The sequence below is a fragment of the Streptomyces sp. NPDC052020 genome, from assembly GCF_040680575.1.
Lineage (GTDB): Bacteria > Actinomycetota > Actinomycetes > Streptomycetales > Streptomycetaceae > Streptomyces.
In genome coordinates this window covers 56306-113976 of record NZ_JBFAWY010000025.1, presented here as the reverse complement: position 1 = coordinate 113976, position 57671 = coordinate 56306, and the positions used below count along the sequence as shown (strand labels likewise).

Here is a 57671-nt window from a genome sequence, read left to right as displayed (position 1 = left end):
GTGCGGGACCACGCGGCCCCGCCGTCCCCGGTCACCTCGGCGTGCGCGCCGAGCGCGAGCCCGAGGGCCTCGACCAGCCCGCGCCGGGTGCCGCGCCACCGGTGCAGTTCCACCGCGCGGACGACGGCCTCACGGCGGACCTCCAGGGGCCACGCCCGGTCGTCGGTCGCGCCGACCCAGGACGCCAGCCAGGCCAGGAAGTCGGCCGGGGCGATCCGGGGGTCGAGGTAGGCGGGCAGGTTGTCGAGGGTGGAGAAGACCGGGGCGAGGACGGTGTCGAGTCCGGCGGTGAACCGCTGGGCGAGGTCGTCGTCGGCGTAGAGGGCGGGCAGTTGCCCGCCGATCGGGTACCGGCTGGGAAGCCCGGGTACGGCGGCGCGGCTCATCCCCGGTCCCCCGGTCCGGCGGCCGTGACGACCACCTGGTGCTGGTAGGGGAAGACCAGCGCACCCGCGGCCACGTCGATGCGGTCCGCCGGGGCGCCGCGCCGCCCGGTGATCGGGTCGGCGGGGAACAGCCGGATCTCCTCCACGAGCGCGTCCCCGGTGGCGCGTTGCACCACGCCGAACACCTCCCCGTACTGCACCGGCCGCCCGAACGGCCACCCGGTGCCCTCCGGGCCGCCGCGCAGCGGATCGAGGTAGCCGAAGAGGGCGGTCAGCGCGGCCTCGCGCACCCGGTCGGTGTCGCCGGGGGCCGCCGTGAGGCGGGCCACCACGGTGACGCCCTGGTAGACCGGCGGCTCCACCACGAGGCGGGTGCCGATCAGGCGCCGCTCGTCCAGACAGGCGGTGATCGCCTGGAGCACCCGGTCGGAGGGGATCAGCTGCTCGAAGCGGAGCCGGTCGCCCTCGTCGGGCACCGCGTCCGGCACCACCAGCACCCGTACCGCGCCCGGGTCGTCCCCGGCGGGCAGGCAGCGGACCCGGCGCACCGAGGGTGCCGCCTGGCGGCTGAGGATCTCGTAGTCCTCGGCGGTCACCGCGCGCTCCTGCATCCGCAGCGCGTCCGGGGCACGCAACTTGGCGTTGGCGACGGTCTCGCCGGCCACGCCGCCGCGTGCCGCCTCCCGGTTGGTGACCCGGGCGACGTACGGGACGGAGCTGCGCAGCACGGAGATGGCGCCGCGGGCCACGTTGCCCGCGGGGCCGCCGCCGGTGCGGTAGCGGGCCACCCGCACCTGGGCGCCCTTGGGCGGCACCGCGCCGCACTGCCGCAGGGTGCCGTCCGGCTCGCGCAGCGCCGGGGGAAAGGCGAACTCCCCGGTGGTGGCGTCCACGCGGACGTGCCGGTCGGCGGGCCCGGAGCGGCCGAAGTGCTCCACCACGTCCCAGCGCTGCCACCCGTCGGCCGAGGAGACCTCCACCACGGGGGGCGCCCCGTCGAGGAGGACGGGCGGGCGGCCGACGCGGAACGTCTGGCCCGCGACCCCCTCCGAGGTGCCGAGCGGCACGTCGGTCACGGTGACGGCGTGCTCGGCGCACATGGTGCCGCCCACGGTGAACACCGACGCCTCGCGCACCGTCGGGGACTCCGAGTAGAACGGCTGGCCCGGTTCGGGCTCGGTGACGCGGCAGCGCAGCCAGCCGGCCCGGGTCCCGCCGATGACGGACGCGCGGTGCCCGGCCGGTACGTACACGATGACCTCGCCCGGCCGGTTCAGTCCGCCGGTGGTGTCCGGGCCCGTCTCGCACACCTGCCAGCCGCCGCCGTGCCACGCCTCCCACACGAGCGGGGGCTGGCGGGGGTCCACGCCGACGCCCTCCACCCGGCTGTCCAGGCGTACCGCGACGATGCACCGCGGCACGGCGGCCGGCAGGCCGAACAGCAGGGCGTCGCCCGGCTCCGGGGCCGCCTGGAAGCAGGGGATGTCGCGGCCCTCGGCGAGCGCGCGGGTCCGGTCGGTCTGCTCACCGGTCCGGGGAGCGGTCACCAGGCGCGTCAACTCGCTCGGTGTGATGTGCAGTTCGTCCGTGGTGGTGAAGACCACGGCGTCGTCGCTCTCGCCCCGCGCGGTGGTCACCTCGGTGCCCGCGGGCAGGACGACGGTGTCGGGCTGGGGCGCCGACAGCCAGAAGTCGACGTCGGCCGACGCGGCGGCCGGCGGGAACAGGCGGATGCCCAACAGGTCGAGGAACGCGGTGTAGTTCTTGTCCGGGACCCGGTTCAGCCGGTACAGCAGCTGGTCCACGAGGTAGGCGAAGGTCTCGATCAGCGTGACGCCCGGGTCGGAGACGTTGTGGTCGGTCCACTCCGGTGCGCGCTGCTGCACGTACCGCTTCGCCTCGTCGACGAGTTGCTGGAACCGCCGGTCGTCCAGGTTGGGTGAGGGCAGGGCCATCAGGCGGCGCCCCGTTCCGCGCCGTCCTCGTCGGAGGGGATCGTGTAGAAGGGGAAGACGAGGTTGCGCCGGTCGTTGGTGGACCGCACGGTGTAGTGGACGTCGATGTAGAGGGTGCCCGCCTCGACGGTGTCGAAGGCGACCACCACGTCGTCGACCGCGATGCGCGGCTCCCACCGCTCCAGGGCCTCGCGCACCTGCTGGGCGACCCGCCCGGCGGTGGCGCCGTCGCCGGGGGCGAAGACGTAGTCGTGGATGCCGCAGCCGAACTCCGGGCGCATGGGGCGCTCGCCGGGCGCGGTCGCGAGCACCAGGCGGATCGCCTCCTCGATCTCGCGTTCGCGCTCGACCAGGGCGATGCCGCCGGTCGGCCCGACCCGCATCGGGAACGCCCAGCCCCGGCCGATGAACCGGTCGCTCATCACACGCCCCCGATCAGGACGTCGGGGGCGCCGGCCAGCACGGTGGCGCCGCACGCGGTGGGGTCGCCCCTGCGCGCGGCGGGCAATCCGCCGATCAGGACCGTGCCCGCCGCGAGCGCGGCCGGGTTGGGCAGGATCACGTTGCCCGGTCCGAGGAGCGCGTGCGGGGGCACCACGCAGGTGTGGAGACTGCCCACGACGGCGGCGGGGCGCCCGCCGATCAGCACCCGGGCCACCGTCGCCGCGGCGGCGGGCGGCGGGGTGCTGATCACACCACCGTGGCTGGTGGGGTCGCCGGTACGGGCTGCGGCTGGCATGCGGCACTCCTTGCGGAAGGTCTCCGGCCCGCGGGCCGGGGGTCGGTCGTGATCGGCGGCGCCGGGCGGGCGGGACAGCCGGGCGGGGGAACGCCCGGCGGGCCCGGACTGCTGGTGGGCGAGGGTCATGGGCGGCCTCAGTTGATCCTGATGAGACGGGCCTTGAGGACGCCCAGCAGGCCGCCGTCGACGGTGGCCTCCGTCTGGCCGGTGACCCGCACCGCCCGGCCGCCGACCGTCGCGGTGTCGGTGGCGTCGATCTCCACCCTGCGGCCGCGTACGGTCACATCGCCGCGCCCGGCGTCCAGCGTGATGCCGTCCCTGTCGAGCAGGACGGAGGTGAGAGGGCGGCCCCGCCCGGCGTACACCGTGAGCTCGATCCGGTCGCGCCGGTCGTCCAGGCGTACCTCGAGGCGCTCGTCGCCCGTCGTGAGCCGCAGCCCGGAGGGGCCGGGCGCCCCCGCGTCGAGGAGTTCCACCCGGTGCCCGGAACGGGATACCACGGAGCGGCGGTTGACCCGGCCGCTGGTGGCGTCGATCAGCGGGACGTCGTGGGGCGAGGGCCGGTCCACGCCGTTGTAAAGCCCCCCGATGACGTACGGGCTGTCCAGCAGGCCCTGTTCGAAGCCGACCAGGACCTCGTCGTTGACCTCCGGGCTCACCACGCCCCCGCCGCCCTTGCCGCCCCACTGCACGGTGCGGACCCAGTCGGTGGTGTAGGTGTCGTCCAGCCACGGGAACCGCAGGCGCACCTCGCCGCGTTCCGCCCCGCCCGGCTCGCGTACGTCGGTCACCACGCCGATCGCCAGGCCCGGCATGCGCGGGCCGCGGCCCGGCGCGCTGGCACCGGTCACCAGGCCGGTCAGGGAGCGGTCGGGGCTGGCGCTCACCCACACCGTCGTCCGGTAGCCACCGTGCGGCTCCAGGACGTGCCGCACCGCCGTGGCCGTGTAGCGGCCGGAGAACGCCGGGCCGACGTTGCCGAGCGCCACGGGCTTGCCCGCCCGCAGCCGCGGGTTGCCCTCGGCCACCGCCTCCAGCTCCCCGAAGCCCGCGCTGACCTGCGCGGCCACCGCGTCCGCGACCGCCGTGGTCTCCGCCTGCGTGCGGTACGGGGTGTCCGTGACGGCCAGCTTCGCCGACGCCCCGAACCGGACGCCGGCCTGCGGGCCGAGCCCCGGCACCACCGTGTCGCTGACCACCGACGGCTGCCGGGCCACCAGCGGCTTCTTCGTGGTGACGTCCCAGCCGCGCACCTCCACCGACCCGGCCCCGTCCGCGGCCGACAGCGCGGCACGCAGCGCCAGCAGGTTGCGCCCGTACTCCAGCACCATCGGGTCGCGGGCCGCGGAGGTCGAGGGCGCGGGCGCTTTGGCGGCCTTCTCGGGCCGGGTGAACTGGAGCACCCCCTGGTCGTCGACGCGTACCTGCGCGCCGCTCTCGCCCGCCAGGTACTGCAGGAAGTCCCAGTCGGACACGTTCGCCTGCGAGAGCTGCCGGTAGCTGACCGGCGCCGCCTCGACGGTGCCGCAGGCCAGCCCGGCCCCGGCGGCCACCTTGCGGACGATCGCGGCGGCCGTCATGTTCCGGTACGCCACCACCTTGCGGCCCCGCTGGAGGCGGTGCGCCTTGGAGTAGGCGCGCACCACCGTGAAGGAGCCGGTGCTGTCCCGGTCCACCTCCAGCGCCGTCACCTCGCCGTTGAACAACCGCTCCCGGGCCCGCCCCGACACGGTCACCACCGACACCCGCAGCGGGGTGCCGATGGTGATGCCGGTGGCCCGCAGGAACTCGTGGTCGGGATCGCGGAAGGTGAGCACCGCCGCGTCGGGCAGGCCCACGTTCTCGTCGACCACGCAGCCCACCAGTTGCGCCGCCCAGATCTTCGGCAGTTCGGCGGGGGCCTCCACGACCGGATCCGCCGCGAACGACCGGCCGCCCTGCGCCTCGGCTGTACTCACCGTTCCTCCTCGGCACCCGCGTCCCGCAGCCCCGGTACCACCAGTTCGGTGCCGGGTACGAGGGCCATCGGGTCGTCGATGTCGTTCGCCTCCGCGATGACCCGCCAGGCCGTCGCGTCGCCGTACTCGCGCCAGGCCAGCAGGGCCAGGCTGTCGCCGGCCACCACGGTGTGCGTACTGCGGGCGGTGCGCGCGCCGGAGGTCGGGTTCTGTCCCGGCGTGTCGACGCTCGCCTCCTCGATGGTCAGCGCGCAGGTGGCCCGCAGCGGCCTGCCGTCCACGTCGAACAGCGTGTAGGTGACCGACAGGCTCGACAGCACGCCGTCGAACGACGTCGTCCTGGCGGTGCCCCATTCGAACCGCACCCAGGGGCTCGCCGGCTTCTTGCGGCCCAGGCTCGCCGGGGTGGGCACGCACGCCTTCATCAGCTTCTCCACCGCCTGTTCCACGGAGTTGTCGTGGGTCGCGGTGGCGTCCAGGAACACCTCCAGGCTCAGCGTGCGCGGGCCGCTGCCGACGAACTCGGGCAGCGCGGACTCCTCCGCCATCCGGGACGGGGAGCGCCGCCACTCGGTGGTCTTGCGCAGTTCCAGGGTGGAGGGATTGAACTGGAGGTCGAGCCGCGCGATCGTGCCGCCGGGTTTCGCGCCGACCGAGGCCGGGGGCTCCTTCAGGGTCAGCTGGGCCCTGGCCCGGCTGGAGCGGACCGCTGGGGACATACCGGAGCCTCCTTTCCGGGCCGGTGCCCGGGGGCGGGGTCGAGGGGAACGGGTGCCGGGTGCCGGTGGCCGCGAACGCGTGGAGAGGGCGTCGCGCGGCGGCGGCCGGGGCGGTGGACCACAGGATCGGTCACAGGGGTCTCAGCCCCTCGTGGGCGATCTCCAGGGTCTCCACCGCGGCCTGGGAACTGGCGGGGTCGAAGGACGGTCCCTGCCAGCGCACCGGGACGATCCCGAACACCTGCCAGCTGATGATCCGGGTCAGGTCGGGTTTGAGGGCCACGATCTCGCCGTCCTTGGGTTCCACCCGCCGCAGCGTCTCGTCGAGCCAGCGGCCGATCTTCGCCGTGTCGGCGGTGACCGGCCGGGTGAGCGTGATGTTGGACCACGTCACCCGGCCCGGCAGGTTCCAGGTGAAGCCGTTGTTGCCGCCCTCGGCGTAGGTCTCGATCTCGACCTCGGCGCCCATGCCGGAGCAGGTGTGGAAGGCGCCCAGGTCGTTGCCGGCGATCGCGAGCCGGAAGAACACGCTCGTGGCGAAGATGCTGTCGGTCATCGGGTCCGTCATCCGTTCCGTGCTGTGCGTGCCTTTGCGTGCTGTTCCTCGCCTCAGCGGCGTCGGTCGTGGGGACGGCCCATGCGTTCCCGGTCGCGCCGCAGTTCGGCGCGCAGCAGCCGGGACACCGGGTCGAGCAGGCGGCGTGCCAGGTCGTCCAGGTCGCCCCGGTCCGGGCCGGGGTCCGGCGATGTGCCGGCCCGGCGCGCGGTGCCGGGGGCGGACGTGCCCGCCGACGCGGCGGAGACCGGCGTACCCGAGGCGGGCGACGGGGAGGCGGATGGCGGCCGGGCGGGCGGCGCCGCCCCGGCGGCGGTCGCGGGACCGGTGACAGCCCGCTGCACCACGGGCGCGTCCGGACCTCTCCCGCCGCCCGTGGCCGGTCCGGGCCCCGGGGGAACGGCACGCGGACGGACCACCGGGACGGGAGCCGGCGGGGCCGGCGGCGCCGCGGGGGCGGCCGGGCCCGTCGTGGGCGTCGGCGTCTGCGTCCCGGCCACCGGCAGGGACCGCGCCGGCGCGGCGGCGGTCTGGACGGTGGCGCCGGGCGGCCCGCCCCGGTGCGGTGCGGGCCGCACGACCGGGACGCCCCGGTCGGAGCCCGCGCTCACGGCGCGGCCCGGGCCCGGTGCGCCCGGGCCGGGGCGCGGGGCCGCGGCCCGCCCGCCCGGGGGCGCCGTGGAAGCGGTCGCGCCCGGCGCCCCCGGTCCCGGGTACGGCACGTCCCCCCTTCGGGGGGTGTCGCTCTCCGCCGGTGCGCCGGTCCAGCGCGCGGGCACCACGGGACGGCCGCCGGGGCGGGAGGCGGCGGGCGGAGCCGCCCCTTCCGGAACCCGGGTCTCCAGCCGGAGCGGGCGCGCGGCGAGCAAGGGCAGGGTGCGGGGGGCCGCCGGGACCGGGAGCACCGCGGCGCGGCTCACGGTGAGAGCGCCTCGACCGGCCGCGCCCGAGGTCGGGGCGGCCTCCTCGGCGGCCCCGGCTCCGGTCCGTCCGGTCGCACCGCCCGCGCCGCCGGATGCGGGCCGGGGCGCGGAGACCGGGCGGACCGGGCGGGCCTGGACGACGGGGCTCCGGGGCGGTTGCGCGCCCGGGCCTCGGGGCGCCGGGCCGGATCCGCGCGCGCCTCCCTCCGCCGCCGAGACTCCGGTGGCCTCTCGGGACGCGGGGCGGCCCGTGCCGTCCGGCGACGGCTTCACCAGCGGCCCGCCGGGGCCCTGCCCGGGGTCGGCGGAGCCCGGTGGGGAGGCGGCCTCGGTGGAAGGGCCCGCCAGGCGCTGGACCTCTCGCGTGCCCAGCAGCGGAGCGTTCTCCGCGCCTCCCGGAGGCGGAAACGTCGTCGGCGGCGGCGGAGCCGCACCGGGGGCGGTACGCGACGCCGCCGTCCGGCCGTGGTCCGGGCGGGAGGCCGTCGGCGCGGCGTCCGCGCCGCCGTCCGGGTGCGCCGGGGCACGCTGGACATCCGGGCCGTTCGCGGTACGCGGAGCACGGCGGTCCGACGCGGCGGAACGCGGCAGTTCGGCGCTGGGCGGCAGCGCGGGCATCGGCGCGCCGAGGCCGCCGCGGGCGCGGGCCCCGCCGCGGCCCGGGCCGGGGGCCGGGCCGCCGCGGGCCGGGTGCTCCTCCCCCGTGCCGTGCGGTCCCGGCGTTCCCGCGCCGTCCTGCGCGTGGCGCTGGACGACGGGCAGCGCCGGGCCGGAAGGGGCGGAGTCGCCGGACGCCGGCCGGAGGGCGGACGCGGAGGGGCGGGCGGACCCGTCCGCCGCGGGCAGAGCGGTGGCGGGCAGGGCGTTCAACGGCGCGCCGAGGGGCGCGCGGCTTCCCGCGCTCCGGGTGGTGCGCTCCGCCGGGCCGGTGGACGGCCCACCGGCTCCGGCCGGTGGCGGCACGGCGGTACGGGCGTCGGCGCGGCCGGCGGGTTCCGGGGCGGCGGCGGGCGGCAGAGTGCGGACCCGGCGCACGGGTCCGGCCGGGTGCCGGGCGACGGTCAGCACACGCCCTACCGGGCGGACCCGGGCGGCCGGGAAGGGGGCCCCGGCACCGGCGGCGGACGCTTCCCCGGAGGCACCGGAGACGTCGGAGGGGCGGGAGGGGCGGGTGACATCAGAGGGCCGGGAGGCGCGCGCCTCCTGCGGCCGGGGGGTGTGCCGCGGGTCGGGCCCGGACCCGGTCGACCGCGTGCGCGGCGGGGCCTGTGCCTGTGTCTGTTCCTGTGTCTGTTCCTGTGTCTGTTCCTGCGTCTGTGGCTCTGCGGCGTGCGGCCCGCCGGAGGCACGCCGGGCGGCACGCTGGACCACCGGCTGGTGGACCACCGGCTCCTCCCGGCCCGGGCCGGGAACGACCGCCACCCGCCGGACCAGCGGAATGCCGGAGGCGTCCGGCCGCGGGGCGCCGCGGTCGGCGGTCCCGTCCGGTCCTCCGCCGGGCCCCGCCGCGCGCTGGACGGCGGGGGGCGCCGAGGGCGGCGTTCCGGCGGAGCCGGTGGACAGCAGGCCACGGGTCCGTGGCGCGCCGCCCGGACCGTCGGTGGCCGCGATGCTGTCGGCGGCGCCCGGCGTGGCGGACCTCCGCCCGGATCCCGCACCGGACGGGCCGGACGGACGGGACAGAGGAGACGGGGTGGGCTGGGTGGACTGGGCGGGCGGGCCGGATGCCCGCCCTTCCCGGCGCGTCCCGTGCGGGGCCGCCGCCGGAAGCCGCCGGTCCCCGCCGTCCGCGTCCTGTCCGGTCTCGGTCGCGGGCCATGCTTCCCGCGCACCGTGCCCGCGCGGCGCGCCGAGCAGCAGCGGCCCTCCGCCCGTGCCGATGGTGCGGGGCGTGGCCGGACCGACGACGCCGCGCACCACGCCCGTCGGAGCCGTGGGCAGCAGGGCGTGCCCCATGCCGGTGCCGAAGGACGGGTTCTGCCAAGCGGTCAGGCCGGCCCGGAAGGCCAGCCCGTCGCTGACCGCCAACGGCGCACGGGAGACGGTGAGTTCCGGCGCCGTGGTGCGCCGCCACCCGCCGTCCCAGTCACCGGGCACCGAGGGGACCGGCGCAGAGGGAGCGGAGGGACCGGACGCCGGAACACCGGCCCCGGAGGAACCGGCCCCGGAGGAACCGGATCGGGAGGAATCCGGCCCGGACGGCGACGCGGAACCGGGCAGGGCGGGGCCCCGGGCACCGGGGGCTCCCCTGTCCCGGCGTCCGGCCCCGAAGCCGGACGGGCCGCCCGCTCCGGCGGCCCGGCGGCGCAGCCTGTCCCGCCATGCCATGTGCTCAACCGCTCTCGTTGATACGGGTGTTGATGCGGGCGATCTCGGCCACCCACTCCCGGCGTTCGCCGTGGGTGAGGCCGAGGATCTCCTCGCGCTGCCAGTGGAAGTGATAGGCGATGTACGCGATCTCCTCCCGGAGCCGGGGAAGGGCGTACGTCACGATTCCCCCAGGCGCCCACCCGAGAGGTCGACCTCGAAGCCGCCCTCGCAATGGGGACAGGTCACCGCCGCGCGGGTGTGCCCCTCGCTGTTGACGCGACGGTAGAAGTCCTGGAGGAAGGCCACGTCGGTGGCGTACATCCGCTCCACGATCCCGGCGTGCACGTCGGTGATGGTGCCGATCCGGGTGATCACCTGGCTCAGCAGCACCACGCTCAGGTACGCCGGGTTCTCCTTGACCCGCAGATCGATCTGGGGCCGCAGTTCGTCGCGGGCGGTGGCCAGGCGCATCGCGCCGTCGCGGTGCAGCACGCCCGCCTCGTCGACGTACCCGCGCGGCAGCTCGAACTCGAACTCGGTGCGCAGGCCGTGCTCCTCCCGGGGCGGCGGCGGGGCCGCGGGGGCCGCCGCCTCCTGCTCCGTCTGCGGGGCGGGCTTCGTCAACTGGAGGATCTCCTCCAGATTGCCCGCCGTCACCGTACGGCGCCTCATTCGACGATGATCTCCTCGAACACGATGGTGACGGTCTCGGTGGCCGCGGCGGACTCGCCCGCCTTCAGCGAGGGGCCCTCCCACTTGGAGGCCCAGCCCTGCATCAGCTGGATGCGGCGGACCGTGGTGCCCTCGGAGTCCTTGATCTCGATGGTGAGGTTCTGCCGCGCGGAGTTCACGGCCCCCTTGTTGAGGGTCTCCTTGATCCAGTTCGTGAACTCGCTGCTCTGGTCGAGTCCCCGGGTGATCGTGATCTCACCGGCCTGCCGGGCGCCGGGCTGCTTGCGGATGATCTGCTTGCCCGTCGCGCTGACCTGGCGGACCTCGACGACCTCCTCCTCGACGGTCAGCCCGCTGATCTCCTGGATCGACTCGACCAGGTAGCCGCCGAGCTGCACGCCGAAGACGTGGGTGGAAAGAGCGTCGCCCTCTGCCATGACTGTCTGTCACCTTTCCTTGCGGACCCGCGGGTCACTCGTCGATGAGGCTGGTGCTGTCGGAGAACTGGGCCAGCCGGAACACCACGAACTCCGCGGGCTTGACCGGCGCGACGCCGATCTCGCAGACGACCCGGCCCTGGTCGATGGAGGTCTGCGGGTTGTTGTCACGGTCGCACTTGACGTAGAACGCCTCCTCGGCCGTGCGGCCGAACAGGGCTCCCCGGCGCCACTCCTCGGTGAGGAACGCGGTGACGTTGCGCCGGATGCTCGACCACAGCCGGTCGTCGTTCGGCTCGAAGACCACCCACTGGGTGCCCAGGAGGATCGACTCCTCCAGGTAGTTGAACAGGCGGCGCACGTTCAGGTAGCGCCAGGCCGGGTCGGAGGACAGGGTGCGCGCCCCCCACACGCGGACACCGCGGCCGGGGAAGGCCCGTACGCAGTTCACGCCGATGGGGTTGAGCAGGTCCTGCTCGCCCTTGCTGAGCCGGATCTCCAGGTCCACGGCGCCGCGGATCACCTCGTTGGCGGGCGCCTTGTGCACGCCGCGCTCGGCGTCGCTGCGCGCCCACACGCCGGCGATGTGGCCGCTCGGCGGGACGGTGGTGTTGCGTCCGGCGGCCGGGTCGAAGACCCGCACCCAGGGGTAGTAGAGGGTGGCGTACCGGGAGTCGTAGCCCGCCTCGTCGTTGCGCCAGGTGCGCACCTGCTGGGCGGTCAGGCCGGGCGGGGTGTCCAGGACGGCCACCCGGTCGCCCATCTGCTCGCAGTGCGCGATCACGGCGAGCTGTACGGTGCGCACGCCCTCGGCGTCGATGTCGCCGCGCTGGTAGGCGCTCATCAGGTCCGGCACCGCGACCATGGTGATCTCGTCGATGGTCTCCAGGCCGCCGAACCCGGTGCGGGCCGCGGCGTCGCCGACGTACTCGGCGGGGTCGAGGCGGGCCACCGGGCCGGGTGCGGCCGGGGCGTCGGGCAGCGCCACCGTCTGGGCGGCGGGCCTGGCCTGGGGAGCGTCGCGCCGCTCGGTGACCTCGACCAGCTTGGAGTTGCGGGCCTGGCTGACCAGGTACCCCTTCACGCTCTTGCGGGTGGAGGCGTCGTACGTCTCCACCACCTCACCGCCCTGGCGCACCAGGAACCTGAACCGGTCCTCCGGCGGGTCCTCGCCGGGTACGTCGGCGATCTCCACCGACACCCCGACGGCACCGGGCCGGGCGGCGACCAGGAAGCCGCCGAGCTCCACCGGTCGCGGCGCCCCGGCCGGCCGCCCCGGGGCGGTCCCGTCGGCGGCGGGCGCCGAGGCGTCCTCGGCGGACCCTCCGACGCGCACCACGTAGGCGGCGCCGCCGCCGTTGGAGAAGTACCCGTAGACCGCGTGGGCCAGGTAGGTGCCCTCGGTGAAGCCCCCGAACTGCTGGGTGTACTGGTCCCAGCTGGTGACCAGTGTCGGGGTGTGGAACGGGCCGGCCCCGGCGAACCCGACGAACGCGGCGACCGCGGTGCCCACGCCTTCGATCGGCCGGGCACCGGACTGCACCTCCTCCACATACACACCCGGGGTGAGGTACGTCGGCATGCTCGCGCTCCTTAGCGTCCTTGCGGGTCACCTGTGTCCGGGCCGAGTCTGCGCGGCGGGCCGCCGGGCGCGACAGGGACGTACGGACCTCGCCGGGGGCAAGGCCGCTGCCTTTTCCGGCCCCCTCGCGCTGACCGTCCGGACGGCACCGCACCGGCGGGGCCCGCCGACGGGAGGCGGGCGCCGGGCTCTTCCGTCGGGCCCTCAGGCGTCCACGACGTCCGCCAGATACGGTCCGAACTCGCCGCCCAGGACCAGCCGTCCGAGCTTGCGGTACTCCTGTGCCACCGCCGTCACCAGCTGCCGCATGGTCAGCGGCCCGCCGGACTCGGCCGCGAGATAGGCCGCGGTCACCGCGCAGGCCCGGATCGAACCGCCGGCCAGTTCGAAGCGGTCGGCGCAGAAGCCCAGGTCCAGGTCGCCGGCGCGGGGCATCCGGTCGCCCAGGCAGCGCTCCCACAGGGCGAGGCGCTGCTCGCGGTCGGGGACGGGGAAGTCCGCGACCACGTCGAGGCGCCGGGTGAACGCCTCGTCGAGGTTGGCCCGCAGGTTGGTGGTGAGCACCGCGATCCCGTCGAACGACTCCATGCGCTGGAGCAGGTAGGCCGACTCGACGTTGGCGTGCCGGTCGCGCGCGTCCCGCACCTCGGACCGCTTGCCGAAGATCGCGTCGGCCTCGTCGAAGAGCAGTACGGCGTTGACCGCGGACGCCTCGGTGAAGATCCGCTCCAGGTTCTTCTCGGTCTCCCCGACGTACTTGTCGACGACCGTGGACAGGTCCACCACGTACAGGTCCATGCCCAGGTCGGCCGCGACGACCTCGGCGGACATGGTCTTGCCGGTGCCCGACTCGCCCGCGAACAACGCGATCACACCCCGCCCCCGGCCGCCGCCGGGCCGCATGCCCCACCGGCCGAGCACCTGCTCGCGGTGGCGGGCGCGCAGCGCGAGTTCCCGCAGCCGCCGGTGCGTGGCGGGCGGGAGCACCAGGTCGTCCCAGCCCACCGCGGGCTCCACCCGGCGGGCGAGCCGGTCGAGTCCGGCGCCGTTCTGCGCGCGCACGGCGGCCCGCACATCGTCGGGTGCCACCGGGCGCCCCGCGACGGCGGCCGTGCGGACGGCCGCGTCGGCGGCGCGGCGCAGTTGCCGCGCGTCCAGTCGGTGCGCGGCCACCGCCCGGGCGAGCTCCTCGGCGTCCCCGGCCGCGAACCCGTCACCGGTCGGCGGGCCCTCGCCCGCCGCCGGGCCGCCATCGCCGCGGGCCGCGCGCAGGGCGTGCCGCCAGCGCTCGGCCTGCCGCTCGAAGGAGGGCGCGGCCACGGTCAGGACGACGGGCGCGTCCGCCGCCCACGCCGGGTCCCAGCCGACGCAGCCGTGCGTCAGCAGCGGGATTCCGCGCAGCGCCGCGCACAGGGTGCCCAGCGCGCGGGCCCGCTCGGCGGGTTCCGCGGGCAGCGCCTCCAGGGGGCCGAGCACGACCCCGGCACCGGTCAGGCGGGCTTCGAGCGCGGTCACCCGGGCCACCTCCGGCAGGTCACCGCAGCGGTGGGCGAGCGCGAGCGCGTCCAGCACCAGGGGACGCAGCCCGGCCGCGCGCAGGGCCGCGACGGCCAGGCCCGCGGCGTCGCCGCCGTGGCCGCGCAGGTGGACGAGGCCGGACCCGGTGCCGGCCGCGGCCGCGGTCCGGGCCACCTCGGCGGGCACGGCCGTCGGGTCCTCGTGGGCCTCGCCGAGCACCCCGTGGAGCCGGGCGTCGGGCAGGTCGCTTCCCAGGAGGAGGCCGGTGACCCGGTCGGGGACCACCAGGACGCGCGACAGCGGCGGCCGTTCCGGCTCGGTGACCTCCAGCAGACCGCCCGCGACCAGCGGCGCCCCGGGGGCGAGCCGGAAGCGGGCGGGTGCCGCCCCGGCCAGTCCGCACAGTTCCAGGGCGAGGCCGACCGTGGGCCGGCGGCGGGTGAGGTCGTCGTTGAGGTACCCGTACAGCCGCTCGAACCGGGCGTCCAGGTCGGGCGCCACCGCGACCAGGAGCAGGTCCAGGTCGAGCGGGGACAGGCCGAACCGCAGGGCGAGCTCGCCCAGGTCGGAGCCGGCGGGCGGGTGCCACGGTTCGGGCGCGGGTGCGTCGAGGCCGCCCGGTTCGGCCAGGATGCGGGCCGCCGCCTCGGGCGTGAGGTACTGGCCGCGGTAGGGGTCGTCGGGATCGGGGTCGGCGGCACGCCGGGCCGCCACCGCCTGCCGCACCCGCTCCTCGACCGCGCGCAGCCGCGTCCACAGGGGGTGCGCTCCCGGGGCGAGGCCGTCGGCGCCGGAGCGGCCGTGCGGCCGGGACGTCACGGCGGATGCGGTGGCCTGGGACACGGCCGGTTCGGCGGCCTCGGCGGTCGGGGCCGGTTCGGCGGCCTCGGCGGTCGGGGCCGGTTCGGCGGCCTGGCTGGTCACGGCGGGTTCGGTGGTCCGGATCACGGCTGGCGGTCTCCCCTGCGGCGGCGCCGGGCGGGCGCGGTCGGCCGGTCACGCGGACCCGCGAAACCCTCCGTACCGGCCTCGCCGGTCTCCCGGTAGCGCAGCCGGCGCCCCGGCGGGGCCTCCGCGCCGTCGTCCCGGGCGGCCGGGCGCCCTTCCTCTCCCCGGTCGGCGGACCGCACGACCAGCCCTTCGGTGACCGGCGGTCCGACGGGCGTGGTCGCCCCGGCGAGCGGCGCCCGCACCCGGACGCCCAGCGACGCCTTCAGCTCCCCGCCGAGTGCCGGCCACACGTCGGCGGCGGCGGGGGCGTCGGCTCCGGCCTGGGCGGTGTCCAGTGCCACCGTCAGGCCGAGGTCGGCGAGCGAGCCCGTGAGCAGCCGCGGAGGCAGCCTGTCGGTGGCCGCGAGGCAGGCGAGCACCTGTGAGAGCAGCCGGTGTTCGTCCTGCGGGCGCCCGGCCCAGGCCGTGACGAGATAGGTCAGCTCGTACCAGCGCGGCGGGGTGCGCCGCGCCACGACGAAACCGTCCGCGTCGTGGACCTCCTCGTGGCCGCTGCCGCGCCGCGCGGTGTCCTCCCGGATGTCGTACAGGAAGGCGCAGACCGTCGGGGCGTTGCGGCGCGCCGCCCAGTCCCGGGTGGGGGCGTCGAAGACCACCTCGACGCCGGACGCCTCGAGACCGGACTCGGCGAGCAGGCGCCGCAGCCCTTCGTCGACCTCGTGGATCACCGGCGGATCACCTCGTCGGGCGGCTGCACGGTGCCGCTGACCACCAGGAAGTCGGTCTTCACCGGCGAGAACCCCGGTCCGCTCGCGGTGATGGTGCGCGGTCCGGTCTGGTCCTTGGCGAGGATGAGCAGCTGGCCGATGAAGGTGCCGTCCGCCTTGGGCCGGGTGGGCGCCGCCGACGCGGTGATCCCCGGCTTCCAGGCGAACCGGACCGGCACCCCGGGCGGGAAGTCCTCGCCGCGCACCGAGGTGACGAAGCCGGGCTTGCCGATGTCCGGGACCGCGACGATGCGCGGCTGGAGGACGCGCAGCCGCTGCCGGGCGGTGTTGTCGCCGCGGTCGGCGTCGGTGCCGCTGGTGGTGAGGTTCGCGGTGACGTCAGCGGTCAGCGCCTTGCGGGGGCGCAGGACGACCTGGACGACGGTGCTCTCACCGGGCGCCAGGTCCGGCAGCGCGCATACCCGGGAGCTGTCGCAGCCGGGCGGCAGCCCACCGGCCGGGATGCCCGCGGGCAGGCCGACGCGCAGCCGCAGCCCGGTGGCCAGCGCGTCGCGGCCGTTGCTGACGGTGTACGTCACCACGACGCGTCCGCCGACGTAGCCGGGGTTGGGCCGGGCGGTGATCCGCACCCCGGGACCGGCCTCGGGCTCCTCCGGCTCCGGTTCCGCGGCGGGCGGCGTGAGGGTGGCGGGCGGCCTGGTGACCGGCGGCCCGGGGTCGGGGGGTGCCGAGGTCGGGGGCCTGGACGTCGGGGGTGCGGAGGTCGGGGGTTCGGAGGCCGGGGGTGCCGAGGTCGGCGGCGGGGTGACCTCGCGTACCGGGATGACGGTCCGGCCGGCGTTGTCACCGGGGCGCGGGTCCAGGACGGTCCCGGTGACCGACCAGTCGAGCGGGGCGTCGCCGGCGGTGAGCCCGGTGAGGCTGACGTCGACGGGCACGGTGGTGCCGGGCGGCACCACGCCGACGACGCACTGGAGGAAGGCGGCATCGCACCTGCCGCCGGGCCAGGTCATGCCCGTGACCTCGACACCGGTCGGCGGCGTGACGGTGAGCCGGGTACCGGGTGAGGCGGCGGGGCCGTTGTTCACCACGTCGACGCGGACCGTGGCGGAGGAGCCGACGGGGACCTCGGGGACGGTGGCGGGCGCCTGGACGGCGAGGTCCACGGACTGCTGGACGGCGGGTTCCTTCTGCCGGCCCGGCAGATCGAGGGTGAGCGGGGTGAGGCCGCCGGAGGCGATGTCCAGCAGATGCAGCTTCTCGGGGCTGTTGACGGCGAGGCCGGTGCGGAAGCTGACGACCATGCCGCTGCCGTCGGCCGTCCAGGCCGCGTCGCGGGGCTGGTGCGGGCCGGTGACCGAGACGTCCGGCAGCTCCCGGCGGCAGGCGCCGGCCCGGTCGCGGGCGGCGGCGGGCAGCAGCACCCGGCAGGCGCCGCCCGACGGCGACGTCAGGAGGATGCCGTTGCGTTCGTCGGTCCGGCCGCCGCCGCTCTTGCGGTTGAAGGCGATGCCGCGCCCGTCCGGGGAGAACGCCGGGCTGTCGTCGATGACGTCGCAGGCGCCCGGGCAGACGGTGGCACTCAGGTCGCGCTGTGCGCTCAGGTCGTTCACGGGCACGGTCCAGATGTGCTTGTTGCCGCCGTTGCCGTTGATCACCTCGTTGCGGGTGAAGGCCAGGGTGGTGCCGTCGGGAGACCAGGCGGGCTGGGCGTCGCCGCCCCGGAGCTCCCCGTACGGCGGGGTGATCTCGTCGCGGATCTCGCCGGTCGCCACGTCCGCGACGAGGATGCGGCTGGTCCGGGCGGCCTCGCCCGGGGCGCCCGGCGAGGTCCGGGTGAACGCGAGGTACCTGCCGTCCGGGGAGAACGCCGGGTCGGTGTCCCAGTCCCTCGCGCCGCGTCCGGCCAGCGGCAGGGGCGCGGGCTTGGTGCCGTCGGCGTCCGCCAGCCAGATCCGCTCGATCCTCCCGTCGGGCGTGTCCTCGAAGCGGGTCACCACGATCCGGCGTCCGTCGGGTGTGTAGCTCTGCCGCTCGGTCCACGGGTCGTAACCGGCCGCGGGCTGGAACAGCGGATCCCGGGCGCGATCGATGTTGGTGTCGGCCGCCGGATCCTCCTTGAGGATCGTCAGCCCCAGGTCCCGGGGGTCGGCCCCGTCACCGCGGACGTCCTGGAGGGTCACCACGTTCGGCCCCGGCGCCGAGGTGCGCTCCACCACCGCGCCGCCGCCGTCGAGCGGGCCGAGCCAGGTGGGCGAGAGGACCTCCCGGTCCTCGCTGAGCACCAGCGCGGGCGTCTGCTCCGAGTGCGCCGGCACCCGGAACACATGGTCCCAGTCGCCCTCGCACTCGCAGGTGCGGTTCGGGCTGAGGAACAGCACCCCGTCCCCGTCGGGCAGCCAGGCTGCCCCGTGGGTGCGCCACTGTGCCTGTTCGCCCGCGAGCAGCGGCCGGTCGGTCCTTCCGTCCGTCACCCGCAGCCGCGGCCCGGTCGTCTCCTTGGTGGCGGTGTACGCGATGCGGTCCGCGTGCGCGCGGTCGCCGACCGGGTTCCACACCGGCTGGGTGGCCGTGCCGTTGGCGGGATCGGTGATCCGGGTGGCGATGCCGCCGACGGCCAGCGGCCGTACGTAGATCTGCGCTCCGGCCGCCGGGTCGCCGTCGCCGGAGTAGGCCAGCCGCAGCCCGTCGGGCGAGACGGTCGGGCTCTCCTCGTTCGCGGCGGTGTGGGTGAGCCGGGTCAAGGCGCCGGTGCCGTCGGTGCCGTCGGTGCTCACCATCCACAGGTCGCGCTGGGTCCCGCCGCTGGGGCCGCCCGGCTCGGCCGAGTCGAACACCACGGCCCGGCCGTCCGGTGTCAGCCGGGGGTGCGCCGCGTCCCGGCCGTCGGTGAGGCGGCGCACGGTCCCGTCGGCGGACCGCAGGTAGACCTGCGGCTTCTTCCCGTCGCGGCGGCTGGCGAAGACCAGCGCGTCGCCGAGGGCGGAGGGCTGGACGTCGTAGTGGGCCGGGCCCTTGCCGAACAGCGGCGTGCTGGAGGTGGTCGTGGCCACCTTCCCGAGGCTGCGGTGCCGGGTGCCCGCGTAGGCGATACGGGTCTGCGTGACGTCGGCGGCCGACGGCTGGGGCCCGGGGTCGCCGCGGCCGGAGGCCGCCGTCACCCCGAGCAGCGGGATCAGCAGCAGCAGCGACGTGGCGAGTCTCCCCAGGCGGCGCCGCCCGCCGGGGCCAGCGGTTCCCATCACGGTTCCCCTCGCAGTGTGGTGCGGCATCTGGACATGCCCCCGCCACTCTGCACTCCCCGCACGCGGGGCGGGAGGGCCGCGGGGCCGCACCTGGGGGAAGCGTGGGGTGCGCGTTCGGGCAGCACCGGGTCCCCCGCCGGCGTGTACGGCGGCGGGGTCCGCCGTTCCGGGTCCGCGGACCCCGCCGCCCTCAGATCAGGTCGTTGCGCAGCGCGTAACCGACCGCGTGGGCCCGGTTGCGCAGGTGCAGCCGCGTGATGATCTCGTGCAGCACGTTCTTGACGGTCCGTTCGGAGTACGAGGTCTTGCGGGCGATCTCCGCCGTGTCCAGACCCTCCGACACCAGGCGCAGCATCTCCGCCTCCCGGGTGGTCAGCGTGGACAGCGACAGCCCTCGCGTGTCGAGCGTGGAGCGCTGAAGGCTGCCCACGTGCGTGAGGAGCTTGCCGAGCAGGTCACCGGGGAGCACCCCCTCGCCGTTGGCCATCGCCAGGACCAGATGCAGGAGCCGGTCCTGATCGGCCTCGCCGCGCCGCAGCACCGCCGCCACGCCGCATTCGATGACGCGCTGCAACGCGTTGGACCCGAGGGTGCCCACCACGAGCCCCGTACGGGTGGCGGTGTTGCGCCGCAGCCGGTGCAGCAGGGCCGCGACGTCGTCGTCGACACTGTCGACCACCACCAGCGACACCTGGGCCCGCTCCGCGTCGGCGTCGTCGAGCAGTTCCACCTCCGGACACGGGCGCAACTGCTGGACGACACCCACCCGCAGGATCTCGTCGGCGGCGTGGACGGCCACGGTCACCCGGTCCGGACGGCCGTTGCGGGGCGTCCACCGCGTGGTGCGGGCCGGGGCGGGCGCCGGGGACGGGGGGAGGGACATGGCCCGGGTCGCTTCTTCTGGGGCGGTCATGGGGAGTTACCTGTCTCGTGATCTCCGGGGTCGCGCAGGGACGGCGCGCCCGCCCGCGCGCGGCACGCGCGAGGCGGCGAATCCGTCAACTGCCGGGCCCCTCCATGAGGTTGGACATGACTTCCCGGGCATCTCGACTGCCCGGATATTGCCCTCGCGCTCCTCGTTGAGCCCCGAGGTACGGCCCTAGCGTGACGGTGTGACGCCTTCTGCAGCCTCTTCCGGCGCCGGTGCGCCCGGCCTCGACATCCCGGCCGTCACGGTGGCGCCCGGCGACACGGCCACGACCACGGTGACGGTCCGCAACGACAGCGACATCGTCGAGGCGTACGCCCTGGAGGTCGTCGGGGACTGCGCTTCCTGGGCCGTCGTGGAACCGCCGCGGGTCTCCTTGTACCCGGGCACCTCCGAAACGGTGACGATCCGTCTGCGGCCGCCCCGTTCCCCGGAGATCCGGGCCGGTGAGGTGGCCCTCGGGGTGCGCGTCCTGCCGGCGGAGCACCCCGAGTCCGTACGCGTCCTCGAAACCACCGTGACGGTGGAGGCGTTCCACGAGCTGCACGCCGAGCTGGCCCCCCGCCGCCGGCGCGGCTGGCTTCGCGGCCGCTACCGGCTGGCGGTCCGCAACCAGGGGAACACGCCGGTGCGGGTGGGCTTCACCCCCGGCCAGGCCGGCGACGAACTCCGGTTCGCCTTCACCCCGGCGGAGCGGGCCCTGGAGCCGGGAGAGTCGGCGGAGGCCGGGCTGCGCGTCCACCGGGGCGCGCCGGTGTGGTTCGGCGCCCCGGTGGTGTGGCCCTTCACCGTGGACGCCGCCGAGCGGACCGAGGACCCGGAGGAGACACCGCGGGACCCGGCCGCCGTCCGGACGCCGCTCGACGCGGAGTTCGTCCAGATCCCGGTCTTCCCGCGGTGGCTGCTCATCGTGCTGGCCGCGCTGATCGCGCTGCTGATCGCCTGGTTCACCCTGGTGCGCCCCGCCGTGCGCAGCGCCGCCGAGGAGGCCGCCACCGAGGCCGTCCAGCCCCGGCCCACGCCCGCCGAGGGGGACGCCGCCGGGCAGGCTCCGGGCACCGGCAGCGGCTCCGGCGCCGGCACCGGGGCCGGCGGGCAGGAGACCGGCGCGGGCCCCGGCACGGCGCAGGGACCGGCCACGGGCGGCACGGCCGACGGCGCGGGCGGCACGGCCGACGGTCCGGGCGGCGCGACCCGTACCGGCCAGCAGAGTTCGGCGACCATCGACCTGGAGACGCCCACCGGGCAGACCGGGACCGGCACCTATCCGGTGCCCGAGAACAGCGTGTTCCAGGTGACGGACATCGTCGTCGCCAACTTCCAGGGCGACGAGGGACTGTTGACCATCTCCTTCGGGGACCGCAAGATCACCACCATCGCGCTGGAAACCTTCCGCAACCAGGACTACCACTGGGTGACCCCCATCAAGATCCCCGAGAACGACAAGGTGACCGTCGAAGTGACCTGCGAGAAGCCCGGCACACCGGCCAATGGCCGCCAGGCCCGGGGATGTCACGAGGTACTGAACGTGAGCGGGGTTCTCAGCCGCACCACGTAAGAGATCGCGCCTCACCTTTCTCGCACATTTTCGATCAACTTCCGAGTCGTTCGGAAGGCATAGCTCCTCTTCCGTCCGGAAATCGATAATCCCGGTCCGAAACACACCCCCCGGTCACCCTCCGAGAGGCTCCGCGACAGCGCGTACGCCTGGGGCCGCTCAAGGGGGAACCGGGATCCCCGGGAGAACCGGACATCGCACCCACGCGTGCGACACTGGAGGTGCGGATCGCGCCGCGAGGTGAATCATGCGCGTGGACAACCAGGACCGCCTGACGCTGGTCGACAGCCTGCTGGACGCCAGCCACGTCCTCACCCTTGAGCAGCTGCCCGGCAAGGTCGGTCGGTGCGCCGCCCGCGCCGGGATGCGGAACACGGAGATCTACCTGGCCGACCTGCAGCAGGACACCCTCCACCTACTGACCGGGGTCGGCCTGGACGCCGGGCAGCCGGCGGATCGCGCCGGCGCCACACTGCTGATCGACGACGCCGACGCGGGCCGGGCCTATCAGTACCTCAGACCCGTCCCGGACCGTGCCCCCGCGGCCGGCGCGAGCGGGAGCCGGCGGTGGTGGGTCCCGCTGCTGGACGGCACCGAACGCATCGGCGCCCTGGGAGCCGACCTGGACCTCGGCGGCCCGCACCGGATCAAGGACCTGGAACGGCTCGCGCAGCTGGTGACGCTGCTGGTGGTCAGCGCGCGCGAGCAGAGCGACTCCTACGCCCGGCTGGTACGCAACCGGCCGATGAACGTGGCGGCCGAGATGCAGTGGCACCTGCTGCCACCGCTGACCTTCTCCAACCACGGCGTCTCCCTCAGCGCCGTGATGGAACCGGCCTATCAGATCGCCGGAGACACCTTCGACTACGGCATCGCCGCCGACATCGTCCATCTGGGCCTCTTCGACGCCATGGGCCACGATGTCGCCGCCGGGCTGACGGCCAACCTCGCCGCCGCCGCCTGCCGCAACCACCGCCGCCAGAACGTCGCGCTGCCCGACCTGGGCGCGGCCATCGAGAAGACCCTCATCGAGCACCCCTTCGACAAGAGCCGCTATCTCACCGCGATCCTGGCCGAACTGGACCTGTCCACCAATGAGCTGTCCTGGACCAACCACGGCCACCACCCGCCCGTGGTCATCCGCGACAACGCCTGGTACAGCACCCTGCACTGCCCGCCCAGCCACCCCCTCGGCACCGACCTGGGCCTGCCCGCCACCGTCTGCCGCGAACAGCTGCGCCTCGGGGACCGCGTCCTGCTCTACACCGACGGCATCACCGAGGCCCGGCACCCCCGCGACGACACCGAGTTCGGGCTGGCACGCCTCGTGGACTTCCTCGTCCACCACGCGCACACCGGCCTGCCCCTCGCCGAGGTCCTGCGCCGCCTCATCCACGGCGTGCTGGACTACCACCACGGACACCTCTCCGACGACGCCACCGTCCTCCTCCTGGAGACCCGCGCCGACAGCCACCCCTGAACGCGGCCGGGAACCCGGTGAGCGCACGGCCGGCCGCTGAGCGGACCGGGGAGGCGGCGGGCCGACGGGGCGGCCCCGGGCGCCCTGGTCCTTCGGGGCGGCCGGGGCCGTGGCGGAGGGCGGCAGCCGGGCCTCAGGGGGCGAGCGTCTCCGCGAGCCGCGCGGCGGCCTCCTCCCAGGTGCCGGACGCGGCGGCCAGCGGCCGCAGACTGCGGGCCTGTCGGGGCGTCAGGCCGATGCCGAGGACGCCGGTGACGCGGTCCGGACCGCCGTACAGCGCGGCCAGGCGCAGCGGGTCCTTGCCCAGGCGCAGCACCTCGGTCCGCCGGGCGCCGGCGAGGACGCCGTAGGCGTGCAGCTTCAGGTCGTACTGGTCGGACCAGAAGTACGGGACCGGCTCGAACGGGCGGCGCTGCCCGAAGCGTTCGCCGTCCAGTTCGGCGAGGAGGTTGCGGGCGGCGGCCAGTCCCTGCTCTCCCGCGTTCATCCGGTGCTCGATCCGGATGCGCCGTTCCAGCCCGGGGTGGTACCAGCGGGCGACGTCGCCGGCGCCGTAGAGGCCCGGTGCGGCGGCGCAGTGGCGGTCGCAGCCCAGTCCGTCGGACAGGTCCAGGCCGGCGGCCTCGGCGGCGGGGCCGCGCAGCCAGCCGACGGCCGGTTCGGAGCCGATGGCGACCAGGACGTCGTCGGCCTCCACGAGGGTGCCGTCGGCGAGTTCCACTCCCCTCGCCCGGCCGCCGCCGGCGGCGATCGCGGTGACCGTGCGGCCCGGGTACAGGGTGACGCCGTGGTCGCGGTGGACCTCGCCGAGCAGTTCGCCGACCTCGCGGCCCAGGACGCGCTCCATGGGGGTGTCCTGGGTGCCGATGAGCGCCACCCGGTGCCCGAGCCCGCGGGCCACGGCGGCGGCCTCGGCGCCGAGCACACCGCTGCCCACGACCGCCAGCCGCCGGCCCGGCTCGGCCAGCCGCCGCCGCAGGGCGAGGGCGTCGGGGAGGGTGCGCAGCACATGCACGCCCTCGACGCCCTCGGTGCCGGGCAGGGTGCGGGCGCGCACGCCGGTGGCGACGATGACGCCCGCGCACTCCAGGACGGTGTGCTCGCCGTCGTCCAGCGTGACCTCGCGCCGCGCCGGGTCGCAGGCGACGGCCCGGGTGCCCAGCCGCACATCGAGGCCGAGGGCGGCGAGCTGGCCGGCGTCGCGCAGCGCGGTGCGCTCGGGCGGCCAGGCGCCGGACAGCACCTGCTTGGACAGCGGCGGCCGGTCGTACGGCGGGTGCGGCTCGTCGCCGACGAGGGTGATCGCGCCGTCCCAGCCCAGGCGGCGCAGCCCTTCGGCCGCGGCGAGCCCGGCCGCCGACGCGCCGATGACGGCGATGCGGGGACGGGCGGGGCTCATTCGTGGACCTGGATGGCCGCGGCCGGGCAGATGGTGGCGGCGTCACGGACGGCGGCGTGCTGGCCGGGCTCCGGCGTGGCGTTGAGCAGGACGACGATGCCGTCCTCGTCGCGCTGGTCGAAGACCTCCGGGGCCACCAGGACGCACTGGCCGGCACCGCAGCACTTCGCCTCGTCGACGGTGATGTTCATGAGAGGGCTCCTTGGGACGGAGAAGGGATGGGGGGCGGGGGCTGGCGCAGGGACGCGCTCACCAGGTGACCGGCAGGGCGTGGCAGCCGTAGATGACCATGTCCGTGCGGAAGGGGATCTCCTCCACCGGCACGGCCGGGCGCATCGCCGGGAAGCGGCGCAGCAGCGTGGTGATGACGATCTGGAGCTCTGCGCGGGCCAGGGCCTGGCCGAGGCACTGGTGGATGCCGTAGCCGAAGGCCACGTGGTGCTGGGCGTTGGGACGGGTGATGTCCAGCCGGCCGGCGTCGGGGAAGACGTCCTCGTCGCGGTTGGCGGAGGGCACGGCGACGATGACGCCCTCGCCCTTGCGGATGAGCTGTCCGCCGACCTCGACGTCCTCCAGGGCGGCGCGGCGGGGGCCGTTGCGGATGATGCTGTGGAAGCGCAGCAGTTCCTCGACGGCACCGCGGACGAGGGAGGGGTCCTCCCGCAGCCGGCCGGCGGTCTCGGGGTCGAGCATGAGGGTCAGGGCGCTCAGGCCGATCATGTTGGCGGTCGTCTCGTGCCCGGCGACCAGCAGCAGTACGGCGAAGGCGATGAGGTCCTCGTGGGTCAGCTCGCCCCGGGCGTGCTGCTCGGTGGCGAGCCGGCTGAGGATGTCGTCGCCCGGCTCGGCCACCTTGGCGCGTACCAAGCCGTCGATGTAGGCGAGGAGTTCGGCGCGCGCCGGGCCGCGGACCTCCTCGCCGGTCTCGCGGGACAGCAGGGTGCCGGTCAGCCGCTGGAAGGTGTCGTGGTCCTCGTAGGGGACGCCGAGCAGCAGGCTGATGGCCAGCGAGGGCAGCGGCAGCGCGAGCGCCTGGACGAGGTCGACGGGGTGCTCGGAGCGGTCCACGCGCTCCATCTCGTCGCACAGTTCGTCGGTCAGGCGCTGGAGGGTGGGGCGCAGCGCCTCGACCCGCTTGACCATGAAGTCACGGGTGACCATGCGGCGCAGCCGGGTGTGCTCCGGCGGGTCCATGCGGATGAAGCCGCGCGCGGCGTCCGGACGGGGGCTGCCGCCGGTCATGCCGCTGACCGGATAGCCGGGGGTGGAGGTGTCGGAACTGAAACGCTGGTCACCGAGGATCGCCCGGACGTCCGCGTAGCGCGTGGCGAGCCAAGCCCAACCGCCGTCGTCGAGCCGGACCTTGGACAGCGGCTCCTCCAGGCGCAACCGGGCCAGTCCCTCGGGCGGGTCGAAGGGGCAGCCGGACGGTGGCTTGACGGGGAATGGGGGGAAGAGTGTGGGGGTGGACATGCCGCTCCTTGTGGGGGGAAGGGCTGGGCTAACGGTTGTTAGCTTACACATGTATCCCTAAGGCGGCCGCACCCCCGCGACGGTAAAGAAAGCGTGAAATCCAGGCGTCGGTGCGGAAGTTGGGCATCGCGGACGGTCGCCCGGCAGGGGCCGCGGGGAGGCACCGCCCGCCCTGCCCGCCTCGGCCCGCGGCGCGGCGCGGGGGCGCGATCCGGGCAGCCCGGTGACCGGCCGGTGAGCGGGGAGGCGGTGCGCGAGGGCGGCGCGGCACCGGTGGGACGGGGGGCCGTCGCCCGCTCGCGTGCCCCGCCCGGCGCGGCACGCGGTCCCGGCGGCGTGGTGCGGCGGAGCCGGCTCAGCGCTCCAGCAGCAGGCTCAGCAGCTCGTCCACGAACCGGTCCAGCCGCGCGGGATCCTTCTGGCGGGGCATGACCCGCCAGAGCGTGATCCGCCCGTGCAGCGAGCACCACAGGAGGTACGGAGCCTCGGCGCGCGTCCCGCGCACCCGCCACCCGGCGTCCTCGCAGCGCTCCAGCGCCCGGGCCAGGGCGCGCAGCAGCAGCCCGGCCGGGTGGCCGTGGAGGCGTTCGTCCGCGACGGGGGTCTGCCAGGTCTCGCACATCAGGCGGTACTTCGCCGGGTTGGCCACCGCGAAACGGCAGTAGGCGCCCAGCTGGGCGCGGAGCCTGGCCAGCGGGTCGCCTTCGGGCGCCGACGCGTCGGCCTCGGTCATGACCTCGGTCAGGCGCTCGTAGTGCTCCGCCAGTACCGCCCACACCAGTTCGGTCTTGTCGGAGAAGTGGCGGTAGATGCTCGGGGTGGCGATGCCGACCTCTCTGGCCACCGCGCGGAGCGACAGGGCGTCCTCGCTGCCCACCTGCTCCAGGAGGCGGCCGCCGGCCCGCAGGATGTCCTCCCGCAGCCGCTCGCCCTGCCCGCGCGGATTGCGCACGCGGGGCGCGCGCTCGGGAGCAGCACCGGTGGCACGGCTCTTCCCGCCCTGCTCGGCCACCGCCGTTCACCTCCTGCGCTCCGGCACCTGTCCCGCCCACGGGCACCCGCCGTCGCCGCACCGGTCCGGCGAGGGGGCGCGGGGTTCACCGGGGCACCGCAGCGATCGAAGACGGGAGCGACCGCACGATACCGACCCGACCGTACACGAAGCCGTCCGGCGCACCGCGCGGACGCGCTCCCGGCCGGTGCCGCAGCGGCGCCGCCGCCCCGCCCGTCCTGCCGCACCGTGCCACGGCCGCACACGGTGCGCCCGGCGGTGTCCCGGGCGGCGGGACCTGCGCGGACGCGGCGGGCGGGCGGCGCGGCCGGGCCCGTCGGCCGGCGCCCGGGCAGGCCCGTCGTTCATCCATCCGGTCCGGCCGGGGGACCGGCCGAGGCGGCGGCGCGCCCCGCCGACCGGTCGGCGGCCGACCGGGGCACGGGGCGCACCGCGCGGAATCCGTCAGCGGGCCGTCCGGGTGTGGACGTACTCCACGAGGCGGGTCAGCGCGTCCGGGTCGGTGGCCGGCAGCACGCCGTGGCCGAGGTTGAACACGTGGCCCTCCAGGCCGGCCGCCGCGTCCAGCACCTCGCGGGTCTTGGCCTCGACCGCCTCGGGCGAGGAGAACAGGACGGCGGGGTCGAGGTTGCCCTGAAGCGCCTTGCCGGGGCCGACGCGCCGGGCGGCCTCGTCGAGGGGCACGCGCCAGTCGGCGCCGACGACGTCGGCGCCCGCCTCGCCCATCAGGCCGAGGAGCTCGCCGGTGCCGACACCGAAGTGGATGCGCGGCACCCCGTACCCGGCGACGGCCTCGAAGACCTTCGCCGAGGCGGGCATGACCGAGCGCCGGTAGTCGGCCGGGGCCAGGGCGCCGACCCAGGAGTCGAAGAGCTGCACCGCGCTCGCGCCGGCCTCGATCTGCACCTTCAGGAAGGCGGCGGTGATGTCGGCGAGGCGGTCGAGCAGGTCGGCCCACAGCCGCGGGTCGCCGTACATGAGCGCCTTGGTGTGCTCGTGGTTGCGGGACGGGCCGCCCTCCACCAGGTAGCTCGCGAGCGTGAACGGGGCGCCCGCGAAGCCGATGAGCGGGGTGGCGCCGAGCTCACGCGTGAGCAGACCGATCGCCTCGGTGACGTAGGACACGTCCTCGGGGGTCAGGTCGCGCAGCCGCGCCAGGTCGGCGCGCGAGCGGATCGGGCGCTCGACGACCGGGCCGACGCCGGGCTTGATGTCGAGGTCGATGCCGATCGCCTTGAGGGGGACGACGATGTCGCTGAAGTAGATCGCCGCGTCCACGCCGTGCCGGCGCACGGGCTGGAGGGTGATCTCGGTGACGAGCTCGGGCCGCATGCAGGACTCGAGCATCGGGATGCCCTCGCGCACCTTGCGGTACTCCGGCAGGGAGCGCCCGGCCTGCCGCATGAACCACACCGGCGTGTGCGGGACCGGCTCGCGCCGGCACGCCTTGAGGAAGGCGGACTCGTACGTGGCTGTCGGCTGCTTGCCCGCGGGGCTGTCGTTGGCACTCACGACGGAAAGTCTCGCACGTCCCTGCGACAGTCCCGGACCGCGGGGCGGGCGGGAGCGCCCCGGCCCGCGCCGCCCGATCCGGACATCGCGCCCGCCCGCGGGTGTCCCTCCCCGCGCCGGGGCGCCGTTCCGCTTAATCTTCCCCGCATGGCTGCGGCTCAGGGACGAAGGTCGGACGGCGCTGGCGGAATGGACGAACCGAAGGACACCGAGGGGGACGTCCGGCGTGGGGACACGGCACCGCCACCGCCCTTCAGGGCAGCCGTCGAGGCGTTGCGGGCCGCGCGGCTGCGCCCGCAGATCGTGGCCGAGCCGACCCGTCCGCCGCGGCGCCTCGCGCCGTACGCGTACGCGCTGGAGGCCACGGTCGTCGACGGCGACCAGGACCTGGCCGACGGGCGCCTGGTCCTGCTCCACGACCCGGCCGGCCACGACGCCTGGCGGGGCACGTTCCGGCTGGTGACGCTGGTGCGCGCGGAGCTGGAGCCGGAGATGGCCGCGGACCCGCTGCTGCCCGAGGTGTGCTGGTCCTGGCTGACCGGCGCGCTCCAGGCGCGCGGCCTGACGTACGGCGAGCCGAGCGGCACCGTCACGCGCGCGAGCTCCCACTACTTCGGCGGCCTCGCCACCCGCCCGTCCGCGTCGCAGATCGAGATCCGGGCCTCCTGGACGCCGCGCGAGGGGCTGGGCGGGGCCCCGGACACCGCCGCCCATCTGGCCTCCTGGTGCGACCTGCTGGCCCAGGTCGCGGGTCTGCCCCCGGCCGGGCCGGGCGACGCCTCGGTGGTGACGCTGCCGCAGCGGCGCGGACCGCAGTCCCGCTAGCTCGCCCCAGCCCCGCAGGCGCGCCCCAGCCCCGCCGGCTCACCGCGTCCGCCCCTCGCGCCGCGCCTCCACGCCGCGTCCTCGCGCCGCACTCCCCACGCCGCGCCCCCGCCGCGATCGGGGCGGCGCCCCGGTGACGACGTCCCGCCCCCGCGCGGCGCTGCCGCCGTGTCCCTCTCCTTCTTCTTTCTTCCTTCTTTCCTCCTCTTTCTTCCGGTTCCGCCGACCCCTTCCCCAGGGCTCCGCGCCCGGACCCCTCCAGGCCGGCCGGAGGGGCGCTCAAACGTCGCTCGCGCCTCCCTCCACGTCACACCCGAAAATCACGTCACTTTGTCGATACGGCCACTTTCGGCCGGTTAACGACCCAGACCGAAACCGTTCGATCTTCGAATGATCGACCGCGTGTCCGAATTGTTCGGATTGTTACTCACTGGATCGTGATCACTCTCTAAAGGAGGGCGCGTTCGCTGCCGAAGACCACTGTGACCTTGAAAGCACGGTTCGTCCCGGCTTCTTCCCCCACGAGCCGACCCGTCCCGCACCCCCAGGAGGCCTGGTGTCCGTTCTCCTCGAGCAGCCCGCAAGCCTGGTCGCCTACCGCCCGAACAAGCCGACCGCCATGGTGGTCGTGGCCGACCCGCGCGTCCGTTCCACCGTCACCCGCCACCTCTGGGCGCTCGGTGTACGCGACGTCATCGAGGCCTCGTCCATCGCGGAGGCTCGTCCCCGCATCGGCAACCCCCGCGACATCTGCGTCGCCGACGTCCACCTTCCCGACGGCTCCGGCCTGACCCTGCTGTCGGAGACCCGTGCCGCGGGCTGGCCCAACGGGCTCGCCCTCTCCGCCGCCGACGACATCGGCGCCGTACGCAACGCCCTCGCGGGCGGCGTGAAGGGCTACGTCGTCACCGGCACCCGCACCAACGTCGGGCTCCCCACCCGGCCGGGCGCCGCCCCCATCGGCGCCGCCGCCGCCCGCCTGCACCGCCGCCCCCCGGGTGCTCCGAGCCACCCGGGCGGCTACCGCGAGCTCTCCGGCCGCGAGGTCGAGGTGCTGCGGCTGGTGGCGGAGGGCCAGTCGAACAAGGCCATCGGCGTGTCCATGGGCCTGTCCGCGCTGACCGTCAAGAGCCACCTCGCCCGCATCGCCCGCAAGCTGGGCACGGGCGACCGGGCCGGCATGGTCGCGGTGGCCCTGCGGACCGGCATCATCCACTGACCCCCCTCCCCGACCACCCCTTTCCCTCCTTTCCCTCCGTTCCCCGCCCTGCCCCGCCCCTTCCCCAGCCCCCCGCCCCTTCCGCCCCCTCAGCCCGTCACTCTCTTCCCCCCGCTTCCCCTCATCTCCTCCATCGCCCCCCACCGGCCCACGGGCCGCGGCCCCAGCGGCCCCACCGGCCCCTCGCCCCCGCCGGCGTGCGCGCGATCCGGCCGCGGCGCACGGCCGCGTCCCCCGCCTCGCGTGAACCGGGCCTTTCACCGGCCTGACCGGTTTGTGACCCCCGGGCGCCCGCCGACGGAACGTTCCGTCGGCGGGCGCCCTCGCCGCACCGATACTCTTGACATGTGACCGACGCCCACGAGACCGCAGCAGACCGTTCACTGCGAACCACCGGAGGCGCCCCTCCGGACGACGGCGGACCGTCAGCCGCGCAGGCGCCGATCCCCTTGCTGGAACCGCGCGAGGGCATTCCGCCCGTGATCGCCGACCAGGCGTCCCTCGCCCGGGTGACCGCCGCCTTCGCCGCCGGGTCCGGGCCCGTCGCCGTCGACGCCGAGCGCGCCTCCGGCTACCGCTACGGACAGCGCGCCTATCTGGTGCAGCTGCGCCGCCAGGGCGCCGGGACGGCGCTCATCGACCCCGTCGCCTGCCCCGACCTGTCCGGTCTGGGCGAGGCGCTGTCCGGCGTGGAGTGGGTGCTGCACGCCGCCACCCAGGACCTGCCCTGCCTGCGGGACATAGGCATGGTGCCCACCCGGCTCTTCGACACGGAGCTGGCCGGGCGGCTCGCCGGGTTCCCGCGGGTCGGCCTCGGCGCGATGGTCGAGGGCGTCCTGGGCTTCGTACTGGAGAAGGGGCACTCCGCCGTCGACTGGTCGACGCGCCCGCTGCCCGAGCCGTGGCTGCGCTACGCCGCCCTGGACGTCGAGCTCCTGGTCGACCTGCGCGACGCGCTGGAGAAGGAGCTGGACCGGCAGGGCAAGCTGGAGTGGGCCCGGCAGGAGTTCGACGCCATCGCCGCCGCGCCGCCGCCCGAGCCGCGCAAGGAGCCGTGGCGCCGCACGTCCGGCATGCACAAGGTGCGCCGGCGGCGCCAGCTCGCCGCCGTGCGGGAGATGTGGCAGGCCCGGGACCGGATCGCGCAGCGCCGGGACGTCTCGCCGGGCAAGGTGCTCTCCGACGCGGCCATCGTCGAGGCGGCGACCGCCCTGCCGCCCAACGCGCACGCGCTCGCCGCGCTCAACGGGTTCGGGCACCGCATGGGCCGGCGGCAGCTGGAGCAGTGGCAGGCCGCGATCGACCGCGCCAGGGCGCTGCCGGAGTCCGCGCTGCCGCAGCCGGGGCAGCCGGTGACCGGTCCGCCGCCGCCACGCGCCTGGGCCGACAAGGACCCGGCCGCCGCCGCCCGCCTGTCGGCGGCCCGCGCCGGGGTGAGCGCGCTGGCCGAGGAGCTGAACATGCCGCAGGAGAACCTGATCACGCCCGACACGGTGCGCCGGCTCTGCTGGGAGCCGCCGCAGACCCTCGACGCCGAGTCGGTGGGAGCCGCGCTCGCCGGGTACGGGGCCCGGCCGTGGCAGGTGGAGCAGGTGACGCCCGTGCTGCTCGCCGCCCTGTCGGCCCGCCCCTGATCCGTCCGTCCGGCCCGCCCCCGGATCCGCGTCATCGGGACCACGCCGGGACCCATCGCGGAACCGGGGGCCTTCGCGCTTCGGCGTCCTCCGTACGGTGTGACCTTCGCCGCTCCCGGCGGGGGGACTGGGCAGCTACGTTACCCACAAGTAGCATGAGGCTGAGCGCGCGCTCAGTGCATGCGTGCCGCAGCAGTGCCACCCCGCACCCTGGAGGAGAGCCATCGTGCCTCGTACCGTCAGGGACGTCGTCTTCGTCGACGGCGTCCGCACCCCGTTCGGCAAGGCGGGCCCGAAGGGCATCTACCACGAGACCCGGGCCGACGACCTCGTCGTGAAGGCGATCCGGGAGCTGCTGCGCCGCAACCCCGGCCTGGACCCGAAGCAGATCGACGAGGTCGCCATCGCCGCGACCACGCAGATCGGCGACCAGGGCCTGACCATCGGCCGCACGGCCGGCATCCTCGCCGGTCTGCCCCAGTCGGTCCCCGGCTACGCGATCGACCGCATGTGCGCCGGCGCGCTGACCGCCGTGACCACCGTCTCCGGCTCCATCGCCTTCGGCGCGTACGACGTCGCCATCGCGGGCGGTGTCGAGCACATGGGCCGCCACCCGATGGGCGAGGGCGTCGACCCCAACCCGCGGTTCGTGAGCGAGAAGCTGGTCGACGAGTCCGCGCTGTTCATGGGCATGACGGCGGAGAACCTGCACGACCGCTATCCGCAGATCACCAAGCTGCGCGCCGACGAGTACGCGGTGCGCTCGCAGGAGAAGGCCGCCAAGGCGTACGCCAACGGCAAGATCCAGCAGGACCTGGTGCCGGTCTCGGTGCGCCGCACCAACCCCGAGGGCGGCGAGACGGGCTGGGGCCTGGTCACCGCCGACGAGCCGATGCGCCCGGGCACCACGCTGGAGAACCTGGCGGGCCTGAAGACGCCGTTCCGGGTCCACGGCCGGGTCACGGCGGGCAACGCCGCCGGTCTGAACGACGGCGCCACCGCCTCGGTCATCGCGAGCGAGGAGTTCGCCCGCGAGCACGGCCTGCCGGTCAAGATGCGCCTGGTCTCCTACGCCTTCGTGGGTGTGGAGCCGGAGGTCATGGGCTACGGCCCGATCCCGGCGACGGAGAAGGCCCTGGCCAAGGCTGGTCTGTCCATCTCCGACATCGGCCTGTTCGAGATCAACGAGGCTTTCGCCGTCCAGGTGCTGGCCTTCCTCGACCACTACGGCATCGCCGACGACGACGAGCGCGTCAACCAGTACGGCGGCGCCATCGCCTTCGGCCACCCGCTGGCCTCCTCCGGCGTCCGTCTGATGACGCAGCTGGCCCGCCAGTTCGAGGAGCAGCCGCACGTCCGCTACGGCCTGACGACCATGTGCGTCGGCTTCGGCATGGGCGCGACGGTCATCTGGGAGAACCCGCACTTCGAGGGGGACAAGTGAGCACCACCGCCGAACTGTTGAAGGGCGCGGCCGAGCTGTTCCCGGACGAGGTCGTCACGCAGGCGCACGTACGCCACTTCGACCTGCCGCTCCAGGCGGGCCGTTTCGCGCTGATCACCCTGGACAACGGGCACGACCACACCAAGCCGACCACCTTCGGCCCCCAGTCGCTGGCGAACCTGAACGCCGCCGTCGACCAGGTGGAGAAGGAGGCCGCGGACGGCGAGATCGTCGGTGTCGGTGTCACCGGCAAGCCGTTCGTCTTCGCCGTCGGCGCCGACCTCAAGGGCGTCGAGCTGCTGAAGGAGTGGGACCACGCCTACGCCATCGGCAAGGGCGGCCACGACGTCTTCAAGCGCCTGTCGGGCCTCGCGGTGCCGACGTTCGCGTACTACAACGGCGCCGCGATGGGCGGCGGCGTCGAGGTCGGCCTGCACTGCACCTATCGCACGGTGTCCGCGGCCGTCCCGGCGTTCTCGCTCCCCGAGGTGTTCCTCGGCCTGGTCCCCGGCTGGGGCGGCTGCACCCTGCTGCCGAACCTGATCGGCGCCGACAAGGCCGTGACGGTGATCATCGAGAACAGCCTCAACCAGAACCGGCAGCTCAAGGGCAAGCAGGTCTACGAACTCGGCATCGCGGACGCGATCTTCGAGGGCGCGGACTTCCTGGAGCAGTCGCTGAGCTGGACGGCGGCCGTCCTCAAGGGCGAGATCGCGATCGAGCGCCCGGCGATCGACCGCGGCGAGGCGTGGGACCAGGCGGTCGCGCGCGGCCGGTTCATCGCCGACTCCAAGGTGCACGGCGCCGCCCCGGCCGCCTACCGCGCCCTGGACATCATCGCCGCCGCCAGGAACGGCGACCTCCAGCAGGGCTACGACGCCGAGGACCAGGCCCTCGCCGACCTGATCATGGGCGGTGAACTGCGCTCCGGCATCTACGCGTTCAACCTGGTGCAGAAGCGCGGCAAGCGCCCGGCGGGCGCCCCGGACAAGAACCTGGCGCGCCCGGTCACCAAGGTCGGTGTCGTCGGCGCCGGTCTGATGGCCAGCCAGCTCGCGCTGCTCTTCCTGCGCCGCCTGGAGGTGCCGGTCGTGCTGACCGACATCGACCAGGAGCGCGTCGACAAGGGCGTGGGCTACGTCCACGCCGAGATCGACAAGCTGCTCGGCAAGGGCCGGATCGGCCAGGACAAGGCCAACCGCCTCAAGGCGCTGGTGACCGGCGTCCTGGACAAGGCCGAGGGCTTCGCGGACGCCGACTTCGTCATCGAGGCGGTCTTCGAGGAGATGGGCGTCAAGCAGCAGGTGTTCGCGGAGGTCGAGGCGGTCGCCCCGGCGCACGCGATCCTCGCCACCAACACCTCCTCGCTGTCGGTGACGGAGATGGCGTCGAAGCTGAAGCACCCCGAGCGGGTCGTCGGCTTCCACTTCTTCAACCCGGTGGCGGTGCTGCCGCTGCTGGAGATCGTGCGCGGCGAGCGGACCGACGACGCGTCGCTGGCCACCGCGTTCGGCGTCGCCAAGAAGCTGAAGAAGACGGCGGTGCTGGTCAAGGACGCCCCGGCGTTCGTCGTGAACCGCATCCTGACCCGCTTCATGGGCGAGATCCAGAACGTCATCGACGAGGGCACGCCGGTGGACGTGGCGGAGAGGGCGGTCGAGCCGCTCGGCCTGCCGATGTCGCCGCTGGTCCTGCTGGAGCTGGTCGGCCCGGCGATCGGCCTGCACGTCTCCGAGACGCTGAACAAGGCGTTCCCGGACCGCTTCACGGTCTCCCCGAACCTGAAGGCGGTCGTCGAGGCCGGCAAGCGCGGCTTCTACGTCTACGACAGCGGCAAGCCCGAGCTGGACCCGGAGGTCGCCGCGCTGCTGAAGCAGGGCGATGTGGTCCTGACCGAGGAGCAGGTGCGGGCCCGCGTCCTGGACGCGGTGGCGCGGGAGATCGGGCTCATGCTCGACGAGGGCGTCGTCGCCGAGCCCCAGGACATCGACCTGTGTCTGATCACCGGCGCCGGCTGGCCCTTCCATCTGGGCGGCATCACGCCGTACCTGGACCGCGAGGGCGTCTCCGAGCGGGTGAACGGCAAGCGGTTCCTCCAGCCGGGGGTGGCGTCGGTCCCGGCGTGACCCACAGCGCGTAAGCGGGCATCGCCGGTCCGGCCGGCGATGCCCGCTTCCGTTTCCCGCCCCGCCGGGCGGAACTCACCAGGCGGGCAGCGCGGGGTAGTGCTCGCAGTCCGGGCCGCACGGCACGCGCGCGGACAGGGAGGTGTGCAGCCAGCTGTCCTCGGGGACGCCGTGCACCTTCAGCTCCAGTGCGGCGGGCGGCGAGTGGATGGCGCTGAACACCGCGACGAACTCCACGGTGTAGGTGCCCGGCCGCCAGTCGTGGGGATGCGTGACCCGCCAGGTGCCGTCCTCCTGAACCGGCGCCTCGGCGATCAGCCGTCCCCGCTCCAGGACCATGACCTTCTCGGCGCCCCGCCCGGCCGTGCCCGAGAAACGGGGGCGGGGGCCGCTCCAGGCTCCCGGGCGCGGCCCGATCACCTCGGGCGCGTCCAGGTGGTCCAGCACCTCGAACTCGGTCTCCGCCGCGGACGACACCGCGTTTCCCGCGGCGGCGACGACGGTCACCTTGTGCCGGCCCTCGGGCCACTGCACGGCCCGCCGCCACTGCCAGGTCCCGTCCGCGGCCACCTGGGTGCCGCCGAGGTACTGGCCCTCCTCGAAGAACAGCAGGTACTGGGCGCCCGCGGGGGCCGTGCCCGCCAGCTTCCGCCCGACGCCCACGAGCCGGCCGGGCTGCGGGGAGGCGACGACCGGCGCGGCCCGCACCTCGGGCTGCGCCGTGAGGGCGAGCTGCGGGTTCTGCACGGTGAACTCGGTGAGCACCCCCGGTATCTGGCCGGGCATCAGGGACTGGACGTTCACCAGGCCCGGGGGGAGGCCCGGCAGGGCCGCCAGGCCGCTCGCCACCAGCCGGGCCACCTCGCGGGCCCCGGCGTGGTTGAAGTGGGTGGAGTCGATGATGCCCTGCGGGTGCCCGGGGTGCTCGCCCGGGTCCAGCCAGCGGAAGAGGCCGCGTGCCCGGGTGGGGCCCAGTTCCGCCAGGAGCCGGGTGGTGGCGGCCGTCAGGTCCACCAGCGGGCAGCCCAGTTCCGCGGCGGCCTGCGCGGTCAGCTCCGGGTAGCCGTCATGGGTGTCCACGGGGCGGCCGGTGACGTCGAAGACACAGCGGGCCGTCGGGGTGACCAGGACCGGGACGGCGCCCTCGGCCCGCAGCGCCTCGACGTACAACCGCAGGTACTCGCGGTACTCCCGCGGCCCGTGGTACCGGTTGAGCTGGTTGACGCGCTGCTCGACATGGCCGAAGGCGATGAGCACCACGTCGCCCGGGCCGACGAGCGTGAGCAGCGCGGCGAACCGCTCGGTGAAGTACCCGCGCAGCGTCATCGCGTCGCGCGCGTAGTTGCGTACGTCGCAGTCGGCTCCCAGGAACTCCGCGAGGTACTGGCCCCACCCGGCGAGCGGGGCCTCCTCCTCCGTACGGGAGGCGGCAACCGAGTTGCCGATGACGCAGATCTTCCTCATGACTTCTTTCTTCTTCTCGCCTCGGTCGTCCAGCGGCCCGCCGATGCGGGTCAGCACGCCTGCCAGGGCCCGAACCCGACGCCCGGGCGGGGTTCCTCCTGCCGTGCCCAGTGCAGCCGGCCGTCCGCGCCGAGCACGGTGACGACCGCCCGGCCGTGGGCGTCGGCCGCGATCGCGGGCGCACCGGTCATCTGCACGGGGTGGCGCTGCCACCCGGGCCGGCCCTCCTCGCGTCCGTCCGCGGACAGCACCGCGACGGCGGGGCGGCTGAGTTCGTCCCGGCGGGCGAGGACCAGCAGGTCGTGGTCGGCCGACTGGAGCCGGACGGCGGCGACGGCCCCCGTGCCGCCGTCCTCGCTGAGGCGATCCACCCGCTGCTCCCAGGTGCCGTTGGGCCGCTGCTGGTGACGCATGACGGCGCCGGTGTCCTCCTCCCGGTAGAACAGGGCGATCCGGTTGCGGCCGATCTGCACGGGGGTCAGCCCCGAGGCCGGGCGCCAGGACTCCGGCACGCTGGTGACCAGCTGGTCCTCCAGTTTGAAGGGACCGTAGACCGCGTCCTGGCGCCAGCGCACCCCGCCGGTGCGGTTGGTGGCGTACAGGTCGATACGGCCGGTCGAGCGCAGGACGGCGGTCAGGGCGTCCTGCATCCAGCGCCCGCCGAAGACCTCCCACGGCGCCAGGCCCTCCGCCGTCTCGCGGCGCATGCTGACGCCGACGGAGAAGTTCCGTACGAAGACGTGGAGATGGCCCGCCGGGTCGACGACGGCCGCGGGCACGCCGACCTCGCGGCAGCGGCGCCAGTCCCCGGTCGCCTCGTCGGGGTTGCCGAGGGACTCCCAGGGCATCGCCGAGCCGGTGTGGGCCTGACGCCACATGCGCACCACGTCCACGTCGACCCGGCCGTCCTCCCCCGCCGTGCGGCGCAGGCCCACCAGGTGGACGCCGCCGGTGCGGTCCGGGGCGACGGCCAGGCACGGCAGCAGACCGCCGCCGGGCAGCAGCAGGGGTCCCTCGAAGCGGCCCGCGCCGGGCTCCGTCTCCGTCCACACGGCGGCCTGGTCGCCGAGGACGGCGTAGGCCGCGAGCCGGCCGTCGGCCTGCCGGTGCAGCCACTGGGTGCCCTGCGGATAGCGGCTGCGGGTGCTCCAGCCGTAGCGCCGGATGTCGGCGCCGTCGCCGAGCTGGAGGTCGCCGCAGTAGCGGTGGGCGCACGGGTGGCCGTCGGCCCCCGCGTACACGTCGATGAGGCTCTTCTTCAGGGTGTGGGAGCGCTCGCTGAGGTTGTTCGGCCAGGTCTTGTTGCCGTAGCCGGTGAAGTGCTCGGTCAGCGGCGGGCGGCCGCCCGCGCGCAGATGGCGGCGCAGCGCCTCCAGGGCGAACTGGGCGGTGGCGGTGTGGTCGGCGTGGTCGCTGGAGGTGACGCCGCGGGCCTCGTCGAACGACTCGTGCAGCGGGTCCGGGTCCATGGTCCACATCAGCGTGGGCTGGACGTAGCCGAGCAGTTGCACCAGCGCGGCGACGACCTCCTCGCGGCCCAGGAGCTGCGGCTGCCGCAGCGGCGACTCGGCGGCGACGAGCGTGGGCTGGCGGGCCGCCCGCCCGTCCCACAGGCTGGTCAGCCGGGCCGGCGGCTGGTCGGGCGGGAAGCCGTGGGCGGCGTCCGCCATCCGCAGTCCGAGGAAGAACAGCTGCACACCCGGCGCTTCCTGGAGGTAGCAGCGCTCGGCGGCCACTCCGGGGACCAGCTCGACGGCCTCCCGGACCCAGGGCGCCTCCCGCTTGCCGAGGACCATGGTCGCGTAGGCGGCGCGCAGCCCGTTCTGGCGGGCCTCCATGTAGCCCTCGAAGTCGACGGGGCCGCGGTCGCGGAGCGGGTCGCGGGTGTCGACGTTGCGCCCGTCGGCCTCGGCGGCGGTGAGGTACACGCTGGTGACGTGGTGTCCGGCGGCGAGCAGCCGGCACAGGTCGGGGTTGACGAAGTACAGGTCGTCGTCGGGGTGGGCGAAGACCTGGAACAGCGAGGCGGGGTGCGCTGTGGCGGGCTGCGTCATGGTCGGTGGGCGCTCCGGTCGGGGACGGCGGACGGGCGGGCGGGCACGGTCACAGGGGCCATTCGGGCAGGTACCCGGCGTGGAACCTCTGGTTGCGCGGTGAGCCGGCCTCGAACTGGCTGGCCACCGGGAAGTACGAGGGCAGGAACGCCGCCAGGATCGCGTCCTGCTCGTCCTCGGTGACGTCGCCGTCGTGGTAGTCGTTCAGGCAGAACACGTCGTGCGGCCGGTTGAGCTGGAGCCGGGACAGGCGCTGCTTGTGCTCGCTCAGGCCGACGTTGACGAAGCCGCAGTTGATGCTGCCGGGCGCCGAACGCTGGGTGTGGTAGCCGACGTAGTGGTGCAGCGACGAGGCGATCGCGAGGTCGGTGTGGCTGCGGAAGCGGCTGGCCGCGGTGGCGGCGACGGCGTCGGCGAAGTACTTCTCGATGTCGGCGAGCACGCTGCGCCGCAGCGGGTGCGGCGCGTGCAGGAACGAGTGGGCGAGCACCTGGCCGAAGGCCGCGGCGACCAGAGCGCGGTTGTTCTTGGCCGCGCTCATGTTGAACTCGTCCTCGGCCGTGATGTGTCCCATGGGCACGGTCGTCGGGGACATGAAGTACTTGGCGACGCCGTTGCCGTGGAAGAACATGCCCGGCTGGAGCACCCGGCCGATGAACACGTCGTCGTTGAAGTACAGGAAGTGCTCGGCCAGGCCGTCGATGTGGTGCAGCTGGCTCTCGATGGCGTGCGAGTTGTACGTCGGCAGCACCGACGGGTCGGCGAAGATCTCCCGGTGGTCGACGACCCGGATCCGGGGGTGGCTCAGGTCGAGCCACTCGGGCACCTGCTGGTCGGTGACGAGGTGGATGGTGCGGATCCACGGGGCGAACATGTCGATGGAGCGCAGCGAGTAGCGCAGCTCGTCCCGGTCGCGGAAGCGTGCCGCGCTGGTGGCGGAGTCCTCGGTCTCCATGCCGAGGGCGCGCATCACCGCGTTCTTCCGTTCCAGCCAGGCGAGGTCCCCGCCGTTGACCCAGGTGTACACGGCGTCGACGGGGAACGTCACGTCGCCGTGGAGGGTCTGGGCGAACGGCTCGATCGTCGGGTAGGCGCGGCCGCCCAGCACGGTGGAGCACGCCGTCATGGCGGCGCCGGGCACCCGGTCGCCGATCAGGGTGCGCACCGGGGAGACCATCATGCCGGGGGTCTCCGGGTCGTCGTCCCAGAAGTTGATCGTGCAGCCGTAGACGCCGGCCAGGCGGAGCGTGCGGGCCTGGGTGACGGCGTTCTGGTAGACGCGCACCGCCGCGCAAGGAGTCTGCGCGTACTGCTCGGCGAAGGCGGCGAGGACCGTGGCGGTGGGGCTCTGCCGCTCGTTCAGCAGGGAGACGTAGACGGCGCTGCCGCCGTGCGCCGCGGTCAGCGCCTTGAGCACCGCTTCCCGGTTGGAGACGTGGACGGCGACGGCGTGCCGGACGTTGGTGTCCCGGGTGACGAAGTACGGGATCTGCGCGTGCGACAGGGCGGCGGCGACCAGGGCCAGATTGTTCTGGACGATGTCCCAGGGGGTCTCGCTCTCCAGGCGGCGGCACAGCTGTCCGCCGTCGCGCACCAGGCCCCGGTCGGCGCGCAGCAGCCGCTCCTCCAGCGCGCGCTGCTCCTTGGTGTCGACGGTCGTGGCGGGGGCGGGCGCGGCCGGCCGGAGCATGCCCTCGTGTCCGCTCATCAGGGCGTGCACCGCCTGGCGCTCCGCCTTGCGGGACTCGCGCAGGCCCGAGGCCCGGTCCGCCGCCAGCTCGGCGAAGATCCGCTCCCACAGGGCGGTGACGACGGGCGGGGCGAGCCGGGCGACGGAGGCGGCGGCCTCCTGTCCCATGCGGTGGCGCAGGGGGGCGTCCTCGATGAGGCGGATCAGCGCCTGGGCCGCGGCGTCGGTGTCGTTGGCCGGGACGAGGATGCCGGTGAGCCCGTCGATGACGACCTCGCGGGGGCCGTTGGGGCAGTCGTAGGACACCACGGGCACGCCGGCGGCCTGGGCCTCCGTCAGCACCAGCGGGAAGGCCTCGTTGCGGGAGGTCATCAGGGCGATGCTGGCCTTGGCCCACTCCTCGGCCAGGTGCGGGGAGTTGCCGTTGAGCTGGACGCTGTCGTGCAGGCCCAGTACGTCGATCTGCCGCCGCAGGGCGCCGCTGAGGGGCCCGTCGCCGAAGACGCGCAGCGTCCAGGTGGGGTGGCGGCGGACCACGGTGTCCCAGATGGTGATGGCGTGGTCGATCTGCTTCTCGCCGACGAGCCGGCCGGCGATGACGACCGTGCGCGTTTCGAGGGTGGAGCGCGGCCGGAATCCGCGCGGCAGCGCGTTGGGCACGACGTCGATGCGCGGCGCGCTCTGGCCGAGGGTCTCGGCGAACCAGTTGCGGGTGCGTTCGCTGAGCACGGCGAGCGCGTCGAGCCGGGAGGCGTAGCGCAGCAGCGGTTCGGCGCTCGGGCCGCGCAGCTCGGAGACGCGGTGCTCCTGGTGGAGGGTCATCACCCGGGGCGGGGCCAGCTGCACGGCCAGGGCCATGAGCGCCGGGGTGGTGGTGATGAGCAGGTCGGTGTCGGTGTGCTGGAGGGCGTACTCCAGCTCCAGGTCGGTGAGCCGGTTGAACGCCGCCTCCCACGACGGGTCGATCAGGCTGCTGGGGCGGTCGGCGACCTGGGCCCACGCCTCGGGTGCGAGGCCGGTCGGACGCAGGGGCCGGGGCGCGGGGCCGGTCTGGTCGATCAGGTAGTCGACGCGGATGCGCTCGTCGATCGGGAAGAACAGCCGCGGCTGGGTCTTGAGGATGCTCAGGACGCGGACGTCGTGGTTCTCGACGAGCTCGGCGGCCTGGTTGAAGACGGCCCGTTCGGTGCCTCCGACGGCGTCCGCGGTGAGGAGCAGGAAAGTGATCTTCATGATTTCCGGTTACGCGGCTTCCGTCATCTGGCTGCACTGGATGCGGAAGTTGCCCGCGGGTGTGTAGCGGGGCAGGACGAGCATGGGGGTGAGGCCGACGGGCGTGACCGCGCTCTCCCGCATCGCGAAGACGCGCTTGGGGTTGCGCACATCGTGCAGGCGGCGTCCGAGCCGCAGGTCGCGCAGGTTGTCCGAGCACAGGAGGACGTCCCACTGCTCGGGCCGGTCGCGGTGCGGCGTCATGAGGTGCAGGGGCGCCAGGACCTGCCACAGGCCGTCGCCGAGCGCGTCGACCTCGGCCTCGAACCGGCGTCCGGAGGCGACGAACTCCGCCCAGGGCGCCCGGGGTTCACCGCCGACGACCCGGAAGGCGATCTCCAGTGCGCTGTGGGACACCTGGACGCGGACCACCTCGGCCGCGGGCTGGGGCGGGGTGAACGTCACCCGGGCGCTTCCGGTGACGCCGCGGCCGAGCCGGTAGCGGGCCCCCGTCACCGCGGAGGCCGCCATGGGGCGGGTGGGTCCGCCGTACGGCTCCGGCATGTCGAGGAGCACCAGCGACAGGGCGCGGCGGCGCAGCCCCTTCCGCAGGCGCAGCCGGATCTTCCAGCGGCCGGTCCGCAGCGGGAGCCCGCCCACGTCCGCGCCGAGCAGGATGGCGGCGTCCATGACGATGCCGCCGTCGTGGTCGGCGTACACGCGGGCGGCGGCGGTGTGCCGCCGGCCCCGGCGCCGCAGCTCGATGCGGGCCCGCTCGTCCGGGCGGGCCCAGCGGGGCAGCCGCGCGTGCAGGTTCACGGTCTGCCCGTCCAGGACGGCGGCGTAGCGGAGTACGGCCGCGCGGTCCTTGCGCCAGGGCAGGAACACCCGGCGGAGCAGGACCGACCGGGTCCGGGTGACCGTTCGGCGCAGTGTGCGGCGGACGGCACGCAGGGGTCGGCGCTTCATCGTGGGGCTCCGTCGAGGGGGGTGGGGTCGAAGCGGGCGGGGTCGGTGACCGGGCGCAGGGCGCGGCGCTCGGCGAGCCGGATCGGTCCGGTCCTGCCCTCGGGCAGCTCGAACCGGCTGGGCACGGGGAAGTAGCGCTCCAGGAACGAGCGCACCATGCGTTCCTGCGCCGCGGGGTCGGGGTGCACCACGGTGTCGTTCAGGCAGAAGGTGTCGAAGTTCCGGCGGGCGAGCAGGGTGTCCAGGCGGCGCTGGGCGAGGTCCGCGGCGAGGTCGATGTAGACGTAGCGCAGGGTGCCGACGGTGGCGCGGCCGGTGTGGAAGCCGTAGTAGTGGTGCAGGGACGAGGCGATCGGGACGTCCTCGGGGGACCGGAAGCGCGCGTGCTGGGTGCGGTGGTGCTCCTCGGCGTACACCAGCTCGATGTCCGACAGGACGCTGCGGCGCAGCGGGTGCGGGGTGTGCTTCATCTTCTGCGCCACGCGGGTGCCGAAGGACCGCTCGATCAGGGTCCGGCTGTTCTTGCCCGCGGCGTTGACCGGCAGGTCGCCGGGGTCCGTCGGTCCGGTCGGCACCAGTGCCTTGGACTGGAAGAACTTGCTGAGTCCGTTGGGGTGGAAGAAGTGGCCGGCGGTGAGGGGGCGGCCGAGGAACACGTCGTCGTTGAGGTAGAGGAAGTGCTCGGCGAGGCCGTCGATGTGGTGCAGCTGGCTCTCGATGGCGTGCGAGTTGAAGGTCGGCAGGGCCGAGGGGTCGGAGAAGATCTCGCGGTGGTCGACGACCTTCAGGCCCGGGGCGTCGGTGTCGAGCCAGGCGGGCACCTGCCCGGCGGTGACCAGGTGGATGGTGCGCACCCAGGGCGCGTACTGGTGGAGGGAGCGCAGCGAGTAGCGCAGCTCGTCCCGGCTGGTGAAGCGGGCGTCGTTGGCGGCCTGGCTGTGCAGGCGCGGGGCGGGGACGCCGAGGCGTCCGGAGCGGGCCGCGTCGCGTTCGGCCGCCCAGACGGGGTCGGAGTCGTCGACCCAGGTGTACACGACGTCGATGGGGAAGAGGTGGTCCTCCGGGAGCGGCTGGGTGAACTCGGGCAGGGTGCGGGTGACACCGGTGGCGTAGGCGCCGGGTATGAGGCTGAACAGGGCCTGCGGCGCCTCGGCCCGCTCTCCGGCGTCGACGAAGTCGGTGACGACGCTGTTGGGGCGGGGCGCGGTGAGCCGTCCGTCGGCCTCCGCCCAGAACTCCAGGTCGCAGCCGGAGCCGGAGCCGAAGACCAGTTCCTGGGTGGGGTCGGTGACGTACCAGGCCAGGCGCAGCACGTCGTGCCGGCGGAGCCGGTGCCAGCTGCGCTCCTCCTCCCCCGGGTGCATGGCCGCGTCGTCGGCGCCCGCGGGTCCGGCGTATCCGGGCGCCGCCTCGAACGCCTCCCGCAGCACGGCCTCGGCGTCCTGCCGCAGGGCGGCCGGCACCGCCACGGCGGGCAGGTCGTGTCCGGTGCCCCGGACGCAGAAGTGGTCGATGCCGCCGGATTCCAGCGCCGTGACGACGATGTGCAGATTGCGGGCGCGCGCCGCCCAGGCGGTGGCTCCCTCGACCAGCTGGGCGCGCATATGGCGTCCGTCCACCCGGACGATCCGCAGGTCGAAGCCGGCTCCGTGGCGCGACACCTTGCGGCGGCCGCCCATGGCCCAGACGACGGTGGCGGAGCGCACGGCGTCGAAGGTGGTGAGGGACTGCTTGACGGCCGACCTCAGGGGCGTGGGCACTTTGCGGGCGATGCCGCGACGGGCCGTCGTCGGCACGATCGTCCGGTACGCGGATACGAGAGACCCGGCTTCCGGATTGCCGGAACCGACCACGAGGCACCCACCATCCACGCTGCTGCCGGTCCCGCGTCCGGCGGCATCAGGAGGCAGCGCGGCCCTCGACCACCAGACGAAAGCGGACCGAATACTGCATTTTTGTCCGTTTTGTTAGCATCACGACCCGCCGTCATGTGCTCGAACATCCGCACGGGTTGAGTGAGTCACAGAACCTTCACATGAAAGACGGTTAAAAGTCCAGGCGTAAAACATGACGCAAAGTGACGGTGTACGTGAACAATCCCACGGCAGGCCCGTACAACCTTTGGGGACCGTCACAAAACATCGGCGGCTCTCCCCGGACGGTTCCTGCACGCCTGGTCGGGCTGCATATAGTGCTCCGTCATGACTGATGCCGCTCCCGACTCCAGCACCCGCGCCGGCCGCCGAAGAGCTTCCCGCAGCGCGGGTGGCCGACGGCGTACCCGCCGCCGCTCCCGGATATTCCGCGTCGTCCTCGGCGCCTTCGTGGTTCTGCTGCTCGCCGCCGGCGGCACGGCCTACTGGATGTACCGGGACCTGGACGGAAACATCGAAGGCGTCGACATCGACCGGGCGATCGGCGACGACCGGCCGCAAAAGCTCCCGACGTCCGGTCAGAACATCCTCATCCTCGGCTCCGACTCCCGGGCCGGCGCCAACGCCGCGCTGAAGACGGGCGATGTCGACGGTGCCCGCTCGGACACCGCGCTGGTGATGCACATACCCGAGGGCCGCACCAGGGCCGTGGCGGTCAGCATCCCGCGCGACACCCTGGTCACCCGGCCCGCGTGCACCAAGGCGGACGGCACCGAGGTGGCACCGGCCGAGCGCGTGATGTTCAACTCCGTCTACGCGCAGGCCGGACCGGCGTGCGTGGTCAAGACGGTGGAGAAGATGTCCGGGGTCCGCATGGACCACTACGTCGAGATCGACTTCGCCGGCTTCAAGGGGCTCGTGGACGCGATCGGCGGGGTCACGGTCACCGTGGACCAGGACATCAAGGACCCCTCCAGCGGCCTGGACCTGACCGCCGGCACCCACAAGCTGAACGGCACCCAGTCGCTGGCCTTCGTCCGCACCCGGCACGGCGTCGGCGACGGCAGCGACCTCGGGCGGATCGGCCTCCAGCAGCAGTTCATGCTCGCGCTGCTGAGCGAGATCAAGCGGCAGGACCTGCTGGGCAGCCCCGCCAAGACCTTCAAGATCGCCGACGAGCTCACCGCGGCGCTCACCACCGACTCCGAGCTCGCCTCGCTCACCGCGCTGGCGGACTTCGGCCGCAGCCTGAACGGTGTGGACCCGTCCTCCATGGAAACGATCATGCTCCCGGTGGCGTACGACACGGCCGACCCGAACCGGGTCGTGGCGGCCGAACCGCAGGCGTCGGCCCTGTGGAAGGCGGTCCGCGGCGACACGGCGATCCCCGAGTCGGCGAAGAAGTCCCCGGCCACCGGCGGCGGGAACGGCTGACGGCGCCCCCGGCAGGTCCCGGGTGTGCCGTCCGGACGGCACACCCGGGACCTGCCGCCCGGGATCACGCCGGGCTCGCGGGGCGATCCGGCCTGATCCTGGGCGTGCTGCGAGCGAAGGACCCTAGAGGGCCTGGGAGGGTGCCATCACCAGGCCCGGCTCGCCGGTCTGCCGGGCGACGCGCAGCGCGCCGTCGGGACCGTGTGCCGCCAGCACGACGCGGCCGGCCGCGTCCAGCGCCAGCACCGGGGTGCCGGTACCCCGCTCACCGGCCGGCGACCACCACACACCCGACTGCTCGTCCTCCGTGCCGAAGGCGGCCAGCATGATGTCCCCGCCGGCGTCGCGGTGGCCCAGCACCGTGCAGTCGTAGCCGTCGAGCACCGCGCGCACCGCCGCGACGGGCCCCCCGGCGGGAGTACCGCCGAGCGGGATCAGCCAGCCCCCGGGCCGGTGCGCGACGATGCCGCCGGAGTCGGGATCGGCCCAGTAGTACGTCGCCCGGTCCGGGCCCGTCTCCAGGGCCGAGACGGTGCCGGGGGCCATCCGGACCGGGATGTTCAGCTCCCGCCGGATGTCGCCCTCCGGCTCCGGCTGACGCCACCACATGGCGTTCCGCTCCCCGCCCGCCAGCAGGGCGATGCGCCCGGAGGCGTGGGCGAGGGGCACCAGGCCGTCGTGCACGCCACTGCCCTTGAGGTCGTGCCAGGGCTCCCACTTTCCGGTGGGCGACTCCCGGCGCAGCATCACGCCGCCGCCCGCGTTGCGCACGAAGACGTGCACCCGGCCGGACGCGCTCACGGCGGCCGCGGGCACCCCCAGACGGGCGGCCCTGTCCGGCTCCCCGTGCGGATTGCCCAGCGACCGCCATTCGGTGACCGGGCGCCCGGTCTGGTACTGGATCGCGTGGACGACGTCGATCGCGGGCGGGCCGCCGGCCCTCGGGGTCTCACGCCGGGCGACGAAGTGCACATACGTGTCGGCGCCCTGAGCCACCGACAGATGGGTCAGGTGTGCCACGGGGAAGAAGTCGGGGCCGGTCCACTCCGGTCCGCCGGGCCGCTTCTCGGTCCAGCGCAGCAGGCCGTCGCCGGTGCGCGCGTAGGCGGTCAGCCGGCCGTCCTTGCCGAGGGTCAGACGGCGGCCGTCGACGGCGCTCTGCGCCGTCCCCCGTCCGGACGGCACCTGATCGGCACCGGTGAGCGCTCTGCCCCGGGGCGCGCCGCGCCCGGATCTGGTCCGCATGACGTGACCTGCCCCTTCCGTGTCCCTCGGTGCGGATGACCGCCCGCCCCGAACTTGTGTACGGGAGGCCGAGCTGACCCATCATAGGGTGAGCGCGCGGTGAAGGACGCAAGGCGATCCGGTGTCCGCGAGGGCCTGCCGGCACACTCCCGCCTGCCTTGAGACGCCATGCCCGCCCTTCGGGCGGACGACGGGAGTGCCGACAGGCCCTATACCTCCCGCCACGCCTGGAGTGCCAGCCCCGGCTCGTCCTTGCGCCGGGTCAGCAGGAGCCGCCCGGCCGAGGGGGTGAGGGCGGCGGCGACCACCCGGCCGTCCTCGTCGAGCGTCAGCGACACCTCGGTGTCCTCCGGGAGCCGGGGGCCGGTCTCCGTCCACCAGGCACCGGCCGGCTCCCGCTCGGTCGGGTAGGCGGCCAGGGCGAGACGCCCGCTCGCCGCGCGCTGGGCGAGCAGGGTGCAGTCGTGGCCGTCGATGACGCAGCGGACCGCGGAGACCGGGCCGGGACCGGCGGCGGCCAGCAGGGGCACGGGCTTGCCACCGGGGCGCCAGACGCACAGGTCGCCGCGGTCGTCGGTGAAGAAGACGGTGGTGTGCCCGGCGGACGTGGCCAGCGCCCGGAGCGTCCCCGGGCGGACCGGGACCTCGGCACGCTCCCCCAGGACCGGCTGCGCGCCCGGCTTCTCCTGGCGCCAGTGCAGGATGCCGCCGGGGACCGCCGCGTACAGTTCGACCCTGCCGGACTCGCCGGTCACCGCGGCGGGCTCCTCCTGGACCCCCTTGCCCTTGAGGTCCCGCCAGGAGTCCCAGCCGCCCTTCTCCTTCTGGGCCCGCATGCTGATCCCGCCGCCGCCGTTGCGGACGAAGACATGGGCACGGCCCTGCGCGTCGACCGCGACGGCGGGCGTGCCGGTGCGCTCACCTGCCTTGTTGGGGTGGCCGATCGGCTGCCAGTCCAGGGGCGCGAGCCGTGGCCGGAAGTGCGTGCTGTGCACGAGGCCGGACTCGCCGGGGGCCGTGGGCCGCCAGGCGACCAGATGGGCATAGCCGTCGGCGCCCCGGCCGACCGAGAGTCCCTCGTGGAGCTTCTGGTCGCCGCCGGCCTTGCGCGGTGCCTCCCAGGGCCCGCCGGGCCCGAGCTCGGCGCGGCACAGCACGGTGTCGCCCGACGGCAGATAGACACAGAGGCGGCCGTCACGGCCGCGATGGAGCCACTCGCCGTTCACCCGTTCACTCTATGCGCGGCGGTGCCGCCGGTGCCGGGCGGGTGTCTCCGGCCGCGGCCCGCCGTGCGACCCTGGCCGCATGGACGACATGGACGACATGGACGGCCTGGACGACCTGGACGACCTGGACGGCAACGCCTCTCTGCTCGTGATCGTCGACGCGGCCAACGTCGTCGGCTCGGTGCCGGACGGATGGTGGCGGGACCGGCCCGCGGCGGCCCGGCGGCTGCGGGACCGGCTGGCCGCCGACGGCGTGCCGGGGCGGGCGGGACCGGTGGAGATCGTCCTCGTCGTCGAGGGTGCCGCGCGGGGCGTGGAGTCCGCGCCCGGCGTCCGCGTGGAGCCGGCGCCCGGCAGCGGCGACGACCACATGGTCGAGCTGGTCGCGCGGGCGGGTGACCGGCCCGTCCTGGTGGTCACGGCCGACCGCGAACTGCGCCGCCGGGTGACGGAACTGGGCGCGGAGGTGGCGGGCCCCCGGACGGTCCGGCCCGGTCCGGACGGAAGGCCCTAAGGGCCCGTCGTCGCGAGGCGGACGGGAGCGTGACGGAAGGCCCTAACCCCCGCCGCGCACATACAGCACCGCCCCGTCCACCTTCCCCGCCCGCACGTATCCCGCGTCCAGCAGCCGCCGCAGCCCCGGCACGCGCCGCGGTCCGTACGGCTTGCCGCGCGAGTCGTCGACGACCAGGGCCGGCGGGCGGGTGGCCATCTCCTCGTGGAAGACCTCCCAGGCCCCCTCCACGGCGTACTTCTCCCCCACCCGGGAGCCGACCCGGCCGCCGCTGTAGTTGGTGAGCAGGCCCGCGGTGAGGTAGCGGGTGGCGGGGGCGCGGTCGGCGAGCCAGTACGTCTCCGGGTGCATGCCCCAGATCAGGACGCGGTCGCCGGGGCCGGTGCGGCCGGCGACGGTGCCGGCCAGGCGGAGGGCATGGTCGAGCTCCGTACGGGGCGCGAGCAGGCCCCAGGCCAGGAACAGGACACAGCAGCAGGCCGAGGTGCGCAGCGCGGCCGTCCGCCGGTAAGCGGGCCGGCCGCGCAGCGCGGCGGCGGCCAGCAGGGCGAGGGGCGGCAGGAGCTGGAGGTAGTAGTGGCCGAAGAAGTGGAAGCCCACGGTGACCGCCCCGGCCGAGGCGGCGAGCCACAGCCACAGGTCGGCCGTGGTGCCGGGCCCGCCGGCCGGGGTGCGCCCGGCCCGGCCGCCGCCGCGCGCGCCCCGGCCGGCCCATCCGGCGGGACGGCCGCGCGCCGCGCCGCCGCTCCCCGGCCCGCGCGCCCCCTCACGCCCGCCGCTCAGGGCCCTGACGACCGGCGGGATCAGTCCCGCGCAGGCGACCGCCACGATCGCGGCGTTGACCAGCCCCCGGCTCAGTGCGTGCGCCCCGGAGTCCCCGAGCCACGCGTACGTCCCCGACCCGGTCACCGTCCAGAAGAGGAACCCCCCGGGGTCGGTGACCAGGGCCGCGCCCAGTGCCGGTGCCGCCGCCCCGGCGGCCAGCCGCGGCGCCCCGCCCCGCCTGCCGCCGCGCGCGTCGCGCAGCCACAGCCACAGCACCGGAATCAGGACCGCCCCGCCCGTCTGCTTGGCGAGGAAGGCACAGCCGGCGGCGAGGCCGGCCATGCCCCACAGGCGGCGGTCGGCGCACCACAGCGCGGCCGCCGTGAACGGCAGCATGAACACCTCGAACCCCGCGGCCTGCGCGTCCTCGGGGTTCAGGCCGACGGAGACCAGGAGATAGAGCACCCCGGCCGTGCGGCCCGCCGTGTCGCCCCAGCGGCGGCGGGCGAGCGAGGCCAGCGCCAGCGCGGTGGCGAACTGGGCGAGGACCGCGAGGATCCGTACCGGGGTCAGCGACTCGGACCCGGCGAGGGCGAACACCCCCTGGTACAGCCAGGGCACGAGCGGCGGTTTGCGGTCGACGACCGTCTCGTACAGCTCGCCGCCCTGCGCCAGCAGACGCGCCTGGACGGCGAGGTAGCCCTCGTCGGGGCTCCACACCGGGCGCGTGAACGAGGGAATCCGGGTGACGCAGGCCAGCAGCGCGAACGAGGGCAGCAGCCGCACCCAGTACCCGGCGGAGGCACGCCGACCGGAAACGGTGGGTGAGGGAGCGAGAGGCTGGGCATGCATGGCCGCACGCTATCCGCCGTACAGCCTCTCCCCTAAGGGGACATACGGGGACGGATCGTTTGGCCGTAGTGATTACTCCGCGTCACCTTTCGAGGGCCGGAACACCTCGTCGACCCGGGTCTCCTCCTCCCGGCCGAGGCGGCTGTGGGAGCGGCCGTAGAGGAAGTACACGACGACGCCGATCGCCATCCAGACGCCGAACCGGACCCAGGTCTCGGCGGGCAGGTTGAGCATCAGCCACAGCGAGGCGCACACCGACACCACGGGGAGGACCGGCACCCAGGGGGTGCGGAAGGCCCGGTGCAGGTCGGGCCGGGTGCGGCGGAGGATGAGCACGCTGACCGCGACGATCACGAAGGCGAACAGCGTGCCGATGTTCACCAGCTCGGCCAGTTCGCTCAGGCTGGTGAAGCCCGCGACGATCGCGATGATCACGCCGAGCAGGATGGTCGGCCGGTGCGGGGTGCGGAAGCGGGGGTGGACCCGGGAGAAGAAGCGGGGCAGGAGCCCGTCGCGGCTCATGGCGAAGAACACCCGGGTCTGCCCGAGCAGCAGGATCATGCAGACCGTGGTCAGGCCGACCGCGGCGCCGAAACTGATCACGCCCGCGAAGAAGGGGTGCCCGGTGGCCTTGAAGGCGTCGGCGAGCGGGGCGTCGATCGACAGCTCGCTGTAGTGCTGCATGCCGGTGACGACGATCGACACGGCGACGTACAGGGCGGTGCAGATGAACAGGGAGCCGAGGATGCCGCGGGGCATGTCCCGCTGCGGGTTCTTCGTCTCCTCGGCGGCCGTGGCGACGATGTCGAAACCGATGAAGGCGAAGAAGACGACGGAGGCGGCGGTGAAGATGCCCATCACGCCGAAGTTGGCCGGGGCCCAGCCGAACAGGAGCTGGATCAGCGGGGAGTGCAGGCCGCCGCCCGCCTCCACCGGCTGCGACTTCGGGATGAAGGGGTCGTAGTTGGCCCCCTTGGCGAAGAAGGCGCCCGCGATGATCACGACGAGGACGACCGCCACCTTGACGGCGACGACGAACGAGGTGACGCGAGCCGAGAGCTTCATGCCGAGGACGAGGATGGCGGTCAGCACCAGCACCAGGGCGGCGGCGAGGATGTCGAAACCGAAACCGTCGGCGCCGTCCCGGCCGCCGAGGGCCTCGGGCATCCGCCAGCCCGCGTTGTCCAGCAGGGACCGGATGTAGCCGGACCAGCCGACGGCGACCACCGCCGTGCCCAGCGCGAACTCCAGGACGAGGTCCCAGCCGATGATCCAGGCGGGCAGCTCGCCGAGCGAGGCGTAGGAGAAGGTGTACGCGGAACCGGCCACCGGGACGGTGGAGGCGAACTCGGCGTAGCACAGAGCGGCCAGCGCGCAGACGACACCGGCCACCACGAAGGCCAGGGCCACGGCCGGCCCGGCGTTGTTCTTGGCGACCGTGCCGGTCAGGACGAAGATGCCGGTGCCGATGATGACACCGACGCCGAAGACGGTCAGGTCAAGCGCGGACAGCGATTTCTTGAGCGCGTGCTCTGGCTCCTCGGTATCGAGGATGGACTGCTCGATTCTCTTCGTCCGGAAGAGACTGCTGCTCATGGAGTACCTCCCACGCTTGTCGTCCTCGACATGATCGAGAGGGGGCTTGGTAGGTATGCCCCGGCGCGGAAGGAACCACGCGGATGGGCCGGTCCCGCCACTGCAACGAGTGGCACGACCGGCCCATCCGGCGGCGGGCGGGGTGCCCGTCAGTCGCGCGCGGCCTCCACGTGGGCGGCCGCGCGGTCGTACCGGCCGTCGAGCTTGGCGACCAGCCCGGTGACCTGGCGGGCGATGTCGGGGGCGGTCAGCCCGATCTCGGCGAGGACCTCGGCGCGGGAGGCGTGGTCGAGGAAGCGCGGCGGGATGCCGAAGTCGCGCAGCGGGACGTCGACGCCCGCGTCCCGCAGGGCCTGGGCGATCGCCGAGCCGACACCGCCGGCGCGGGAGTTGTCCTCGACGGTGACGACGACGCGGTGGCGCTCGGCGAGCGGGGCCATGGCCTCGTCGACGGGCTTGACCCAGCGCGGGTCGACGACGGTGGTGGAGATGCCCTGCCGGTTCAGCAGGTCCGCCACCTCCAGGCACATCGGGGCCAGCGCGCCCACGGAGACCAGGAGGACGTCCGGGGTGTCGGTGCCGGGCTCGCGCAGCACGTCCATGCCGCCGACCCGGCCGACGGCGGGGACGGCGGGGCCGACGGCGCCCTTGGAGAAGCGGACCACGGTGGGCGCGTCCGCCACGGCGACGGCCTCGCGGAGCTGGGCGCGGACCTGGTCGGCGTCGCGCGGGGCGGCGAGCCTGAGACCGGGGACGACCTGGAGGATCGACATGTCCCACATGCCGTTGTGGGAGGCGCCGTCGGTACCGGTGACGCCGGCCCGGTCCAGGACGAAGGTGACGCCGCACTTGTGCAGGGCCACGTCCATCAGCACCTGGTCGAAGGCGCGGTTGAGGAAGGTGGCGTACACGGCGAAGACGGGGTGCACGCCGGCGTGGGCCAGGCCCGCCGCGGAGACGGCGCCGTGCTGCTCGGCGATGCCGACGTCGTAGACCCGCTCCGGGAAGCGCTTGGCGAATTTGTCCAGGCCCACCGGCTGGAGCATGGCGGCGGTGATGGCGACGATGTCCTCGCGCTCCTCGCCGAGTTTGACCATCTCGTCGCCGAAGACGCTCGTCCAGTCGGCGCCGGAGGTGGCGATGGGCAGGCCCGTGTCGGGGTGGATCTTGCCGACCGCGTGGAAGCGGTCGGCCTCGTCCGCCAGGGCGGGCTGGTAGCCGCGGCCCTTCTCGGTGAGGCAGTGCACGATCACGGGGCCGCCGAAGCGCTTGGCGCGGGTGAGGGCGGACTCCAGGGCCTCGATGTCGTGGCCGTCGATCGGGCCGACGTACTTCAGGCCGAGATCCTCGAAGAGGCCCTGCGGGGCGATGAAGTCCTTCAGGCCCTTCTTGGCGCCGTGCAGGGTGTCGTACAGCGGCTTGCCGACGACCGGGGTGCGCTCCAGGACCTCCCGGGTGCGGGCCAGGAAACGCTCGTAGCCGTCGGTGGTGCGCAGGGTCGCCAGGTGGTTGGCGAGGCCGCCGATGGTGGGGGCGTAGGAGCGCTCGTTGTCGTTGACCACGATGACGAGCGGGCGGTCCTTGGCGTCGGCGATGTTGTTCAGCGCCTCCCAGGCCATGCCGCCGGTCAGCGCGCCGTCGCCGATGACGGCGACGACATGGCTGTCGCGTTCGAGGAGCTGGTTGGCCTTGGCGATGCCGTCGGCCCAGCCGAGGACGGTGGAAGCGTGGCTGTTCTCGATGACGTCGTGCTCGGACTCGGCCTGCGAGGGGTATCCGGACAGGCCGCCCTTCATCTTCAGGCGGGAGAAGTCCTGGCGGCCGGTGAGCAGCTTGTGCACATAGGACTGGTGGCCGGTGTCCCAGAGCACCTTGTCCTTCGGCGACTCGAAGACGCGGTGCAGGGCGATGGTGAGCTCCACCACACCGAGGTTGGGGCCGAGGTGGCCGCCGGTCTTGGAGACCGCGTCGACGAGGAAGGTCCGGATCTCCCCGGCCAGCTGGTCCAGCTCCTCCAGGCTGAGCCGGTCCAGATCGCGCGGTCCCCTGATGCGGGTCAGCAGCGGCACCCGTGCCTCCTTGCAGTAGAGCTGTTCGAGCTGTTGCCGGGCTCGTCGAGTCTAATGTTCCGCCCCGGGGGGCGGTGTCCGGGCGGTGCGTCGTAGGTCACGCGTACGGCTGTACCCACGCGCGGCCCGGGTCACGTCCGGCGGCACGGCTGTGCCCGGCACCGCCGTGGGTGCCGGGCACAGGTCCGTGAAGCGTCGCGCGGGCAGGGCCGCCCGTCCGGATCCGGCCTGATCCGGACGGGCGACCAGGGTCTTCCGTTCGGATCAGGCCGGATCAGGGAGCGGGGTCTGGCGCCGCAAGGCGGAGGAGGGCGCCATGGCGGAGCCACGGCAACCGACGACAACGCGGCGAGGCGCGGCACCAGACCTCCGCGAGCCCGGCGTGATCCAAACGGGAGACCCTAGGCGCGCCCGGCCGTCTTCTGGGTCTTGCGGGTGACCGAGTCGATGACCACGGTGGTGAGGAGCACACCCGCGGTGATCATGTACTTCACCGGCTCGGCGATGGACTCCAGCTGGAGGCCGTACTGGATGGAGACGATCACCAGGACACCCAGCAGGGCGTTCCAGGTGCGGCCCCGGCCGCCGAAGAGGCTGGTGCCGCCGATGACGGCCGCGGCGATCGCGTTCATCAGCAGGTCACCGGTGCCGGCGCTCTGGTTGGCCGAGGCGATCTTGGAGGCCAGGAAGAGGCCGCCGATGGCGGCGAAGCCGCCGGAGATCGCGAAGACCGAGATCCGGATCGCGGTGACGTTGATGCCGGCCCGGCGGGACGCCTCGACGCTGCCGCCGAGCGCGAAGACCTTGCGGCCGTAGGAGGTGCGGCGCAGCAGGAAGTCCGTGCCGACCAGGAACACCAGGAAGATCACCGTGGCCAGCGGCAGGCCCTTGTACTGGTTGTACATGAACGCCGCGGCGAAGGAGACGACGGCCAGCAGCGCCGTGCGCAGGACGGTGTCGCTCAGCGGCCGGGACGGGACGCCCACCGCCTCGCGGCGGCGGTTGCCGAGGAAGGAGGTGAGGAAGAAGACCGCCGTCACCAGGGCGGCCAGACCGTAGGCCGCGGCGATGTCGGAGAAGAAGTACGTCGTCAGCCGGCCGATGAAGCCGTCGCTGTCGAGGTTGATGGTGCCGTTCTCGCCCAGCGTCTGGAGCATGAAGCCCAGCCAGAAGAGCAGACCGGCCAGGGTGACGGCGAAGGCGGGGGCTCCGAGCACGGCGAAGAAGAAGCCGTGCGCCGCGCCGATGGCGGCGCCCGCCGCGACGGCGGCGAGCACGGCCAGCCACTCGGGCCAGCCCTGGTTGACCGCGAGGACGGCGGCTATGGCGCTGGCCGCGCCGCTGACCGAGCCGACGGACAGGTCGATCTCGCCGAGCAGCAGCACGAAGACGATGCCGACGGAGATCATGCCCGTGCCGACCATCGTGACGGTGATGTCGTTGATGTTCTGCGCGGACAGGAACGCCGGGTTCAGGCTCTGGAAGACGACGCAGATGACGATCAGGCCGACGATGACCGGGATCGAGCCGAGCTCGCCGGCCTTCATCTTGCGCTTGAACTCGCCGACGTAGCCGGCCAGGCCCTCTTCGCGGACGAGCAGGCGCGGGTCGACCGCAGTGACCGCGGCGGCCGCGGCCTCGGGGTTTTCCACGACGGTCGCGTCCTGCTTCGCCGTCGAGGTCTTGTTCGTCGAGGTCTTGTTGCCGGTGCTCACTTCTCGACCTCCCCACTCGTGCGCGCCGCACGGCGGGTCACGGCGTTGTCGGTGGCGCCGGTGATGGCGGAGATGATCTCCTCCTGCGAGGTCGTCCTGACCTCGAAGACGCCGTTGTTGCGGCCGAGGCGCAGCACGGCCACCTTGTCGGCGACCGCCTTCACGTCGGCCATGTTGTGGCTGATGAGGATGACCGCGTGGCCGCGCTCGCGCAGCCGCTCGACCAGGTCGAGCACCTGGGCGGTCTGCTCCACGCCGAGGGCGGCGGTGGGCTCGTCGAGGATGACCAGCTTGGGCTCGCCGAGCATGGAGCGGGCGATCGCCACGGTCTGGCGCTGGCCGCCGGAGAGCGAGGCGATCGGGATGCGCACGCTCGGGATGCGGATGGAGAGCGTCTTCAGCAGCTCGCGGGCGCGGCGCTCCATCTCGACCTCGTCGAGGACGCCGAACCTCTTCAGCTCGCGGCCGAGGAAGAGATTGCCGACGACGTCGATGTTGTCGCACAGCGCGAGGTCTTGGTAGACCGTCGCGATGCCCAGGTTCTGGGCGTCGTGCGGCTTGCTGATCGAGACGCGCTTGCCCTCCCATTCGATGGCGCCCTCATCGATGGGGTGGACGCCGGCGATCGTCTTGACCAGCGTGGATTTTCCGGCGCCGTTGTCGCCGACCAGGGCGACCACTTCACCGGCGTGGACCTCAAGCTCTACGTCGGTGAGCGCCTGAACGGCACCGAACCGCTTGGAGACCCCGCGCAACGCCAGCACGGGCGTAGCGGACACGTGAACCATCTCCTTCGCCGCCTGACCCGGCGGAAGGGCTGTGCAGAGAAAGTCGGGGGGGAAGTTCCGTCCGGCGCCCCGCACGAGCTCGCGGGGCTGTGTGTGGCGCGGGGCGCCGGCGGGGACGAGGGCAGGGCGTCCCGTGCGGCCCGTGGGAACGGGGCCGGCGGGTCGTGGGACGCGCGGCTGCGTGCTCGCTTGCCGGGGTCGTCGCTCGGCCCGGTGCCGAGCGCGACGCCGGGCTTACTTGAGGCCGAGCTTGTCGCAGGCGGCCTTGTACTTGCCGGTGCAGATCTCGTCGACCGTGTAGATGCCGTCCTTGATGACGGTGTCCTTGATGTTGTCCTTGGTCAGCGAGACCACCGGGACCAGCACGGACGGAACGTCCTTGGCGCTGCCGCTGGAGACCTTGTCCTTGGCGATGGCGTCGAGGGACTCGCCCTTGGCGAGGGCGACGGCCATCTCGGCGGCGGCCTGGGCCTCGGGGGCGTACGGCTTGTAGACGCTCATGTACTGCTCACCGGTGACGATGCGCTGGACACCGGCGAGTTCGGCGTCCTGGCCGGTGACCGGGATGTCCGCGATGCCGGCGGCCTTCAGGGCGGTGATGATGCCGCCCGCCATGCCGTCGTTGGCGGAGTAGACACCGACGATCTCGTCCTTGCCGAGCGCCGAGATCGCCGCCTCCATGTTGGCGTTGGCGTTGTCCGGCGACCACTCCTTGGTGGAGTACTCCTTGCCGATCTTCACCTTGCCGTCGAGGACGGAGTGGGCGCCCTCCTTGAACTGGCCGGCGTTCGGGTCGGTGGCGGAGCCGTTCATCATGACGATCTGGCCGTCCTTGGCCTTGTCGCCCAGGGCCTTGAGCAGGGCCTCGCCCTGGGTCCTGCCGACCGCCACGTTGTCGAACGAGGTGTAGGC

43 protein-coding genes (2 of these 43 running past the window's edge) are annotated in these 57671 nt (G+C 74.2%); 9 read left to right on the top strand and 34 right to left on the bottom strand.

The genetic code is table 11. The features are described from left to right. From AB0L74_RS24280 to AB0L74_RS24205, 16 genes are all read right to left on the bottom strand, one after another. Positions 1-386, bottom strand: partial view of a phage tail protein gene (locus AB0L74_RS24280; RefSeq protein WP_365656053.1) — the 5' portion only. The gene continues 178 nt to the left of window position 1, outside the view; only the first 386 of its 564 coding nucleotides appear in the window; its start codon is at positions 384-386; its stop codon lies off the left edge, out of view. Next, positions 383-2341 carry a putative baseplate assembly protein gene (locus AB0L74_RS24275; RefSeq protein WP_365656050.1) on the bottom strand — a complete coding sequence of 653 codons (1959 nt, stop codon included), beginning with the start codon at positions 2339-2341 and terminating at the stop codon, positions 383-385. The genes AB0L74_RS24280 and AB0L74_RS24275 overlap by 4 nt, the downstream gene beginning before the upstream one ends. Next, the gene (locus tag AB0L74_RS24270) at positions 2341-2763 is read right to left on the bottom strand and encodes a GPW/gp25 family protein (protein WP_365656044.1); all 423 of its coding nucleotides are present in this window, start codon (positions 2761-2763) and stop codon (positions 2341-2343) included. The genes AB0L74_RS24275 and AB0L74_RS24270 overlap by 1 nt, the downstream gene beginning before the upstream one ends. Next, a complete protein-coding gene (locus tag AB0L74_RS24265) occupies positions 2763-3080 on the bottom strand; it encodes a PAAR domain-containing protein (RefSeq protein ID WP_365656041.1) in 318 nt (105 codons plus the stop codon). Before AB0L74_RS24265 ends, AB0L74_RS24270 begins: the two co-directional genes overlap by 1 nt. A 137-nt stretch (positions 3081-3217) precedes the next feature. Next, positions 3218-5041: a VgrG-related protein gene (locus tag AB0L74_RS24260; protein WP_365656038.1), complete on the bottom strand. Its 1824-nt coding sequence runs from the start codon at positions 5039-5041 to the stop codon at positions 3218-3220. Then, positions 5038-5760, bottom strand: a complete 723-nt coding sequence (locus AB0L74_RS24255) for a LysM peptidoglycan-binding domain-containing protein (RefSeq protein WP_365656035.1) — start codon at positions 5758-5760, stop codon at positions 5038-5040. Before AB0L74_RS24255 ends, AB0L74_RS24260 begins: the two co-directional genes overlap by 4 nt. A 130-nt stretch (positions 5761-5890) precedes the next feature. Further along, on the bottom strand, positions 5891-6316 hold the full coding sequence (locus AB0L74_RS24250; RefSeq protein WP_365656032.1) for a phage tail protein: 426 nt from the start codon (positions 6314-6316) through the stop codon (positions 5891-5893). 53 nt (positions 6317-6369) lie between these two features. Continuing rightward, a complete protein-coding gene (locus AB0L74_RS24245; RefSeq protein WP_365656029.1) occupies positions 6370-6663 on the bottom strand; it encodes a hypothetical protein in 294 nt (97 codons plus the stop codon). 2908 nt (positions 6664-9571) lie between these two features. Then, positions 9572-9730: a DUF6760 family protein gene (locus tag AB0L74_RS24240; protein WP_365656026.1), complete on the bottom strand. Its 159-nt coding sequence runs from the start codon at positions 9728-9730 to the stop codon at positions 9572-9574. Then, the gene (locus AB0L74_RS24235) at positions 9727-10221 is read right to left on the bottom strand and encodes a hypothetical protein (protein WP_365656023.1); all 495 of its coding nucleotides are present in this window, start codon (positions 10219-10221) and stop codon (positions 9727-9729) included. Before AB0L74_RS24235 ends, AB0L74_RS24240 begins: the two co-directional genes overlap by 4 nt. Further along, entirely contained in the window at positions 10218-10658 is a 441-nt protein-coding gene (locus AB0L74_RS24230; protein ID WP_365656021.1) for a phage tail protein, read from the bottom strand. Before AB0L74_RS24230 ends, AB0L74_RS24235 begins: the two co-directional genes overlap by 4 nt. Before the next feature lie 34 nt (positions 10659-10692). Further along, positions 10693-12240, bottom strand: a complete 1548-nt coding sequence (locus AB0L74_RS24225; protein ID WP_365656018.1) for a phage tail sheath subtilisin-like domain-containing protein — start codon at positions 12238-12240, stop codon at positions 10693-10695. Positions 12241-12444: 204 nt separating this feature from the next. Then, entirely contained in the window at positions 12445-14517 is a 2073-nt protein-coding gene (locus AB0L74_RS24220) for an ATP-binding protein (RefSeq protein ID WP_365656076.1), read from the bottom strand. A gap of 185 nt (positions 14518-14702) precedes the next feature. Further along, complete coding sequence (locus tag AB0L74_RS24215) at positions 14703-15437, bottom strand: Pvc16 family protein (protein ID WP_365656015.1); 735 nt, start codon at positions 15435-15437, stop codon at positions 14703-14705. Further along, a complete protein-coding gene (locus AB0L74_RS24210) occupies positions 15434-18679 on the bottom strand; it encodes a hypothetical protein (RefSeq protein ID WP_365656013.1) in 3246 nt (1081 codons plus the stop codon). The genes AB0L74_RS24215 and AB0L74_RS24210 overlap by 4 nt, the downstream gene beginning before the upstream one ends. Positions 18680-18872: 193 nt before the next feature. Beyond that, the gene (locus tag AB0L74_RS24205) at positions 18873-19565 is read right to left on the bottom strand and encodes a LuxR C-terminal-related transcriptional regulator (protein ID WP_365656010.1); all 693 of its coding nucleotides are present in this window, start codon (positions 19563-19565) and stop codon (positions 18873-18875) included. A gap of 229 nt (positions 19566-19794) precedes the next feature. Between AB0L74_RS24205 and AB0L74_RS24200 the strand changes: the two genes are divergently transcribed. Both AB0L74_RS24200 and AB0L74_RS24195 read left to right on the top strand, forming a co-directional pair. Beyond that, positions 19795-21168: a hydrolytic protein gene (locus AB0L74_RS24200; RefSeq protein ID WP_365656007.1), complete on the top strand. Its 1374-nt coding sequence runs from the start codon at positions 19795-19797 to the stop codon at positions 21166-21168. 247 nt (positions 21169-21415) lie between these two features. Next, a complete protein-coding gene (locus AB0L74_RS24195) occupies positions 21416-22648 on the top strand; it encodes a PP2C family protein-serine/threonine phosphatase (RefSeq protein WP_365656004.1) in 1233 nt (410 codons plus the stop codon). 133 nt (positions 22649-22781) lie between these two features. On the opposite strand, the gene AB0L74_RS24190 is transcribed toward AB0L74_RS24195, so the two are convergent. From AB0L74_RS24190 to hemE, 5 genes are all read right to left on the bottom strand, one after another. Further along, a complete protein-coding gene (locus tag AB0L74_RS24190) occupies positions 22782-24047 on the bottom strand; it encodes an FAD/NAD(P)-binding oxidoreductase (protein WP_365656001.1) in 1266 nt (421 codons plus the stop codon). Continuing rightward, complete coding sequence (locus AB0L74_RS24185) at positions 24044-24238, bottom strand: ferredoxin (protein ID WP_365655998.1); 195 nt, start codon at positions 24236-24238, stop codon at positions 24044-24046. The genes AB0L74_RS24190 and AB0L74_RS24185 overlap by 4 nt, the downstream gene beginning before the upstream one ends. 58 nt (positions 24239-24296) lie before the next feature. Further along, positions 24297-25520, bottom strand: a complete 1224-nt coding sequence (locus tag AB0L74_RS24180) for a cytochrome P450 (RefSeq protein ID WP_365655995.1) — start codon at positions 25518-25520, stop codon at positions 24297-24299. Between the two features lie 355 nt (positions 25521-25875). Further along, entirely contained in the window at positions 25876-26532 is a 657-nt protein-coding gene (locus tag AB0L74_RS24175) for a TetR/AcrR family transcriptional regulator (protein ID WP_365655992.1), read from the bottom strand. Between the two features lie 444 nt (positions 26533-26976). Next, a complete protein-coding gene (gene hemE / locus AB0L74_RS24170; protein ID WP_365655990.1) occupies positions 26977-28044 on the bottom strand; it encodes a uroporphyrinogen decarboxylase in 1068 nt (355 codons plus the stop codon). 147 nt (positions 28045-28191) lie between these two features. Here hemE and AB0L74_RS24165 point away from each other — a divergent pair, with 147 nt between their 5' ends. The 5 genes from AB0L74_RS24165 (at position 28192) to AB0L74_RS24145 (ending at position 35292) form a co-directional block, all read left to right on the top strand. Beyond that, the gene (locus AB0L74_RS24165) at positions 28192-28869 is read left to right on the top strand and encodes a DUF3000 domain-containing protein (RefSeq protein ID WP_365655987.1); all 678 of its coding nucleotides are present in this window, start codon (positions 28192-28194) and stop codon (positions 28867-28869) included. A gap of 556 nt (positions 28870-29425) precedes the next feature. Then, a complete protein-coding gene (locus AB0L74_RS24160; RefSeq protein ID WP_003993737.1) occupies positions 29426-30088 on the top strand; it encodes a response regulator transcription factor in 663 nt (220 codons plus the stop codon). 347 nt (positions 30089-30435) lie between these two features. Beyond that, positions 30436-31722 (top strand): ribonuclease D, encoded by a 1287-nt coding sequence (locus tag AB0L74_RS24155; RefSeq protein WP_365655984.1) that lies wholly within the window; start codon positions 30436-30438, stop codon positions 31720-31722. Positions 31723-31948: 226 nt separating this feature from the next. Then, positions 31949-33166 carry an acetyl-CoA C-acyltransferase gene (locus tag AB0L74_RS24150; protein ID WP_365655981.1) on the top strand — a complete coding sequence of 406 codons (1218 nt, stop codon included), beginning with the start codon at positions 31949-31951 and terminating at the stop codon, positions 33164-33166. After that, on the top strand, positions 33163-35292 hold the full coding sequence (locus AB0L74_RS24145) for a 3-hydroxyacyl-CoA dehydrogenase NAD-binding domain-containing protein (protein WP_365655978.1): 2130 nt from the start codon (positions 33163-33165) through the stop codon (positions 35290-35292). The genes AB0L74_RS24150 and AB0L74_RS24145 overlap by 4 nt, the downstream gene beginning before the upstream one ends. Positions 35293-35367: 75 nt before the next feature. On the opposite strand, the gene AB0L74_RS24140 is transcribed toward AB0L74_RS24145, so the two are convergent. Genes AB0L74_RS24140 through AB0L74_RS24120 form a run of 5 tightly spaced genes read right to left on the bottom strand, consistent with a single transcriptional unit; the run spans position 35368 to position 44480 of the window. Continuing rightward, a complete protein-coding gene (locus tag AB0L74_RS24140) occupies positions 35368-36756 on the bottom strand; it encodes a GDSL-type esterase/lipase family protein (RefSeq protein ID WP_365655975.1) in 1389 nt (462 codons plus the stop codon). A gap of 50 nt (positions 36757-36806) precedes the next feature. After that, the gene (locus AB0L74_RS24135; RefSeq protein WP_365655972.1) at positions 36807-38810 is read right to left on the bottom strand and encodes a PIG-L family deacetylase; all 2004 of its coding nucleotides are present in this window, start codon (positions 38808-38810) and stop codon (positions 36807-36809) included. A 49-nt stretch (positions 38811-38859) separates the two neighbouring features. Continuing rightward, positions 38860-41733 (bottom strand): stealth conserved region 3 domain-containing protein, encoded by a 2874-nt coding sequence (locus AB0L74_RS24130; protein ID WP_365655969.1) that lies wholly within the window; start codon positions 41731-41733, stop codon positions 38860-38862. Between the two features lie 9 nt (positions 41734-41742). Continuing rightward, entirely contained in the window at positions 41743-42681 is a 939-nt protein-coding gene (locus AB0L74_RS24125) for a hypothetical protein (protein ID WP_365655966.1), read from the bottom strand. After that, the gene (locus AB0L74_RS24120) at positions 42678-44480 is read right to left on the bottom strand and encodes a stealth family protein (protein WP_365656073.1); all 1803 of its coding nucleotides are present in this window, start codon (positions 44478-44480) and stop codon (positions 42678-42680) included. Before AB0L74_RS24120 ends, AB0L74_RS24125 begins: the two co-directional genes overlap by 4 nt. 402 nt (positions 44481-44882) lie before the next feature. On the opposite strand from AB0L74_RS24120, the gene AB0L74_RS24115 reads away from it, so the two are divergent. Next, the gene (locus AB0L74_RS24115; RefSeq protein WP_365655962.1) at positions 44883-45989 is read left to right on the top strand and encodes an LCP family protein; all 1107 of its coding nucleotides are present in this window, start codon (positions 44883-44885) and stop codon (positions 45987-45989) included. Between the two features lie 123 nt (positions 45990-46112). Here the strand turns inward: AB0L74_RS24115 and AB0L74_RS24110 are convergent, their stop codons facing one another. Beyond that, a complete protein-coding gene (locus AB0L74_RS24110; RefSeq protein ID WP_365655959.1) occupies positions 46113-47234 on the bottom strand; it encodes a hypothetical protein in 1122 nt (373 codons plus the stop codon). Positions 47235-47443: 209 nt separating this feature from the next. Next, a complete protein-coding gene (locus tag AB0L74_RS24105) occupies positions 47444-48460 on the bottom strand; it encodes a hypothetical protein (protein WP_365655956.1) in 1017 nt (338 codons plus the stop codon). A gap of 124 nt (positions 48461-48584) precedes the next feature. Here AB0L74_RS24105 and AB0L74_RS24100 point away from each other — a divergent pair, with 124 nt between their 5' ends. After that, positions 48585-48974, top strand: a complete 390-nt coding sequence (locus tag AB0L74_RS24100) for an NTP pyrophosphohydrolase (protein ID WP_365656070.1) — start codon at positions 48585-48587, stop codon at positions 48972-48974. Between the two features lie 42 nt (positions 48975-49016). Here the strand turns inward: AB0L74_RS24100 and AB0L74_RS24095 are convergent, their stop codons facing one another. From AB0L74_RS24095 to AB0L74_RS24070, 6 genes are all read right to left on the bottom strand, one after another. Continuing rightward, a complete protein-coding gene (locus tag AB0L74_RS24095) occupies positions 49017-50591 on the bottom strand; it encodes a glycosyltransferase family 39 protein (RefSeq protein ID WP_365655953.1) in 1575 nt (524 codons plus the stop codon). 72 nt (positions 50592-50663) lie between these two features. Continuing rightward, positions 50664-52187 (bottom strand): amino acid permease, encoded by a 1524-nt coding sequence (locus AB0L74_RS24090; RefSeq protein WP_365655950.1) that lies wholly within the window; start codon positions 52185-52187, stop codon positions 50664-50666. A 149-nt stretch (positions 52188-52336) separates the two neighbouring features. After that, the gene (gene dxs, locus AB0L74_RS24085) at positions 52337-54256 is read right to left on the bottom strand and encodes a 1-deoxy-D-xylulose-5-phosphate synthase (RefSeq protein WP_365655947.1); all 1920 of its coding nucleotides are present in this window, start codon (positions 54254-54256) and stop codon (positions 52337-52339) included. A gap of 401 nt (positions 54257-54657) precedes the next feature. After that, on the bottom strand, positions 54658-55971 hold the full coding sequence (locus AB0L74_RS24080) for a sugar ABC transporter permease (protein ID WP_365655944.1): 1314 nt from the start codon (positions 55969-55971) through the stop codon (positions 54658-54660). Next, positions 55968-56759 carry an ATP-binding cassette domain-containing protein gene (locus AB0L74_RS24075; RefSeq protein WP_365655941.1) on the bottom strand — a complete coding sequence of 264 codons (792 nt, stop codon included), beginning with the start codon at positions 56757-56759 and terminating at the stop codon, positions 55968-55970. The genes AB0L74_RS24080 and AB0L74_RS24075 overlap by 4 nt, the downstream gene beginning before the upstream one ends. A 234-nt stretch (positions 56760-56993) precedes the next feature. Beyond that, positions 56994-57671, bottom strand: partial view of a substrate-binding domain-containing protein gene (locus AB0L74_RS24070; protein WP_365656067.1) — the 3' portion only. The gene runs 432 nt beyond the window's last position; only the last 678 of its 1110 coding nucleotides appear in the window; its start codon lies beyond the right edge, outside the window; it ends in the stop codon at positions 56994-56996.

What these genes read in the sequence shown, in the direction of transcription:
- AB0L74_RS24180 (WP_365655995.1), bottom strand. Translation starts at nt 25,520, where the DNA reads ATGTCCACCCCCACACTCTTCCCCCCATTCCCCGTCAAGCCACCGTCC.
- AB0L74_RS24165 (WP_365655987.1), top strand. Translation starts at nt 28,192, where the DNA reads ATGGCTGCGGCTCAGGGACGAAGGTCGGACGGCGCTGGCGGAATGGAC.
- AB0L74_RS24250 (WP_365656032.1), bottom strand. Translation starts at nt 6,316, where the DNA reads ATGACCGACAGCATCTTCGCCACGAGCGTGTTCTTCCGGCTCGCGATC.
- AB0L74_RS24190 (WP_365656001.1), bottom strand. Translation starts at nt 24,047, where the DNA reads ATGAGCCCCGCCCGTCCCCGCATCGCCGTCATCGGCGCGTCGGCGGCC.
- AB0L74_RS24090 (WP_365655950.1), bottom strand. Translation starts at nt 52,187, where the DNA reads ATGAGCAGCAGTCTCTTCCGGACGAAGAGAATCGAGCAGTCCATCCTC.
- AB0L74_RS24135 (WP_365655972.1), bottom strand. Translation starts at nt 38,810, where the DNA reads ATGACGCAGCCCGCCACAGCGCACCCCGCCTCGCTGTTCCAGGTCTTC.
- AB0L74_RS24225 (WP_365656018.1), bottom strand. Translation starts at nt 12,240, where the DNA reads ATGCCGACGTACCTCACCCCGGGTGTGTATGTGGAGGAGGTGCAGTCC.
- AB0L74_RS24195 (WP_365656004.1), top strand. Translation starts at nt 21,416, where the DNA reads ATGCGCGTGGACAACCAGGACCGCCTGACGCTGGTCGACAGCCTGCTG.
- AB0L74_RS24210 (WP_365656013.1), bottom strand. Translation starts at nt 18,679, where the DNA reads ATGGGAACCGCTGGCCCCGGCGGGCGGCGCCGCCTGGGGAGACTCGCC.
- AB0L74_RS24130 (WP_365655969.1), bottom strand. Translation starts at nt 41,733, where the DNA reads ATGAAGATCACTTTCCTGCTCCTCACCGCGGACGCCGTCGGAGGCACC.
- AB0L74_RS24235 (WP_365656023.1), bottom strand. Translation starts at nt 10,221, where the DNA reads ATGAGGCGCCGTACGGTGACGGCGGGCAATCTGGAGGAGATCCTCCAG.
- AB0L74_RS24255 (WP_365656035.1), bottom strand. Translation starts at nt 5,760, where the DNA reads ATGTCCCCAGCGGTCCGCTCCAGCCGGGCCAGGGCCCAGCTGACCCTG.
- AB0L74_RS24115 (WP_365655962.1), top strand. Translation starts at nt 44,883, where the DNA reads ATGACTGATGCCGCTCCCGACTCCAGCACCCGCGCCGGCCGCCGAAGA.
- AB0L74_RS24095 (WP_365655953.1), bottom strand. Translation starts at nt 50,591, where the DNA reads ATGCATGCCCAGCCTCTCGCTCCCTCACCCACCGTTTCCGGTCGGCGT.
- AB0L74_RS24075 (WP_365655941.1), bottom strand. Translation starts at nt 56,759, where the DNA reads ATGGTTCACGTGTCCGCTACGCCCGTGCTGGCGTTGCGCGGGGTCTCC.
- AB0L74_RS24270 (WP_365656044.1), bottom strand. Translation starts at nt 2,763, where the DNA reads ATGAGCGACCGGTTCATCGGCCGGGGCTGGGCGTTCCCGATGCGGGTC.
- AB0L74_RS24265 (WP_365656041.1), bottom strand. Translation starts at nt 3,080, where the DNA reads ATGCCAGCCGCAGCCCGTACCGGCGACCCCACCAGCCACGGTGGTGTG.
- AB0L74_RS24275 (WP_365656050.1), bottom strand. Translation starts at nt 2,341, where the DNA reads ATGGCCCTGCCCTCACCCAACCTGGACGACCGGCGGTTCCAGCAACTC.
- AB0L74_RS24125 (WP_365655966.1), bottom strand. Translation starts at nt 42,681, where the DNA reads ATGAAGCGCCGACCCCTGCGTGCCGTCCGCCGCACACTGCGCCGAACG.
- AB0L74_RS24140 (WP_365655975.1), bottom strand. Translation starts at nt 36,756, where the DNA reads ATGAGGAAGATCTGCGTCATCGGCAACTCGGTTGCCGCCTCCCGTACG.
- AB0L74_RS24185 (WP_365655998.1), bottom strand. Translation starts at nt 24,238, where the DNA reads ATGAACATCACCGTCGACGAGGCGAAGTGCTGCGGTGCCGGCCAGTGC.
- AB0L74_RS24205 (WP_365656010.1), bottom strand. Translation starts at nt 19,565, where the DNA reads ATGTCCCTCCCCCCGTCCCCGGCGCCCGCCCCGGCCCGCACCACGCGG.
- AB0L74_RS24230 (WP_365656021.1), bottom strand. Translation starts at nt 10,658, where the DNA reads ATGGCAGAGGGCGACGCTCTTTCCACCCACGTCTTCGGCGTGCAGCTC.
- AB0L74_RS24110 (WP_365655959.1), bottom strand. Translation starts at nt 47,234, where the DNA reads ATGCGGACCAGATCCGGGCGCGGCGCGCCCCGGGGCAGAGCGCTCACC.